Annotated in this window: 44 protein-coding genes, 1 tRNA gene and 1 pseudogene (1 of these 46 running past the window's edge); 13 read left to right on the top strand and 33 right to left on the bottom strand. The window is 50.4% G+C overall.

From position 1 onward, the window contains the following. From CCC32_RS11090 to CCC32_RS11035, 12 genes are all read right to left on the bottom strand, one after another. Positions 1–949, bottom strand: partial view of an acyltransferase family protein gene (locus CCC32_RS11090; protein ID WP_042520181.1) — the 5' portion only. The gene continues 104 nt to the left of window position 1, outside the view; the window shows 949 of its 1,053 coding nt (coding positions 1–949); the start codon lies at positions 947–949; its stop codon lies beyond the left edge, outside the window. Between the two features lie 111 nt (positions 950–1,060). After that, on the bottom strand, positions 1,061–2,128 hold the full coding sequence (locus tag CCC32_RS11085) for an acyltransferase family protein (protein ID WP_287074533.1): 1,068 nt from the start codon (positions 2,126–2,128) through the stop codon (positions 1,061–1,063). After that, complete coding sequence (locus CCC32_RS11080) at positions 2,125–4,080, bottom strand: phosphoethanolamine transferase (RefSeq protein WP_287074531.1); 1,956 nt, start codon at positions 4,078–4,080, stop codon at positions 2,125–2,127. The genes CCC32_RS11085 and CCC32_RS11080 overlap by 4 nt, the downstream gene beginning before the upstream one ends. Positions 4,081–4,095: 15 nt before the next feature. Further along, positions 4,096–5,478 (bottom strand): RIP metalloprotease RseP, encoded by a 1,383-nt coding sequence (gene rseP / locus CCC32_RS11075; RefSeq protein WP_044066156.1) that lies wholly within the window; start codon positions 5,476–5,478, stop codon positions 4,096–4,098. Between the two features lie 139 nt (positions 5,479–5,617). Continuing rightward, on the bottom strand, positions 5,618–6,772 hold the full coding sequence (locus tag CCC32_RS11070) for a 1-deoxy-D-xylulose-5-phosphate reductoisomerase (protein ID WP_044074660.1): 1,155 nt from the start codon (positions 6,770–6,772) through the stop codon (positions 5,618–5,620). 1 nt (position 6,773) lies between these two features. Next, entirely contained in the window at positions 6,774–7,310 is a 537-nt protein-coding gene (gene rimM, locus CCC32_RS11065) for a ribosome maturation factor RimM (protein ID WP_022316664.1), read from the bottom strand. Then, positions 7,310–8,620 carry a UDP-N-acetylglucosamine 1-carboxyvinyltransferase gene (gene murA, locus CCC32_RS11060; protein WP_022316665.1) on the bottom strand — a complete coding sequence of 437 codons (1,311 nt, stop codon included), beginning with the start codon at positions 8,618–8,620 and terminating at the stop codon, positions 7,310–7,312. Before murA ends, rimM begins: the two co-directional genes overlap by 1 nt. A 10-nt stretch (positions 8,621–8,630) precedes the next feature. Further along, positions 8,631–9,254 (bottom strand): DUF4290 domain-containing protein, encoded by a 624-nt coding sequence (locus tag CCC32_RS11055; RefSeq protein ID WP_044080761.1) that lies wholly within the window; start codon positions 9,252–9,254, stop codon positions 8,631–8,633. A gap of 25 nt (positions 9,255–9,279) precedes the next feature. Then, positions 9,280–9,969, bottom strand: a complete 690-nt coding sequence (tsaB, locus tag CCC32_RS11050) for a tRNA (adenosine(37)-N6)-threonylcarbamoyltransferase complex dimerization subunit type 1 TsaB (protein WP_044066153.1) — start codon at positions 9,967–9,969, stop codon at positions 9,280–9,282. A 482-nt stretch (positions 9,970–10,451) separates the two neighbouring features. Next, positions 10,452–11,045 (bottom strand): hypothetical protein, encoded by a 594-nt coding sequence (locus CCC32_RS11045; protein WP_044066152.1) that lies wholly within the window; start codon positions 11,043–11,045, stop codon positions 10,452–10,454. Positions 11,046–11,064: 19 nt separating this feature from the next. Then, complete coding sequence (locus tag CCC32_RS11040; RefSeq protein WP_287074523.1) at positions 11,065–11,544, bottom strand: RNA polymerase sigma factor; 480 nt, start codon at positions 11,542–11,544, stop codon at positions 11,065–11,067. 221 nt (positions 11,545–11,765) lie between these two features. After that, on the bottom strand, positions 11,766–12,854 hold the full coding sequence (locus CCC32_RS11035; protein ID WP_287074521.1) for a mannose-1-phosphate guanylyltransferase: 1,089 nt from the start codon (positions 12,852–12,854) through the stop codon (positions 11,766–11,768). A gap of 206 nt (positions 12,855–13,060) precedes the next feature. On the opposite strand from CCC32_RS11035, the gene CCC32_RS11030 reads away from it, so the two are divergent. Beyond that, positions 13,061–13,142, top strand: a tRNA-Leu gene (locus CCC32_RS11030). Positions 13,143–13,417: 275 nt separating this feature from the next. On the opposite strand, the gene CCC32_RS11025 is transcribed toward CCC32_RS11030, so the two are convergent. Beyond that, entirely contained in the window at positions 13,418–14,233 is an 816-nt protein-coding gene (locus CCC32_RS11025) for a vWA domain-containing protein (RefSeq protein ID WP_052488277.1), read from the bottom strand. Positions 14,234–15,257: 1,024 nt separating this feature from the next. Between CCC32_RS11025 and CCC32_RS11020 the strand changes: the two genes are divergently transcribed. Together CCC32_RS11020 and CCC32_RS11015 are read left to right on the top strand one after the other, a co-directional pair. Continuing rightward, positions 15,258–15,644, top strand: coding sequence for an A1S_2505 family phage non-structural protein (locus CCC32_RS11020; protein WP_044066199.1), 387 nt, complete (start codon positions 15,258–15,260; stop codon positions 15,642–15,644). A 124-nt stretch (positions 15,645–15,768) separates the two neighbouring features. Beyond that, positions 15,769–16,557 carry a leucine-rich repeat domain-containing protein gene (locus CCC32_RS11015; protein ID WP_287074517.1) on the top strand — a complete coding sequence of 263 codons (789 nt, stop codon included), beginning with the start codon at positions 15,769–15,771 and terminating at the stop codon, positions 16,555–16,557. Between the two features lie 100 nt (positions 16,558–16,657). Here the strand turns inward: CCC32_RS11015 and CCC32_RS11010 are convergent, their stop codons facing one another. From CCC32_RS11010 to CCC32_RS10990, 5 genes are all read right to left on the bottom strand, one after another. Beyond that, positions 16,658–17,605 (bottom strand): KpsF/GutQ family sugar-phosphate isomerase, encoded by a 948-nt coding sequence (locus CCC32_RS11010; protein ID WP_042520191.1) that lies wholly within the window; start codon positions 17,603–17,605, stop codon positions 16,658–16,660. Positions 17,606–17,666: 61 nt separating this feature from the next. Beyond that, on the bottom strand, positions 17,667–18,449 hold the full coding sequence (gene kdsA, locus CCC32_RS11005) for a 3-deoxy-8-phosphooctulonate synthase (protein ID WP_262503257.1): 783 nt from the start codon (positions 18,447–18,449) through the stop codon (positions 17,667–17,669). A 382-nt stretch (positions 18,450–18,831) separates the two neighbouring features. After that, a complete protein-coding gene (locus tag CCC32_RS11000) occupies positions 18,832–20,121 on the bottom strand; it encodes a M18 family aminopeptidase (protein ID WP_287074514.1) in 1,290 nt (429 codons plus the stop codon). Between the two features lie 143 nt (positions 20,122–20,264). Then, positions 20,265–22,271, bottom strand: a complete 2,007-nt coding sequence (locus CCC32_RS10995) for a protein-disulfide reductase DsbD family protein (RefSeq protein WP_502705622.1) — start codon at positions 22,269–22,271, stop codon at positions 20,265–20,267. 106 nt (positions 22,272–22,377) lie between these two features. Beyond that, positions 22,378–23,676, bottom strand: a complete 1,299-nt coding sequence (locus CCC32_RS10990) for an L-cysteine desulfidase family protein (protein WP_197065834.1) — start codon at positions 23,674–23,676, stop codon at positions 22,378–22,380. 246 nt (positions 23,677–23,922) lie between these two features. On the opposite strand from CCC32_RS10990, the gene greA reads away from it, so the two are divergent. Both greA and CCC32_RS10980 read left to right on the top strand, forming a co-directional pair. Beyond that, the gene (gene greA / locus CCC32_RS10985) at positions 23,923–24,390 is read left to right on the top strand and encodes a transcription elongation factor GreA (RefSeq protein ID WP_022317580.1); all 468 of its coding nucleotides are present in this window, start codon (positions 23,923–23,925) and stop codon (positions 24,388–24,390) included. Positions 24,391–24,402: 12 nt separating this feature from the next. Further along, positions 24,403–24,801 (top strand): HIT family protein, encoded by a 399-nt coding sequence (locus CCC32_RS10980; RefSeq protein WP_502705621.1) that lies wholly within the window; start codon positions 24,403–24,405, stop codon positions 24,799–24,801. A gap of 174 nt (positions 24,802–24,975) precedes the next feature. On the opposite strand, the gene CCC32_RS10975 is transcribed toward CCC32_RS10980, so the two are convergent. The 10 genes from CCC32_RS10975 to CCC32_RS10930 all read right to left on the bottom strand — a co-directional run bounded on the left by CCC32_RS10975 (position 24,976) and on the right by CCC32_RS10930 (position 39,252). Next, positions 24,976–28,527 carry a glycosyl hydrolase 2 galactose-binding domain-containing protein gene (locus CCC32_RS10975; RefSeq protein WP_287074510.1) on the bottom strand — a complete coding sequence of 1,184 codons (3,552 nt, stop codon included), beginning with the start codon at positions 28,525–28,527 and terminating at the stop codon, positions 24,976–24,978. Between the two features lie 208 nt (positions 28,528–28,735). Continuing rightward, a complete protein-coding gene (locus CCC32_RS10970; RefSeq protein ID WP_287074508.1) occupies positions 28,736–30,145 on the bottom strand; it encodes a DUF5723 family protein in 1,410 nt (469 codons plus the stop codon). Between the two features lie 22 nt (positions 30,146–30,167). Next, positions 30,168–31,943 (bottom strand): hypothetical protein, encoded by a 1,776-nt coding sequence (locus CCC32_RS10965; protein WP_287074506.1) that lies wholly within the window; start codon positions 31,941–31,943, stop codon positions 30,168–30,170. 506 nt (positions 31,944–32,449) lie between these two features. Continuing rightward, entirely contained in the window at positions 32,450–33,802 is a 1,353-nt protein-coding gene (locus CCC32_RS10960) for an outer membrane beta-barrel protein (RefSeq protein ID WP_287074504.1), read from the bottom strand. 10 nt (positions 33,803–33,812) lie between these two features. Next, positions 33,813–34,364, bottom strand: coding sequence for an RNA polymerase sigma factor (locus CCC32_RS10955; RefSeq protein WP_042520200.1), 552 nt, complete (start codon positions 34,362–34,364; stop codon positions 33,813–33,815). Positions 34,365–34,644: 280 nt separating this feature from the next. Further along, positions 34,645–35,115, bottom strand: coding sequence for an RNase H family protein (locus tag CCC32_RS10950; protein ID WP_022315845.1), 471 nt, complete (start codon positions 35,113–35,115; stop codon positions 34,645–34,647). Between the two features lie 359 nt (positions 35,116–35,474). Further along, a complete protein-coding gene (locus CCC32_RS10945) occupies positions 35,475–36,455 on the bottom strand; it encodes an IS982-like element IS1187 family transposase (RefSeq protein ID WP_287071389.1) in 981 nt (326 codons plus the stop codon). A gap of 155 nt (positions 36,456–36,610) precedes the next feature. Next, positions 36,611–38,428: an arginine--tRNA ligase gene (gene argS / locus CCC32_RS10940; protein WP_042520202.1), complete on the bottom strand. Its 1,818-nt coding sequence runs from the start codon at positions 38,426–38,428 to the stop codon at positions 36,611–36,613. 140 nt (positions 38,429–38,568) lie between these two features. Continuing rightward, positions 38,569–38,733 carry a hypothetical protein gene (locus tag CCC32_RS10935; protein ID WP_156136900.1) on the bottom strand — a complete coding sequence of 55 codons (165 nt, stop codon included), beginning with the start codon at positions 38,731–38,733 and terminating at the stop codon, positions 38,569–38,571. 117 nt (positions 38,734–38,850) lie between these two features. Further along, positions 38,851–39,252, bottom strand: a complete 402-nt coding sequence (locus tag CCC32_RS10930) for a transposase (RefSeq protein WP_502705620.1) — start codon at positions 39,250–39,252, stop codon at positions 38,851–38,853. A 381-nt stretch (positions 39,253–39,633) separates the two neighbouring features. Here CCC32_RS10930 and CCC32_RS10925 point away from each other — a divergent pair, with 381 nt between their 5' ends. Both CCC32_RS10925 and CCC32_RS10920 read left to right on the top strand, forming a co-directional pair. Beyond that, positions 39,634–40,179 carry a hypothetical protein gene (locus tag CCC32_RS10925; protein ID WP_044066141.1) on the top strand — a complete coding sequence of 182 codons (546 nt, stop codon included), beginning with the start codon at positions 39,634–39,636 and terminating at the stop codon, positions 40,177–40,179. Between the two features lie 1,065 nt (positions 40,180–41,244). After that, positions 41,245–41,646, top strand: a complete 402-nt coding sequence (locus CCC32_RS10920; RefSeq protein ID WP_044066139.1) for a hypothetical protein — start codon at positions 41,245–41,247, stop codon at positions 41,644–41,646. Positions 41,647–41,792: 146 nt separating this feature from the next. Here the strand turns inward: CCC32_RS10920 and CCC32_RS12725 are convergent. Further along, a pseudogene (locus CCC32_RS12725) lies at positions 41,793–41,963 on the bottom strand (IS982 family transposase); the annotation flags it as partial. A gap of 210 nt (positions 41,964–42,173) precedes the next feature. Further along, entirely contained in the window at positions 42,174–42,917 is a 744-nt protein-coding gene (locus CCC32_RS10915; RefSeq protein ID WP_044066137.1) for an RDD family protein, read from the bottom strand. A 138-nt stretch (positions 42,918–43,055) separates the two neighbouring features. Between CCC32_RS10915 and CCC32_RS10910 the strand changes: the two genes are divergently transcribed. The 6 genes from CCC32_RS10910 to CCC32_RS10885 are packed head-to-tail and all read left to right on the top strand — an operon-like array spanning position 43,056 to position 49,654. Next, positions 43,056–44,105 (top strand): stage II sporulation protein M, encoded by a 1,050-nt coding sequence (locus tag CCC32_RS10910; RefSeq protein ID WP_278841541.1) that lies wholly within the window; start codon positions 43,056–43,058, stop codon positions 44,103–44,105. A 55-nt stretch (positions 44,106–44,160) separates the two neighbouring features. Next, positions 44,161–45,267, top strand: a complete 1,107-nt coding sequence (locus tag CCC32_RS10905) for a hypothetical protein (RefSeq protein ID WP_287074497.1) — start codon at positions 44,161–44,163, stop codon at positions 45,265–45,267. A 5-nt stretch (positions 45,268–45,272) separates the two neighbouring features. Continuing rightward, positions 45,273–45,917 (top strand): DUF4129 domain-containing protein, encoded by a 645-nt coding sequence (locus tag CCC32_RS10900; protein WP_287074496.1) that lies wholly within the window; start codon positions 45,273–45,275, stop codon positions 45,915–45,917. Next, positions 45,914–47,326: a DUF4350 domain-containing protein gene (locus CCC32_RS10895; protein WP_287074495.1), complete on the top strand. Its 1,413-nt coding sequence runs from the start codon at positions 45,914–45,916 to the stop codon at positions 47,324–47,326. Before CCC32_RS10900 ends, CCC32_RS10895 begins: the two co-directional genes overlap by 4 nt. An 18-nt stretch (positions 47,327–47,344) precedes the next feature. Next, positions 47,345–48,307 carry an AAA family ATPase gene (locus CCC32_RS10890; RefSeq protein ID WP_287074493.1) on the top strand — a complete coding sequence of 321 codons (963 nt, stop codon included), beginning with the start codon at positions 47,345–47,347 and terminating at the stop codon, positions 48,305–48,307. Positions 48,308–48,349: 42 nt separating this feature from the next. Beyond that, on the top strand, positions 48,350–49,654 hold the full coding sequence (locus CCC32_RS10885; RefSeq protein WP_042520210.1) for a DUF58 domain-containing protein: 1,305 nt from the start codon (positions 48,350–48,352) through the stop codon (positions 49,652–49,654). Here CCC32_RS10885 and CCC32_RS10880 read toward each other — a convergent pair. The 3 genes from CCC32_RS10880 to CCC32_RS10870 all read right to left on the bottom strand — a co-directional run. Next, a complete protein-coding gene (locus CCC32_RS10880; RefSeq protein WP_287074491.1) occupies positions 49,651–52,197 on the bottom strand; it encodes an outer membrane beta-barrel family protein in 2,547 nt (848 codons plus the stop codon). The two genes, CCC32_RS10885 and CCC32_RS10880, sit on opposite strands and share 4 nt — an antisense overlap. A 367-nt stretch (positions 52,198–52,564) precedes the next feature. Beyond that, positions 52,565–53,605, bottom strand: coding sequence for a porin (locus tag CCC32_RS10875; protein WP_287074549.1), 1,041 nt, complete (start codon positions 53,603–53,605; stop codon positions 52,565–52,567). A 226-nt stretch (positions 53,606–53,831) separates the two neighbouring features. Beyond that, a partial coding sequence (locus tag CCC32_RS10870; RefSeq protein ID WP_287074489.1) for a carboxypeptidase regulatory-like domain-containing protein occupies positions 53,832–57,671 on the bottom strand: 3,840 nt, incomplete at its 5' end.

Below are 57,671 nucleotides of genomic sequence, written 5' to 3'. Positions count from 1 at the left end.
CGCAATATCCGAGCTTGTATTGCTGCAGCGGCAGCATGACGAACTGTATGTGAATGAGATATATCTCAAGACTAATAGTGCCGAGCATGGTCAGCACCCGGTTTATATTCTTCGGCATGACGGCTATGAGCTTGCATTCCAGCAGCAATGCCGTGACGGTGAGCGGTATGTAGACGATGCGCTCCATGAACAGCGGAAACCTTCTGTGGCCGATATATTCGAGCTGGAGACATAGCCAGAGGCTCATGGCAAAGATGATGACTATCATCCAGATGCTGCCTTTCTCCAGTGTCCGCTTTTCCATCACCCATTTCCCGGCGTTTATGCCGATGAAAAATATCGGTATGCGGCTGAAGAAGATCTCCAGATGCCCCACGCTGTTGTGTATCAGCGGCACATAGCGCACCATAGCCGCCAATATTATGAATGCCACAGGCAGCCAGCGGTAAGAAGGCCGCTCACGCACAAGTTCCATATATCCCGGTGCGAAGATATACAGCATCATCGTTGCCGGAACATACCAGAAGGTAAGGTCGTCTATTCGCCAGAAACTCCAGTTGAACAACACGTTGGCAATCAGATTGGGGATATCAGGACTATAGCCGCTGCCCGGTGCCTCAACGTATTTGCCGATATAGAATACCGACGCCACGATGATCCATACGGGATAGATCCGCTTGTAGCGGTGCTTGAAGAAGCGTATCGTTGCCTGGCGGATTCCCATTGCCCCATTGCCGTCGAGTTTCTTTCCCAGTCGTGAACGGGTCCAAGAGAACCACAGTCCCATACCGCTTACAAACAGGAACATGTCCACACCGATGTTTCCCAGCCTTCGGAGCGGATAGAAGAAATTGCTCTGCGGCATTCCTATGTGAAACAAGATGACGAACAGAATGGCGAGTCCCATCAGTTCGCCACGGTATTTGCTCAGATCCTCAAACTTGACCATCTATTCAACAATGATTTGAATGTTAGAAAAATTATCGTATTCAGCGTGTCATCATTGCGCTGCCCGCCATGTGGCACTTTGACACGGCAGGCACCGTCAGCAGCGTTAGCATCAGATGCTTTTTGGCTTGGGTATGAACTTCAGCAGCTTCATGAACAGCCATGCGCAAAGGACAGACGCCACGAGATATATCACGATTCCCGTGAACACCTGTCCACGGCGCGACATCGGTATTATGATTTCCCTGAGAACAGGGTGCACGACGAAGAGCGACGATGATATCACTCCTGTCCACATACATGGTTTCAAAGCCCATTCGGGCAGGAGTTTGAACGTAGACACCGCTCCTATGACGATGAATGCCGGTACCCACAGCCATGAATGGAAATTGAAGCTTCCCCAGAACACCACCGCCGCCGACACCACCGCCAGAGCGGCATAGGCGCCCTTCGGCAACAGTCTGCCATGGCGGGCATACAGCATTCCCATGCCGAACGGCAGCATTCCTCCTATGAAATTGTATCTGATGCGGTTGAGAGAGTCCCAACTGCCATACATCTCCGGCGAGAACACCGTCTGCAGAATCCAGCATACGGCGATGAGCGCTATCGTGTAAGCCGACTTGCGGCGGTATAACAGCAAGCGGTATACGATATACAGCTGCAGGGTGAGTCCGAAATACCAGTATGGTCCCGGCTTGATGATATGGTCGGGATCGGGCAGGATGTTGATATACATGAACAGCTGCGCCACTACCCTGCCCACGGTATATCCATGATAGCCATGAGGGTCGAGATAGCTCACTACGGCGAAGGCGATGTATCCGAGGAACATGAGCCGGAGCAGTTTGGCATAGTTATACCAGACGAACGGCAGTATCCGCGTCTCCTTGTCCTTGTTCTTGTATTCATATTTCATCACCAGTCCGAAGCCGCTGATGAAGAGGAACACCGGCACTCCATAATGTCCGAAGAACGACAGTATGTGCACGAACAGATAATGGTTGAGCGAACAGAGCCTGTCCAGCATCATCACCGGTTTTTCTGCATCGAAAGTATACTCGTTCTCCTTCACGGCGAACCCCAGGAAGTGACAGTAGTTATGCAGAATGATGCCGAGAATGGCAATGCCTCTCAGCGCCTTCGATTCCGCTATGCTCAGTAATTGTTGCTTGTTCATCTGCTATGTTTCTTTATGCCCCTACGGGGTTTCTTCTTGCCTTTCTTGTTCTTGGAGGCCTTCTTTTCTTCTTCTGCCGCCTCCTTTTCCTTTTCGGCTTTCTCCTGAGCCATCAGTTCGTCGTAGTCGGCTTTTCCCTTGAGAATTCTTTTCCTCTTGGCGTTATACTTGTCGCTGAGGATATTCAGTTCGTCGCGGTATTGCGGACAGCTGATGCCGGCGAGGTCGAGCAGCAGATACGGCAGGGCGTCGGTCATATACGGACGCTTCCTGCTTGCCTTCACGCTTCTCCATATTTCCGGATGCGTGGCTCTGTATTTTCTTGACGCCCATATCCACATCGGTATTTCAAACTCGGCATGGGCGAGTCGTGGCGTCACCTGGGCTGAGTGCATTCTTCCGTAGAAGTGTGCTCCGTCGTAGCACTCCTCACCGTGGTCGGGCACGTAGATTACGATGGCGTCCTGCTTTCTGAACTTGTCCACAATTGCCTTCACGATACTGTCGTTGTAAAGCGTGGCGTTGTCGTATTCGGCAAGTGCCGTACGCTCCTTGTCGTTCAGCTCAGGGCGCAGATCCTTGTAGTAGTCCTTGTCAAACTTCTTCTGAACCTTCGGGCAGCGGCTCTTGTAGTCCACATGCTGTCCTTTCAGGTGGAAGATTATCAGCTGCGGCTTTCCTTCTCCCTCACCCTTCAGCTTCTCGTAGTTGTGGAGCAGTCCGTTGTCGAAGCGGTAGAGCGTTGTGTTGCGGGTGTCAAACTGTGCTTTGCTCAGCACTTCGTCATTGAGGAAGAATCCTCCGCTGAAGTCATACACCGCCTCCTTGGCTTGCGGCAGGAACTGGTTTGTCATGAACGTGACATGATAACCTGCCTTTCTGAACACCTCGGGGAAGAGCGGATAGTCACACCATTCGCCTTTGTCGCCCACCGTGTATAGCGAGAATATATGCTTGAACACGAAGCTCGTCAGATTCCATGGCGACACCACGTCGGTAAACGGCACCAGTTCGCCTCTTCTTCTCATCTTCACCTGTCGCGGAGTGTTCGGCGTCTTGTATCCGTAGAGCTGTGAGTGGTTGCGGTTGTAGCTCTCTCCTATGATAAGCACGATGTTGCGTGATTTGAAAGAACAGCTGTCCACCTTCACCTCGTTGAGACTCTCCTTGAGTTTCACGAGCTGCTTTGCCGTCAGTTCGTTGGCATAAAGACTGAACGCCAGTCTGTATATCGGTTGATATTGCACGGCATGCGGCTTCTTTGTCAGTTCATGCTCCACATCGCCGATGTTGTCATACGACATCAGCCTGTGGTACAGCACCTTGTTTTCCCAACACAGGTTGCCATACGAGAAGAAGAGTATCACGGCTGCCAGTCCCAGCGAAGCGCTTGCGTATGGCGCCATAATCAGGAATTTCTCCTTCACCTCTCTTGCTGTCTGCAGCAGGTTCTCATTCTCAGCCAATTTGCTTTTTGCCCATCGCCACACCTTCTTTGAGAATGCGGCATAGAGGATATGCAACAGCATGAGCAGCAATACCAGTCCGACGCTGCTTCCGAGCAGGTCGAGACTGAGATACGACTGCAGGAATTCCGTGGCTTCATCTCCGTTTGTCTCGCCCACGAGCAGCAGCATCGTGGGAGTGAGAGTGGAGTCGAACCTCACGAAGCAATAGAGGTCTACTACTGCCGTGGCGTATGCCAGGACATAGAAAAACGGTCTTATCCATCTCCTCACCTTTTGTGGTATCACGGCGAGGACGACACACAGGAAGTAGACGTCGAAGAACAGTTCCTCCCATGCCAGACTGTATAATTCACCCTTCTTTGGTATGACGGCATACGCACATATCATACCCAGAATATACATCGTCACGAAGAAGGCGGAGTTGCGCCTTATCGGAAGCAGACCCAAGGACAATATCTTGCCCAGTTTTATCAGAAAACCCATTTGTTTCTTATTGCCTTAGTGCATGAAACCCAACCAGCGCAGCACATCATTCAGATTTGCCACCACCATGAGTAATATCAATATCGTGAAGCCCACGTATTCTGCCCTCAACAGGAACTTCTCGCTTGGAGCGCGTCCCGTCACCATTTCATATATGAGGAAGAGCACGTGGCCGCCGTCGAGTGCCGGTATCGGCAGTATGTTCATGAATGCGAGGATGATGCTGAGGAATGCCGTCATTCTCCAGAACAGCATCCAGTCCCAAACCGGCGGGAAGAGACTTCCGATGGCGCCGAATCCGCCGAGCGACTTCGCGCCGTCTGCCGTGAACACGTATTTCATGTCGTCTACATATCCGCGCAACACGCCGATGCCATATTTGATTCCTGCCGGGAAACTCTCGAGGAATCCATATTCCGTCGTCACCGGCTTGTAGTATGTCATGAGACTCGTCTTGCCCACTCCCAACTGCAACTCCGGCGACAACACCACCTTTGCGGTGTCGAGCTGCCCTGTAGCCTTGCTCTTATACACGAGAGTAGTGGTGCGCACCTTCAGCGAGTCTTTCGTAGTCTTTGCCGTAGCCGTCATCACGTCGGTCATCACTCCTATCTGGTCGTCGAAATCGCACCATGAGTTCACCGGCGCTCCGTTGAACGCCACAATCCTGTCGCCCTTCCTGATGCCTGTCTTGGCGGCTGCCATGTCTGGCATCACGCTGTCTACCTCGGCTGGAATGATCGGTCGCATGAAGGCCGGTTCTGACTTTAGCATCTTCAGCAGGCTCATGTCTTCGGGCAGGGTGATGGTGACGAGCTTTCCTTTTCTCTTCACCGTAACGGTCTTGGCATCAGCAATGTTGCGGAAAAGGTCAACATCAAACTTCTTGAATTCCTTCTGGTCGGTGCCTACGGGCACGTCGCCGTCCTGGAATCCTATTGCCTTTGCCTCGGTGTTGAATTTCATACCCATCGTCATGTTCTGAACAGGCATGTATGAATCTCCCCAATAGAAGAGCACCATACTGTAGATGAACAGGGCGAGCAGGAAGTTGACGAGCACTCCGCCAATCATTATCAGCAGTCGCTGCCATGCCGGTTTGGAACGGAACTCCCATGGTTGTGCGGGCTGTTTCATCTGCTCCGTGTCGAACGATTCGTCTATCATTCCCGAAATCTTGCAGTATCCGCCCAGCGGCAGCCATCCCACGCCGTATGTCGTGTCGCTCTTCTTCGGCTTGAATTCGAAGAGGTGGAACCAGGGGTCGAAGAAAAGGTAGAATTTTTCTACGCGCACACCGAAAAGTTTTGAGAAAAAGAAGTGTCCGCCCTCATGCAGCAGGACAAGGATAGAGATTGCGAGCATGAACTGCAGCAATCTGATTAAAAATATTTCCATCTTGTTTTGTTGATATTCTTGGGTTGTTATTCTTGAGTTGATGCGCCGTCATTCCAAAACGAACTGGAGTAAAACGGCTTCCACACTTTCTTTCTATATATATAATAATGTAAAGGACGATGTCTCTTTGCCGTTTCCGTCATGCTCCCATCAGCTCCGTTGCCACTCGTCTTGCCTCGGCATCGGTAGCGATGTAGGTGTCGTACGACGGGTTGGCATCAAACGCCACCCTTGCCATGGTCTCTTCTATGATGCGCGGCATGTCGAGGAAACCGCATTTGTCGTCAAGGAATCCGCGGTTCACTATCTCGTTGGCGGCATTCAGTATGCAAGGCATGTTGCCGCCTTTGCGCATCGCCTCGTAGGCAAGCGCCAGACAGCGGAATTTCTCCATATCCGGCTCGAAGAACTCCAGCGGATGCTCAAAGAGATTCAGTCTGTCGCCGTTGAGATGCAGCCTGTCGGGATATGAGAAGGCATACTGTATCGGCAGACGCATGTCGGGCACTCCGAGCTGTGCTTTCACTGCCCCGTCGACAAACTGCACCGCACTATGTACTATCGACTGCGGATGCACGAGCACCTGAATCTTGTCTACGTCCACTCCGAAGAGCCACTTTGCCTCTATCACCTCGAAGCCCTTGTTCATCATCGAGGCGCTGTCGATGGTGATCTTCGCCCCCATCTCCCATGTGGGATGGTTCAGGGCGTCTGCCTTCGTCACCTTGGCGAGCTGTTCCTTTGAGAATGTGCGGAACGGTCCGCCGGATGCCGTGAGCAGGATTTTCTCTATTTCGTTGTCGCCCTCGCCCACGATGCTCTGGAATATCGCCGAATGCTCACTGTCCACAGGGAGTATCGGCGAGTGGTTCTCTGCCGCGAGCCTGCATATCAGTTCGCCAGCCACCACGAGCGTCTCTTTGTTGGCGAGACATATCTTCTTGTGTGCCTTTATCGCACTGATGGTAGGGCTCAGTCCGGCGAATCCCACCATCGCCGTGAGCACCATGTCTATCGGACCGGCTGTCACGATGTCGTCGATTGCCTGTCTGCCGGCATATACATTGATGTCGGGACAGTCGGCGAGTAGCGACTTCAGTTCCTCGTAGTGTGCCTCGTTGGCTATCACCACGGCGGCAGGATTGAACCTGCGTGCCTGTTCAGCCAGTTCCCTCACCCTGTTGTTTGCCGTGAGGCAATACACCTCGTATAGGTCGGAGTGTTCTTCTATCACCTCCAGTGCCTGCGTACCTATTGATCCTGTTGAGCCGAGTATGGCTATTTGCTTTTTCATATCAGTTGTTGTCGTTGATGTCGATAAGACCTTCCGGAAGTTTTGCCCTGAGCAGCTTCTTCCCGGCGTCCACCTCCACTATGATGTCTTCGCTTGCCGGGATGAGCGCGATGTCGCCGCCGGCGGTCTCCACCTCGAGCAGCACGTTGATGGTGCTCTCGTCGATGCCCACCACTTTGCCTACTATGGTTCCGCCCATATTGTCGTCGGCAAGGCTGAATCCCTTCAGCTCGTCCCAGGTCAGTTCGTCGTCGCCCCGGTCGGAGAGATGTTTGGGGAAATACACCTCGCTGCCCACTATCTCGCTGGCTTCCTCCTTGGTGTCGATGTCCTCAAACTTCACGAGTGCCGTCTCGCCCGACTTGAATCTCCACTCCTCCATATAGAAGGGCACGAGGATGCCGTCGATAAGGAGCACGAGATAGTCGGCGTCGACACGGTCGAACACATCGTCGTCGAAAAAGAGCGTCAGCTCTCCCTTCACTCCGTGCGGCTTGCCAATCTTGCCAATCTTATATACCTCTTCCTGTCTTATCATCAGTTTTTCACACGCTTAATGTTGGCGCCGAGAGCATTGAGGCGTGCCTCTATGTCCTCATAGCCACGGTCTATCTGGGCTATATTATCGATTCTCGACGTGCCGTTGGCGCTGAGAGCCGCTATGAGCAGCGCTATGCCGGCGCGTATGTCCGGGCTGGTCATCCTGCCGGCTTTCAGTCTCACCTTGTGGTCGTGGCCTATCACCACGGCTCGGTGTGGGTCGCAGAGTATTATCTGTGCGCCCATGTCTATCAGCTTGTCAACGAAGAACAGTCGGCTCTCGAACATCTTCTGATGCACGAGCACGCTGCCTCTCGCCTGTGTAGCCACCACGAGCAACACGGAGATGAGGTCTGGAGTGAGTCCGGGCCAAGGGGCGTCGGCAAGCGTCATTATCGATCCGTCGATAAACGAATCCACCTGATAGTGAGGCACATGCGGTATGTAGAGGTCGTCGCCCTCTATCAATATCTTCACTCCCAACCGGCGGAAGGCATCTGGTATGATACCGAGATTCTCCACCGACACGTTCTTTATCCTCAGTCCGTTGCCCACCATCGCCGCCATGCCGATAAAGGAGCCCACCTCTATCATGTCGGGCAATATGGTGTGGTCGGCGCCATGCAGTTTGTCCACTCCCTCAATGGTGAGCAGGTTTGACGCTATGCCGCTGATTTTCGCTCCCATGGCATTGAGCATCTTGCACAGCTGCTGGATGTATGGTTCGCAGGCGGCGTTGTATATCGTCGTGGTGCCCTTGGCGAGCACGGCAGCCATCACGATGTTTGCCGTTCCCGTCACCGAAGCCTCATCAAGAAGCATATAGGTACCCTTGAGTCTGCTTGCCTTTATCTCGAAGGTGTTGCTGCCCTCGCTGTGAACGAACTTGGCTCCCAGATTCTTGAATCCCAGGAAGTGGGTGTCGAGCCGGCGTCTGCCTATCTTGTCGCCTCCGGGCTTTGCCACCACTGCCTTGCCGAAGCGTGCGAGCAGCGGACCGATCATCAGCACGCTGCCACGGAGCGACGAGCATTTCTTCACGAACTCCTCGCTGCCGAGATAGTCGAGATTTATGTCTTTCGATTCAAAAGTGTATTCGTTCTTGCCTATGCGCTCCACGCTCACGCCGATGTCTTTCAGCAGGAGAATCAGGTTGTTCACGTCCAGAATGTCCGGCACGTTTCTCATCACCACCTTCTCCTCTGTCAGGAGAGTGGCGCATATCACTTCGAGGGCCTCGTTCTTGGCTCCCTGCGGCGTAATCGTTCCGCTCAGCGGATGCCCGCCTTCTATGATGAAAGATTCCATAGTGGGTAGGTTAGTGGTTTTGTCTTCTTCGCTTTCCTTTCGACCCGCCGCCGCTCTTCTGTTGCGGCTGCGGCAGGTTGAAGCGGGCGTTCTGCAGTTCTCTCGGGTCGAGCTGGATTATTCCGTCGGTGAAGCGGGCGATGTCGTCTACCACCTTGTCATAATTGTTGGCGCCGTGGCTCCACTGTCCGAGGTTGCGCTTCATCTGCTCTGCGGTGAGCCTTGCCAGTTCGTCGCGCTCCTTTCCCGGCTCCATCTTCTTGAGCAGTTCGAAGCTCTCGAAAAGCAGGTGGCCATAGTGTCTCACCTTGATTTTCGTCATCGGATAAGCCAGCGGTTTCGGCTTCTCTGATATTTCCTTCGCCTTGCTCACGTCGTATGGATAGTCGATGTCGAGTTTGAAGTCGCTGATGATGGCGAGATGGTCCCAGAGCTTGCATTTGTAGTCGGCATTGTTGCGGTTCTGAGGCAACATGCGCTCCATCACTCTCACGATCGTCTCGGCACATCTCTGGCGCTCCTCCTTGGTGGGCAGATTCACGGCGATGTCTACCATCTGCTGCACCTCCCTTCCGTATTCCGGCAGGATGAGCTTTTCTCTCTCGGTATTGTAATCCAGTCCTTTTATATTCATCTTCTGTAAGTTATCTTGTTTTTCCTTAGAGGAGCTTGCGCGGTGTCTTCGCCACGAAGTCCTTCAGATAGAACGGCACGAAATATGCCACGTCTTCATATCTCTCCTCTGCTATCCTCTTCTCTGCCAGCGGGTACATGAATCTCGACAGAGGTTCGATGTCCTTTATAAGGTGGGCATTGGGATGGTTTATGGTCTCCATGCATTTCTCAGCTCCGTTGCCGAAGAAATACACGGGTCCCTTGTCGAGGAATTCCTTGTAGGTGTCGGCGTCTACGACGTCGGCCTGTACCTTTCTGACTTCCTGCAGACGGCGGTTGTATACGGCGGCATACACCTCCATACGCCTTGCGTCGATCATCGGACAGAGCAGTGCGTCCTCCTCTATCTCATGATGCAGCAACACGGGCACCGCCATCAGTTCGAGCGTCGGTACGGCAATGAGCTTCACTCCCCTGCCGTAGCAGATGCCTTTTGCCATCGACACTCCGATGCGGAGGCCGGTGTAGGAACCGGGGCCGCAGCTCACGGCAACAGCATCAACGGGTATGGCATGACTGTCGGCGAACGACAGTCCCTCGTCTACGAATTCTCCAAGTTTTACGGCGTGGTTAGGTCCGGAATGGTCTTCTTTCGTAAAGATGTCGGCGCCGTCCTGACTCACTGTTAGAGAGCACACGTTTGTGCTCGTTTCAATATTGATAATGCACGACATATATAATAATGTATTCGAATAACAGTTTGCAAAGATAGTACAATTAGCTTGCAATTCAAAATAATTCATCTATTTTCACTTTTCACACTGTTCCGCACCTGTGTTCACCGCTACGAAATTGGGCACGGTGCTTGCCCAGTTGGGGCAACGTGCTTGCCCATGTTGGGCAACGTGCTTGCCCCGGTTGGGCACATTTGCAATCCTGTCCGTGCCCTATTCGGAAAAAATCACCGAAAACAGTCGCCGATTTGAACACACGACAATTTAGCCATCCACAAAAAACAGGATGACTAAAGATAATCTAAAGGGAACGGCCCGAACCATCCAGACAATTACCAGATGGTTCGGGCCGTAAATAAAAAACTTAAATATCTATGATTCAACAACTTACACATTCAAGACCAGATGGTTGACGGTTTTTCGCATTTTTTTGTTTTTATGCAAAAATCAGCCATCAGGGCATATCTGTAATCATCCTTGCGTCAGACTGCATCACCCTTCACCTCCTTAATCTGCCTGAGGAGTCGGTTCATGCGCTTGAGGTTCTGGTAATAGTTGATGAAACCGAAAGTGAAACCGATTATCACTCCTATTATGCCGCCCCATACCGAACCGCGCACCAGCTCTGACTCATAGCCCCTTGTGAGATAATAGAAGAAGAAGAATATCCACACGAGCAGCAACGGGATGGCATAGAGGAACCATTTCAGTTCGAAACGCTTGTATTTCACGATGCCCAGCGCCACCTCGGTGAGGTTGCCAGAAATCATGTCGGCTGAAGCATAGCGCCTGAGCGAATACACCGAAGCCACGAGCGCCGATAGGAGAAACAACACGGTGAACACCAAATACCATGTGGGCATTCCGATGAGCGGCAGCAGCACCACCTGCAGCGGAATAGCCACCACCTCGAGCACGATGGCGAAGATAAGGTCCTTGCGCACCTTGTTGTAGTCGCCCTTCATCGCCCGGCGCGCCATCTTCTCGTTTACTATCTGCTGGTCTTTGAGCATCGACTTGAGTTCGCCGAACTGTGAGCGCATCTCGTCGAGTTCCATCAAAATATCTTTTTCCATTTATAGCCTCCTGAATAAGTTAATCGTTAGACATTTTTTTGAGCTGTTCACGAATACGCACCAGTCTCACCGACACGTTTGCCGTGGATATTCCTAGCATCTTGCCGATTTCATCATAACTGATGTTCTCGAGCCACAGCAACACGATGGCACGGTCGAACGGCTGCAGCTTGCTGATGCGCCGGTGGAGCATGCCAACCTGCGTAGTACGCTCGTCGGAGGGTTCAAAGGGGTCGACGTCCATCGTCAGCCTCACCGTGGGACGGCTTTTCTTCTTTCGTCCCATAGAGATGCAGGTGTTCAGAGCCACCCTGTAGACCCAGCCTCTCACATTGCCGTCGCGCTTCATCTGCGGCATGCCCTTCCAGAGATTTATCAGCGTCTCCTGATAGAGGTCTGCCACCTCGTCCTGGTCTTTGGAAAACATATAGCACACGGTGTAGATCGTGTCCTTGTTTTCTCGTGCCAGCTTCTCAAATTCATCTTTCCTTACATCCATCGCAATACTGTTTTATCGGAATATCTACTCTTAATACGCAGGAGTGGCGCGATTCACTACGCCAGGGGTGCGTGTTTTTTCTTTTTTTCCCTTTTTCCTTATATGTCCAACTTTCAGAGAGGCCGTGTGTCGTCTCATCTGTTGCTGAATGTCTGTATCGTCATAAGCCCCAACCGGCATAATCACCGATTGGGGCTATAATAGTCGCCGGTAGACCGTCGTTACAGATATTCCTCGCCGTGGTCCATCCTCACCTCGTTGATGTATTTGCGCACGAGGGCTGACGAGTCTTCTTTCTTGCAGACAAGGAGCACGTTGCCCTTCTCCGCCACGATATAACCGTCGAGACCGTTGAGCACCGCCACATGGTCGTCGGGCATCTTCACGATGTTGCCATGGCAGTTGTCGAGTTTCACCTTGTTGCCTATCACCACATTGTCGCCCATACACTTGCTCATCGTTTCATACATGGAATGCCAGGTGCCGAGGTCCGCCCAGCCGAAAGAGGCGTTCTTGACATATACATTGGTGCCCTTTTCCAGCACGGCAGAGTCTACCGAGAGGTTGGGGTAAGCCGAATAGCGCTTGGCGATGTGTGCCTGTTCTGCCTCAAGGGAATATACCGATGCCGAATCGATGACGCTCAGCACTGGCGGAAACAAGGCTTTCAGGCTGTTGCGCATCGTGGAGCAGCGGGCAATGAAGAGTCCGGTGTTCCAATAGAACTCGCCGCTGTTCATGAACATCTCGGCAAATTCCCTCTCCGGCTTCTCCGTGTAGCTCTTCACCTTGTATATGCCGCTGGCATCGGCTTCACCTTCAAACTGTATGTATCCATATCCCGACTCCGGACGTGTGGGTTTCACTCCTATGGCGAGCAGACCGTCATGGGCGCCCACCCAGTCGAGACCATCGCAGACATCACGTCTGAAGGCATCGGCATCCATCACCATCTGGTCTGCCGGCACCGTGACGATCCTTGCCTTCTCATTGCGGTGGAGGATGCGGTAGGTGGCCCACTCCACGCTGGGAGCGGTGTTGCGGCTGACGGGTTCGAGCAGCACATTCTCTTCGGGCAGCTCGGGAAGCTGCTCGCTCACGAAATGTCCATACTCCTCATTGGTTGCCACGAGGATATTCTCAGGAGCGATGATATTCTTCATCCTGTCGAAGGTCTGCTGCAGGAGCGTACGTCCGGTGGAGAAGAAGTCGAGGAATTGCTTCGGAGCGTTCTCACGGCTTGCCGGCCAGAGTCTTCTGCCCTTTCCACCGGCAAGTATCACGCAGTAGTTATCGTTGTTGTAATTCATATCGCATTAAATTCAATGAATGGGTTTTATCTTTATTACGCACTAAGTTACTCATTATTGTAGAGTCCCACAACATTTTATGTTTTTTTCTCTTTTATTCGAAGTGCTTAGTAATGTTCAAAAACAATTTGGACATTACTTAAAAAGAAAAATCCGCAAAAGTTTGCGTATTGCAACAAAATGTATTACCTTTGCACCGCATTTAAGCCCAGATGGCGGAATCGGTAGACGCGCTGGTCTCAAACACCAGTGGGGCAACCCGTGCCGGTTCGACCCCGGCTCTGGGTACAGAATTGGAGAGAAGTTCACTTCTCTCCTTTTTTTGTTGCCTCCCTTTGATTACTCATATCCTATTGACACCCGTTGGCGAATTAATTTTGTGCGACACTTTTATGAGTACAAGAAGACAAAAAATTGCATAACAAAAAAAAGAGCAAGCGGCTTCAGAACATGTAATGTAATGTCATGATTCTGAAACCGCTGAACTAATATTTTCACAAAAAGCCATCAGACCGTAAATGCGGTGTTAAACTGATGACAGATTGAAGCAACTTTCCAAACAACTATTCGTCTTCTCTTTCCTCACGGTAGCATTCGTATACCGATGCCATGTCTGGACAGCACACACTTGCCTTCATTGCCAGGCTGTCAAACTCCTTGCGCTGCTTGCTGGAACCACGTGCCATGGTGCCGGCAACAATGAGGTCTGCCGTATAGCTGCTCGACGAGAAGGGCACGTTGACGCCGTTCGTCATCGCCGACAGTTCCTTATACCAGGGCAACGGATTGATAGACACGGTGTCGATCTTGATGCGGCGCTTCGATGCCTTCTTCGCCTCATGACGCCAGTCAATCTGATTGCCCACCACATAATTCCGATAAGTGTAGCCCAGTTCGTGGGGTTCGGCGTCGGAGATGAGCAGGATGCTGCGTGTGGAACCATGGCGCCACGAAGTCTCCTCCACTATCTTCTTTATCACCAGCTCATAGAACTCGTCGCCGTCGCCTCCGCAGGTATCCTTGGTATTCTTTATAAACTTTATGATGCTGTTCTCATTCCGAGTGAGCGGCAGACACTGATAGGCGTCGCCGAAATCATTCTTGCCGTTCATGTCGCAATAGTCGCCGAAAGCCACAATGCCGAGACGCAGGTCGTCATTGTCCTTGAAGAGTCGTGGAATAAGGTCGGCCACCTGACGGCGCACGTCGTCGATATATGCCGCCATCGAACCGGTGGTGTCGAAGGCAATCACCATATCGAGCATTCCCACCTTCTTGGGAGCGATGTCTTTCATACCCTTCTCGTCTGCGCCACCGATAGTTGTAGTCGTGTTCTCTACGATAGTAGTTTCTTTCTTTGTATTGAAAATCTTTTTCATAATGATAATGTTTAATTGTTTACTTCTTTTCTATTTATAAGACCATTTCAGAAAAAAATTAAGCAAGAAACGGAAAATAATAAGTTTTTTCAGAAGAACAATGGAATCTTTCAATAAGATAAGCGGCACCTCAACAATAAAAACAAGCAGGCTTGTTTTGTATTGTCTTCGGTTTGCATTATCTTTCAATAAGATAAGCGACACCTCAACAATAAAAACAAGCAGGCTTGTTTTGTATTGTCTTCGGTTTGCATTATCTTTGCCCTGGAGAATAAAATCGGCATACAATAACAACATTCAGCTTATGGCTCATCTTCCAGACGACATAATACTAAACGGCTTCATATCCTTCAACGGCGATATGACCAAAGAGTACTTCTATGGCTACTGCCGGCGTGCATACAGCATATACGACAGGAAATACCAGCTACACGGCAAGGCGGGACTTGACTTCTATTCACTCGCCCACGACTACTACATACAGTTGCTCACCCACCATTTCGAACCTCTGCTCAAGAAACCGAAAGCGGCCAAACTGTCTACATGGATGGTGAGGGGTTTCCATTTCGTGGTGCTCGATGCACTGAAGGCTTACAACAAGGAGTATGAGCATCTCTCTGAAGAGGCTTCCGATGTGGTGTTGGAATATGTGCGGTCCACCGACAAGGAGGAGGGCATGCTGCTGCAAGTGGCAGAGGCTGTGGCATCACACTACCACGACCGCATGATGCAGGAGATAGCCCACATGGTGTTTTATGCCGGATTCAAACAGAAGGACGTGGCGGCACAGCTCGGCATCACTCCGGCTGCAGTGAACATGAGATACAAGAAGATGATGGAGGAAGTGGTGACTCCCTACGTAATCGAGAATTACGGCGAAGGTCTCACCATGGCTCCGGTCATGGAACGCTGCATGGAAGACAGTTCGGCAGACGCATGCTTCAGCAAGGCAAGTCCGATGTCAGCAGCTTCACTCCCACGCTTCGCCAACTGGCAACAGGAATCAGAACAAAATACAGATATCATGAACAGAAGAATCACACCATCACTAATCACCGCCCTGAAGCCGAACGAGATATTCGTGTTCGGTTCAAACCTGCAGGGCATCCACGCCGGCGGCGCGGCACGTGCGGCGAGACTGCATTTCGGTGCCGTAATGGGACAGGGCGTAGGAATGCAGGGACAGTCGTATGCCATCCCAACCATGCAGGGAGGCACGGAGACCATCAAGCCCTACGTTGACGAATTCGTAGAATATGCCCGTCAGCATCCCGAACTCCATTTCCTCGTCACTGCCATCGGCTGTGGCATAGCGGGATTTGATGCCGACGACATCGCCCCACTGTTTGAAGAGGCAAAGGACATTGAGAACATCTCGCTGCCCGATGAGTTCTGGGATGTGCTGGAATAAGCCAACAACAGACTGATGACCGATTGGGGAATAACAGAGTATGACGACAACAGGACGTTCTCTCCACCAACGACAACGCATAATAGATAAGGTATAATCAAGAACAATAAAAAACAATAACATCATGAAGAAACTGAAGATGCTACTGCTGACCTGCTTTATGGTCATGACCAATGCCGCCATGGCGCAAGACCACCTCAATCTGCCATACTTCATCTCCGGACCGATACAATACGGAATGGTGTCGGAGACGGCACTGACATACCAGGGAGAGGCCACCGTACAACGGTGTATGGAACCGGGCCTGAAGCATGTCAAGATTCCATACAATGTGTCAAGAGGACTGACGAACTGGACCATAGAGGTGATTGCCTGCGGTGCCTTCGACGGTTGCTCGCTGGAGTCGATAACGCTAAACGATGCCATAAAGTTCATCGAGTCACAAGCATTCACCAGATGTCCGCTGAAGACTTTCACCTGTCCTGCCAAGCTGCGCCACATCGGCATGGGTGCCTTTCAATGGTGTACGGAGCTTGAATCGATACATACCGACAACAACCTCAAGGGCATCGGTAACGCCTGCTTCTGGGGATGCATCAAACTGAAACGCTTCGACTGTCCGAAAGACATGCACACTATCGGTGAGAACGCTTTCAGATGCTGCACCTCGTTGGAGTATGTCACTCTTGGCGATGACATGATAAACATCGGCGAAGGTGCATTCAGCGACACTCCAAACCTGAAGGCGATAGCAATAACCAACAGGAATCCTCACGACGCTCCTAACGCATTCTGCCGCGAAGTGCTGCAGAACACATGGCTCGTAGTTCCTGACGGATGTGTGGGAAAATACAAGGCGAAGAAAGGTTGGCAGGACTTCGTACACGTGATTGAGCGGAGCAAACTGAAATAAGACCTTGCATCTGCTCCACCAACCTTTTTATCCCAAAACGGTCATTAGGCCTTGTCGACCTAATGACCGTTTTGGTGCTTATATACATAGCTGAAAAATTCTACAACATAGTTCGGAATGAATCCACCACGCCAAGCAGATGCTTCTCCTCGTCAACCACGAGAACACAGTGTATCTTGTTCTGATGGAGCACCTGTTCTATGTCGGTAATCTTCATTTCCGGCGACACCATCTTCGGCGTCTTCGTCATGATGTCGGCAACGGTGAGTTGGAAGAATCTGTCCTGCGAGCTCTCCATCGCACGGCGTATGTCGCCGTCGGTGACGAGACCCACCACCTTGCCGTCAACCACCGGCACACACAGTCCCAGTCTGCCGTTGCTCACATGTATAACGGCCTCGCCGAGCTTCGTCTGAGGGTCTACTACAGGCAGGTCGTCGGAACGCATCACGTCCTTAGCCCTGGTGAGCAGTCGTCTGCCGAGCGAACCGCCTGGATGGAACTGTGCGAAATCGGTAGCCTTGAAGTTGCGTGCCACCATCAGCGCACATGCCAGGGCGTCGCCCAGGGCGAGGGCTGCCGTAGTGGATGATGTGGGAGCGAGTCCCAACGGACAAGCCTCACGGCTCACTCTGGAGTTAAGATGGGCAGTGGCATATTTGGCGAGCAGCGACTCCGGGTTTCCGCTCATTCCGATAACAGGGATCTTATGTTCGATGAGATACGGCAGGAAGCGCAGCAGCTCATCGGTCTGTCCGGAATTAGACAATGCCAACACCACATCCTCTGCCTGTATCACGCCGAGATCGCCGTGGAAGGCATCAAGGGGATTGATGAAGAAGCTCGGCGTTCCCGTTGAAGAGAGCGTAGCGGCAATCTTCGCACCGATATGTCCGCTCTTGCCCACTCCGGTAACGATGAGCTTTCCCTTACACTGTAGTATGATATCGACAGCCTTGTCGAAATTGTCGTCGATATTGGGTATGAGTTCAAGGAGAGCCTTCGACTCGTCCTCGATACATTTTATTGCTGTATGTGTGTATTTCATAATTCTACTTTTGTTTTCCGATTATTCCCATCAGCACTGACTGACGGGACGGCAGTTTCTGTTAGTCAAGCAGACTCTTCACCACTCCTTCGAGGTCTTTCAGATAGAGCATGTTCGGTCCGTCGCTGAGGGCATGGTCCGGGTCGGGATGCGTCTCGAAGAAATATCCCTGTGCTCCGAACGCCTTTGCCGCCAACGCCATCATCGGCACATACTGACGGTCGCCGCCAGTCTTTCCGCCGGCTCCTCCCGGCCGCTGCACGCTGTGTGTGCAGTCCATCACCACGCGGTCGGCATACTGCGACATGGCTGGCAGGTTGCGGAAGTCCACCACAAGATTGTTGTATCCGAAGCTGTTGCCTCTCTCGGTAAGCCACACCTCCTTGGCACCTGCCTCACGGCATTTCTCCACTGGATAGCGCATGTCTTCGCCAGAAAGGAACTGTGCCTTCTTGATGTTCACCGTGCGTCCGGTGCGTGCTGCCTCTACGAGGAGGTCGGTCTGCCTACACAGGAATGCAGGAATCTGCAACACGTCCACCACCTCTCCGGCTGCCTTTGCCTGCCAGCTCTCATGGATATCGGTGAGCAGCGGCAGATGGTATTTCTCTCTCACGTCGGCAAGCATCTGCAGTCCGCGTTCCAGTCCGGGGCCGCGGAAGGAGTGTATCGACGTGCGGTTTGCCTTGTCGAAGGATGCCTTGAAATAGAATGTGCGGCCCGTCAGGTCGCTTAGTCGCTTTATCTCTGCCGCTATGGTGTCGAGCAATTCTGCCGACTCTATGACACATGGTCCGGTGATAAATATTGGATCCATTTGTTGATGATAAGTTTTGTTTCTAATAATTATAACAATCCCTGCCTTCTCCCGCCCTCATCTCAACGGACTATAAGGACGCAAAAAAGCATATTTCTCAATTTCACGGCAAATATAACACATCAACTCCAAGCAGCCAAAGATTTTCCGGAAAATCTTTGGCTACTATATTCCTTTAGCCTATCGTTTCATAATATCATCAACGGCAAGAAAGTAATTACTGACAACAACAGCCATTAAGAAAGACTTTCAGTTATCATTTGAAGGCCAAAAGGCTATAACGACATATTAGAAACGATAGCGGTCATCCCACATTGCAAATACAGCAAAGAGGGATGACCGTTTTGGGTATTACGTTGAACGACCTGATGACCGCATTTTGGGGTTATGCAGGTCTACGCTCTGCAAATCACAGTTTATAGAACTCCGTGAATGCCTTGATGCAGTATTCATGATCTGCCACAGAACCCGTCTCACGCACGGAGTGCATACCGAGGACAGGGTTACCCATGTCTACGCCACGCAGAGGCAATGATGAAGCAAGGATATTGCCGAGGGTGCTGCCGCCTGCCACGTCGCTATGGTTGACGAAGCGCTGGCATGGCACACCGGCTTTCTCACAAATGCCTGTGAAGATGGCTGCCGAAACGGCGTCGCTGGCATACTTCTGGGCTGCATTGAACTTGATGCATGGACCACCGCCAAGCATAGGATGGTTGGTAGGGTCGAACTTCTCAGGATAGTTAGGATGCCAGGCATGGGCATTGTCGGCAGAAATCATGAACGACTTCTCCACGCTGCGGTAGAAATCCGACATTTCGCCACCCTGTGCGAACACCAGACGCTGCAACAGACTGCTCAGGAACGGGCTGCCGGCTCCCTGCTTTGTCTGGCTGCCAGTCTCCTCATTGTCGAATACGGCAAGCACCTGTGTAGTCTCCGGCACACCGCCACTCATCATCAACGCCATGAGTCCAGCATGAACCATGCTCAGGTCGTCGAGTCTGCCGGCAGAGATAAACTCGTCATGCACGCCGAAGGTGCTGGCAGGAGCAGTGTCGTAGAGATAGAGGTCGAAGTCGAGGATATCCTGCGCCTTTACACCGAGTTCGCCGGTGATGACGTTCATCAGCATGTTGCCAGCCTCAAGCTGGTCGTTCACGATGCCGAGCAGCGGGAGCATGTCTTTCTGCTTGCTCAGTTTCACACCGTCGTTCACCTGACGGTTGAAGTGGATGGCGATATTGGTGATCTGCAGCAATGGTCGCTTCACATGCAGCAGACGGGTTTCCGGCTGCAGCGGATTGTCGGTGCGCAAGATGACTCTTCCGGCGAGGCTCAGCGGACGGTCGAACCATGTGCTCATGATAGGTCCACCATATACCTCGGTGTTGAGTTTCGTGATGCCTCCCTCACATACCATTTCCGGATTCGGTTTGATACGGAAGGTGGGCGAGTCGCAATGGGCGCATATCAGATGGAATCCCGCATCGGCGATAGTCTGCCTGCCTATGCGGACGGCATAGAGCGAGGAGTCGTTCTTGGTGAAGAACAGCTGGTCGCCTGGCTCAATGGTGCCTATGGGAGCAGTGGAATCCATCTCTTTGAAACCGGCAGCGGCAAGACGCTCCTTGAGGGTCTTCACTGCGAGGAAATTCACTGGCGATGCATCGAGAAATGCGAGAAGGTCTTTTATCATAGTACTTTGTTTTTAAGTTATACAATCAAGGCGCATCGGAGAATGACAGACGCCTCATTCACACCATATTATATATAACAAGAAAGGGACATGCCCGACGTGACGATGCATCATCCGGCTGTCCCTTTCTCTGTATTTGCTTATCAGTCGTTCTGCTTGCTTCTATAATTGTCCAAGCCCTCCTGGAGGAAGTTCAGATAGTCTGACACGTCTTCCTTGAATGAGAATGGACGAGAGAGAGGCATACCGTCAGGACCGAGGGTCACGTAGTATGGCTGTGCGAGAGCACCGAACTTGCTCTGCTGCAGATAGCTCCACTTGTCACCGACAGTACGCAGAGTGCGCTTCTGTCCGTTCACGGTCACCTCGATAGGCTTGGCCAGAGGCTGCTTGTCGTCAACATAGAGAGAGATGAGCACATAGTCGTTGTTGAGTTTGTCGGCAACGCGTGGGTCTGTCCATACGGCAGCCTCCATCTTACGGCAGTTCACACAACCGAAGCCGGTGAAGTCGATGAGGATAGGCTTGCCCTGTGCTGCAGCGGCAGCTACACCCTCTTCATAAGAAGTGTACTTAGGTTTCACCTCGTTGGTATTGAGGTTGAAGTCCTGTGTGTTCATCGGCGGTGCGAAGGCGCTGACAGCCTTACAAGGAGCACCCCAGAGACCAGGAATCATATATACGGCGAATGCCAGAGAAACAAGACCGAGCATCACGCAAGGCACTGGCATTGGCTTTGGCTCACCGAGCATCACGTCGCTCTGGAACTTGAGCTTGCCGATGAGGTAGAGACCCAAGAGGAAGAAGATAGCTATCCAGAGAGCGAGGAATGTCTCACGGTCGAGGATGTGCCATCCGTAAGCGAGGTCGGCAACAGAGAGGAACTTCAGAGAGAATGCGAGCTCCACGAAACCGAGGCTCACCTTCAGTGTGTTCATCCAAGAGCCAGACTTAGGAGCTGACTTGAGCCATGCCGGGAACATGGCAAAGAGTGTGAACGGCAATGCGAGGGCAATAGAGAAGCCAAGCATACCGACTGCCGGAGCGGCGATGTTACCCGATGTAGAGAACTCAGCGAGGAGCAGTCCGATGATAGGTGCGGTGCAAGAGAATGACACGAGCACGAGGGTGAACGCCATAAGGAAGATAGACACGAGACCTGTTGTTGCAGAAGCCTTGTTGTCTACGGAGTTTGTCCACTTAGAAGGCAGCTCAAGCTCGAACCATCCGAAGAATGACACTGCGAATACAACGAGCACGAGGAAAATGATGATGTTGAACACGGCGTTGGTAGAAAGACTGTTCAGTCCGTTACCACCCGAAATAAGAGTGATAAGGAAGCCGAGCAACACGTAGATCACGATGATGGAAATACCATAGGTAACGGCGTCGCGGATACCCTTCTTCTTGTCCTTGTTGCGCTTCATGAAGAAGCTTACGGTCATTGGGATGATAGGCCAGATACATGGCATGAGCACTGCGAGCAGACCGCCCACGAAGCCCATGATGAGGATATAGAAGAGAGAGTGGCTTGCGTTGCCACCTTCCTGATATGCCTTCAGCTCATTGATAACCGGTTTCCAGAGGTCGCCGTCGGCAACTACGGATGCCGAGTCAGCCTCAACAGCCTCGCCGGCCGGTGCCACGGCTGCAGTGTCGGCAGCGGCAGCCTCCTCTGTAGCTTCCTCCTGAGCCTCAGGAGCATCGGCAGGACCGTTGCCCTTGTATGAGAACTCCACAGAGGTTGGAGGCAAACAGCCAGAGTCGTTGCAGGCGCCGTACTCCAGATAACCCTTCACAGAGTATGTCTTGCCCGTAATCTTATAGCGCTGCACGAAGGTAACGCTGTTCTCATAATATCGAAGCTGCATACCGAAAATCTGGTCGTACTCCTTGATTTCCCTGCCCTGGGCCTTGAGCTTGCCTACTGCCTTCACGCCCTCAGCCTTCTCGGTGTGCATAGTGGCAGGGATTGGTCCGTCAGCAGGGATGTTGGGGGCATATACATGCCAGCCCTTGGCGATCTTACCCTTGAAGACCACATCGATTTCGGTGTCAGAAACCTGCTTCTGACTAACTGTGAAATGTACCGGACTTCCTTGTGCCCACAGCATGATAGCCATAAGCATCATGAGCGAAGTCATAAACATTCTTTTGATTACTGAACTTTTCATTATTACTTTATTGTTTTTTTATTTTTATTTTTCTTCGATTGTTTATCAAGGTGACTCCAACAGGAATCCTTATATAGTTACGTCAATCCTCCTTCACACCTTTGTGGGTCATGATGTCGAGCACGAAACGGTCGGTATCGTTCATGCCGCGGCTGCCGATGGCTGTGAGGTTGCGGATGCTCTGGTCCACATCGTCGTCGATGATTCCCTCGTATGAGGTGACATATTTGTGCTGCATGGCGAGCATCGCACTGAGCACTGCCGTGCTCACGCCGCTGGTGAGCTTCAGGGCGCAACTTGGCTTCGCACCGTCGCAGATCATTCCCGTAAGGTTTGCTATCATATTCTTCACCGAGAAGCAAATCTGCTCGAAGTTGCCGCCCATGAGATATGTGATACCGCAGCTGCTGCCCGTGCTGGCAACCACGCATCCGCAAAGTGCAGACAGCGTGCCGAGGTTTTGTTTGATATATATTGCCGTGAGGTTACTCATCACAAGCGCACGGATAAGCTCCTCCTCAGTGTTATGGTTCTCCTTGGCAAATACCACCACCGGCATGGTGGTGCAGATACCCTGGTTTCCGCTGCCGCTGTTGCTCATCACCGGCACCATGGCTCCCGCCATACGTGCGTCGCAGGCACAGCTTGTGGCAGACAGTATTCTGGAGAAGATGCTGTCGCCCATGATTCCATGACCGAGCGGACTGCAGAGCGTCTTGCCCAGCTGGTGGCCATAGTTCTCGCGCAGTCCTGCCGCAGATGCAGCCTCGTTGAGCTTCTTGGCGTCGAGGATGAAGCGGATGTCGTCGAGCTTGGCAGTGTGGGCGAATTCATACACTTTACCCAGCGTCAGCCTGATGTCGTCGGCAGCCTGTGAGGCTTTAGCGGCACACGAAGCCACGTTGAGCAGCTCCTCTGCGTCCTTACGCATGAAGACGAAATTGGTGTGGGAGCTCTTGATGCGAGCCTCAGCTTCCTTTCCGCCAGCCTTGCAGAGGGCGTTGATATACAGTTTGTCGGCGTCATCATGTTCGAGGGTTATCTTGATTCTTCCCTCGTCGATGTATTTCTTTCCACGCTCCACATCGTCCTTCGTGCAGTCGCGGAGCACTTCCAAACTGAGTTCAGGCTTTCCCGCCAGCGCTCCCAAAGCGATGGCGATGGGAAGACCGATCATTCCCGTGCCAGGGATGCCTACTCCCATGGCGTTCTTAAAAATGTTTGCACTAAGTCTGACATCAATAGTATCAGGCTCCGCTGCAAGCAGCTCTGTTGCTTTTGCCACACAAAGTGCCACAGCAATAGGCTCGGTACATCCAATAGCAGGCACAACCTGACGATGCATCAAGTCCAAAATAGCATTATACTCTGAAGGTGTAATCATAATATAACAAGGATAATAAAAGTATTACACAATTATGTAGCTGCAAAAATAAGCATAATTATATTAACAAACACGTTTTTAGCCAATTTTTTATTTTGTAATTATGAAAAATATGCCTATCTTTGCAAAAAGAATAGACATTTGGTGAGAATATAATGGATTCCGGCACTAATTTCTCTGCCGGAATCCATTATATTATATTGCCAGGAAACACATAAAATCAAATAAAAAATAATTTTCATTATGGCTTACATGTCACAAGATGGCTACGACAAGATGGTAGCCGAACTGAAACGTTTGGAAAGTATTGAGCGTCCGAAGGCATCTGCCGCAATCGCAGAGGCTGCCGACAAGGGCGACCTTAGTGAGAACTCTGAGTATGATGCGGCAAAAGAGGCACAGGCTCATCTGGAAGACAAGATCAACAAGCTGAAGCTCGCCATCGCTGAAGCGAAGATCGTTGACACGTCACGCCTCAGCACCGACACCGTACAGATTTTGTCGAAGGTGGAGATGACAAACATCGCCACTAAGGCAAAGATGACATACACTATCGTCAGCGAGAGCGAGGCGAACCTCAAGGAGGGAAAAATCTCCATCAAGACTCCTATCGCACAGGGACTGCTCAACAAGAAGGTGGGCGACGAGGCTGAGATAAAGATTCCTCGTGGCACCATAAGACTGAGAATCGACAAGATTTCCGTAGAATAAAAACTATAGATTATGGACATTTTTTCTAAGATTGCTGCAGGCGAGATTCCAAGCTGGAAATGCGCCACAAACGAGAATTTCTATGCGTTCCTCGACATCAACCCTCTGGTGAAGGGTCACACTCTGGTGATTCCACGCCGTGAGGTGGACTACTATTTCGACATGACCGACGAGGAGATTGCCGAAATGGCGGTATTTGCAAAGAAGGTGGCAGTTGCCATCAAGAACGCTTTCCCATGCCGCAAGGTGGGCATGGCGGTGCTCGGACTGGAAGTGGCTCATGCCCACGTTCACCTCGTGCCGATGCAGAACGAGAAGGACATGCTCTTCTCTAACCCTAAGCTGAAACTCACCGACGAAGAGTTCAAGGAAATCTCCGACAAGATCTTCGCTGAGTTCAACAAACTGTAATTACGCTGCCCCACTCTGGCTGAAGGAAAACTAAGAGCAGGGCACGACGGAAACTCCAAGAGATTTTTTAACCCCAAACGGCATGATGACCGTTTGGGGTTAATTTTTTTATGGACAAATTGCCATATAAGACAAGAAATGACGACACTCCTACCCTATCTCCGTACGGCTTTACTATTTCAACACACACTGTTCCACATTATATCCCGTAAGCTCGACAAACGGTACTTGCTGTCGCGCATCGGCATTGTCCCATCTGATATTGACAGTGCGCTCCTCTCCGGGCATGAGGTGGAAATAATTGTCTGAATAGTCCACGGGCAGCACCTGACAACCATCGCCGGTCTTGAGGTTCAGCCTTATCATCATTGCCGGTGTGGAAGCGGTGTTCCGCAAAGTCAGAGTCATGCCGTTGCCGGACGGGCGTTTTACTGAAGCCGCCACATTCACCTGGGGCAGTGTGGCAAGCTGCTGCAGATTGCCTTCGTCGGTAGACAGCACATAGAAATTGGTAGACAGCGTCGCGTTATTGCTGTCTGCAAGTCTCAAACGGATGTAATACACCGTTCCGTCGATATTCCCGGGCACGGAGTCGGTGGCGAGAGCTGCCAGTTCTACGGTGGAGTCACCATTGGAGTTTACCATATTGCTATCCACACGGACAATATTGCCACGGATATCGAGCAGTTCGCGGGTTGCCACAAGGTCTTTATAGTTATCCGCCGTGCGGTTTACCACCTCGATGCTGCGTGTCAGGGCGTTACGCTGGATATGCAATGGTTCGCAAGCCTTGCGTGCGCCGAAGAAGGCTGCCGTAGGTTCGAAATAATAGTCATAACACTGCCATGTATAGCTTGGCCAGCAGGCGTGGCTCATCCAGATGAGCAGTCCCTGGCGGTATTTCGAGTCTGCCTCATACATCGCACGATAACCTTCATAGTTTTCCCATTGTGCCAGACGGGTGAAGTCGTCGGCAGACCCCGGTTTGCCGAACATACGTTCGACGATTGCCATGAACGAAGCGCCTCGCTGAGCGCCTGCCTGTGTGAAATCATGCTGTCCCCAGGCGTCGCCGGGTTCCCATTCTATCGGTTCTGCGAGTGTGCGGCGTGTGCCTTCCGGCGTCATCACGTTAGGCATGCCACGCTCGGTATGCAGTTTTCCGCTCTGCTTGGCGAAGTAGGTACGTGGCGGTTCCGCCCAATACGGTCCGTGTCCGCTCACTCCATCATCAGCCGAAGATGATATGTAGAGTAACTTCGGGTTCATCTCTGCCACAGTCTGCCGCAAACCGTCGTCGAGGGTCTTTGGAGGATAACCTTCGTTTCGTCCGCAATAGAGAGCAATCGACGGATGGCGGCGCATACGGCTTGTGAAATCACGGGCATTGCGCATGAACATCACCTCGTCGTCGGGATCCGGTCCGTCGGCAGGGTTGGCAAGCCAGAAGTCCTGCCACACCATGATGCCATACTTGTCGCAAGCGTCATAAAACTCCTCGTCGCCGGTCATTCCCACCCAGTTACGAATCATATTGAAGTTCATGTCGCGGTGCAGGCGCACGGCAATGTCGTATTCCCTCTGGCGATAGTTGAGGTTAGACTCCGGGAATCCCCAGTTTCCGCCGAGCGGCACGATGCGTCGCCCGTTGACGAAAAGTTTCAGCTGCGTGTCAGGGTCGGCATATCGCATCTCCCTTATACCTGCCTTGTAGTGGATGCGGGCAGTGGCGTTGTGGCTCTGCTGATTGTCTGCCAAAAACTCAAATCCGGCATCATGCAGATATGGTTCGCCATGTCCGTTTGGCCACCAGAGGCGTATGCGCCGGTCGCACAGGGTCTGGTATTCGTCGGGACTGAACACCACCTCTCGCTGTTCTCCGGCTTTCAGCGTGATATTCTTTTCAAACTTCAGATTGCCTATCCATCCTATCAGCGTTCCGCTCACTTCCTTGTCGAGCCAGTTGTGCGCCAACACGCGTGGCGTCATGGTGGCAAGGGTGTCGGGCAGATTGTCGAAACGGGTGCTTACTACGGGGTCTGCGAGTGTTACGGAAGCAGTAGAAGTAAGATATACATCGTTCCAGATACCGATATCACGACCGCGGATAGTTGATATCCAGTCCCAGCCGATAGTGGCATGGAAGGTGGGGTTGTCTGCTCCGAGTATGCCGCCGTTGAAATCGGTGTTCAGATGGTTTTTCTCCTTTATCGCTCCGGGATGTGCATTCTTGTGGATAAGCACGGCGAGTGTGTTTACTCCTCCGTTGAGATATGGCGTGATGTCGGCTACGGAACGGGTGAAGGCTCCCTCTATGCGGTCTATCTTCTTGCCGTTGACCCAAACATCGGCTTTCCAGTTGATGCCGTCGAAATTCAGAAGCACCCGCTGTCCGGCCATCTCCTTCGGCAGGGAGAAGGTGCGGCGATACCAGAAGTCGGAGTTGAAATATGAATCGCTGATGCCGAACATATTGTCGGCATAGTCTGGATTGGCAAGAGCGCCATAGTTGACGAAACTGGTGAGCACGGTGGCTGGCACGGTGGCTGGAATCCAACTGTCATCGGTGGCAAACTGTCCGGTGGATACCTTCTCACCTCCTGCTTTCACCTGTGACGCGCGGCACACTTTCCAGTCTCCGGCATTGAGCATCATGCGGTTGTCGGCATATCCACCGTTTGCTGATTCCATACCGGGGCGGGTTGCAGACTCCGTGTCGCGCCGAACGCCCTTTCCTTCAACCTTCAGTTCGCTCAGCACGTATGCCTTGGTTGGCACATCGCCGGTCTTCGCCACATCAATGCTGCCGCCGTCCATGGTGACTCTGACATAGCGGCAACTGACGCCGCTGAGTTTTATGCGGTCGGTGCGCCGCTTGCTGTTGTCGGGCAGCGTTGCCACACGACGCCATTGCCGGGCGTCGTCGCTGACTTCTATATATCCATGCTTGGGCCGGCGTATCCACGAAAGGTCAACGAACGACACCTCTGACTTTGCCGCCAGGTCTACCTGTGCCCATTCATGTCCCTCGCCGGCACTCATCCAGGCGCTTCCGAAACGGGAGTTTGGTATGACATCGGCAAGCACTCTCCCACCGTCCTTGTAGAAATCGATATTGAAGACTGTCCAATATACAGCTCCTTCCATATCCAACTCCAGGCGCATGGCCGTGATGTCCCGGCAGTCAGCGGGCAGGTCGAACTGCAGATTGACGTCGCGCTGCGGCAGCATGCTTGTCCCGGTCTGCTTGTTTGGGTCGCTGCTCACCTTGCTCTTCGACAAAGTGCCGGGCAGCTTGCCGCCCCGGTCTTCTGCCACCACACGCCATCCGCCTTTCTTGCCGGTCGGCACAAGCACTTTTATACTGTAGCCTCCATGTGCCTTCGCCTCATCGTATGCCACGTAGCAGCGCAATTTCATGCGGTCGGCTTTCACCGACATCGCCGTCCACTGATATTGCAGGCTGTTGCTGCTGCCCATCAGCGTGTTGCGGGTCCACTCCCCACCGTCGATTGCCCATTCCCGCTCGCGTCTTGGCAGCGGTCCGGCGGCATCGCATACGGTGAGTGTCGGCGGCATCGCGGTTGTCACGATGCCATCGGTGAGAAGTTGTCCTGTGAGATTGTAGTCAAAACATGATGATGTGCGCACCTGGCGCATCAACGACAGGTTGTCATCGGCATCGGGATTGGCAGCAAAGGCTGTTGATGCGAACAAAAATGCCATTAGGCTATTGGCTATCCTACGGTAACAGATCATATATAATAGGTTTTAGATGCGAAGTTAAGAAAAGTATTTGAAACGGCAAGCGTTAATTCATGAAACAAACGTTCAGTGACGAAAAAAGCCAGAGACCATCGGGCTATCAACACCCATTGGCCTCCGGCTATATCACAAGCGGCTGTCATACCGCGCAAAAGTCCGTTATGGCATCTTACCATGTCACGCTCATACCCATCGATATGCTGGCGTTTGAGCTGAGAGGGATACATTCCTTGCTGGTCTTGCCAAGGATGTGGTCCATGCCAATGAAGAAGTTGTAGCCCTTCGGATGGATGTTCACCACATATCCCATGCTTGTAGCAAAGCTGCTTGCCGCAAAGCTGATGCCCCCGTCAAGCCACTTGAGGGGTTTCCAGTTGGCGCTCAGTCTGCCTTCTGTCCATGAGTATTCTCCCTTGATGCGTGTTGTGCTGAGCAGACCGAAGCTTATCTTGCGGTATGCCGGCAACTGATACTCACAGCCCACATTCAGTGTGGCTCCCAGACCTGTGGTGCGACTTCCCTTGTCGCCTTTGTCCTGCAGGTTTATGAAGTCTGTTATCTGGTCACTGTATTTGTCTGTCTGGTCATCGATGGTTCCCGGGCGGTCGCTATTCACTGAAGTGTCATGGAATCCGCTGAACTCGAAGCTCTTGTTCTTGTTGGTTGCCTGCATGTCATTGCTCCAGCTCATGAATCCGAGGTCGAGCACCGAGGCGCTCACCGTCCAGTCTTCGTTGATCTTATACACGGCACCCAGGTCGAGAGCCATACCGAAGCCTCCGAGTCCGGCTCCATCCACATCGATGTCGTCAATCTTCTCGTATGTGCCGGCACCTGCCGTTTCATACTCCTTTTCCTTCATCTTATACTGGAATCCCTTCATCGAGACATCTGCCTGAGCGTCACCGCTGATTGTCCATTTCTCCGGTGCCGAGAGGTCTGCCTTCACGTCCTTGAACTTGAAGTCGGCACGTGCCACTCCGAAGAGGAGTTTGAATTTCGCACCTACTCTCAGCTTCTCGTCGATATTGCGTGAATGACCGAACGCCAGTTCCACATACGACTGTGCGTGGGCGCTGATGTCACCGATGTTGTAGTTGTTGTTGCCGGTGTTGCGCGCAAACTCGAAGAGTTCGTATGGCAATACCATACCAAGCGATGACTTTGAATTGAGTTCCACGGTGTTGTATCCGCCGAACGCCTTGAAGCCGGCAGCGAGAAGCGCCACTGACACGTCGCCCACCACTCTGTTGTTGCCGGTGGAGAATCCGTCGAGCGCCTTGGCATCTGAGATATAGGGGTTCATGAAGGTCGTCATCTTCTTGTTGCTGTCGATGCCGAAGCGTGGGTTCTTCATCACCACGTCTTCATAACCGAAGTTTCCCTGAAGACTGATGTTCACGTTGCCGAGACCTGGAATGGAAACGAAGTTCTGGTCGTTGCCGAATGCCGGGTTCATAGTGTTGCGGGATGCGAACTGGTCGGTGAAATACGCCGAATTCAGGTTCTGCGCCATTGCCGAGCTGCCGGCGGCAAGCATTGCCACGGCGAGCATATTCTTTATCTTAAGACTTGTCATAATCAGGTTTTGTGTTTAAAGGTTAATTAAAGTCGCCTATCACCTTGCCCACCATCTTTATCTTTATATCAGTGAGCTTCAGAGTATGTTTCTGCGCATTGAGCGTGATGCCCGTCACGGCGTTTTCTCCGTTGCTTGCCTTTCCGGCAACGATGAGCACCAGTCCGTCGAGTCGCTTCATGGCATCATCGTCGGTCTGCATGATCTTCACCTCCAGCGGTGATGTCTGCGATTCCACTCCGTCTGCCGATGCCTTCACATCCTTCTGAACGAGCTGCACCTCGATGCCCTTGAGTTCCTTCTTGTCGGCATCCACCGGTATGACATCCAACGACATATATGCAGGCACACAACTTGTCACGTTAGCCGTAGCCAGCAGATAAGCACCGTCTGCGAGCTTCATGTCCTTGATGTCGTCGTGCCATCCGTCGAGGGTGTCACGGTATTCTATCACCGCATTCTCTGCAAATGCCAACGGTGCGTCAACATGATACGAAGGCTGTATCACGTAGGTATGTCCGAGTTCGAAGCGTCCTTCCTTCTTGCTGTCTGCCATTGCCGTAGCGGTGAACTTGATGTTGTCCGGTATGGTCTTTATGAGGTCTGACAGATTGCTCTTGGTGATTACCTGGTCGTAACCTTCCACTCCGTTTCCTCTGCGACAGATGCACACATGGGTTGTCTTGCCGCCTGTCACACGTATTCCCTCTACATCCACCGAGGCTGTCTCGCGTCCGTTCTTGAAGGCTTTGATAGTACCGTTTACTACACCATCCACCTGCATGTCGTTGCTGATGTCGAGCGAAATCTGCGGATTATACAGGTCTGCCACCACATTTCCGTCTTTCAGGAAGTCCGGCACACCGGTGATGTCCACGTCACCGAGGTCGTTGAGGGCGATATCCGGGTTGAAGCGTCCTGTGGCTGCTTCGATGGTGAAGTTGTCGTTCTCATAGGTACAGGTGATCTCTCCTCCGACATTTCCTGCATCTGCTGCAGAACCGGTATATGGAGCTGAAACATTCAATACGATAAAGCCGTCAAGTTCCACATCCTTGCCGTTTATCTTTATTGAAGAACCTGGATATTCCTGCTTTGCCTTGAAGTCGATAGCCTTGATATTCACCTTTACCACCAGGTCTTTTGAGGTTGGCACATCATTGAAGACTACCTTTCTTCCATTTACAGTCGGCGTCATCAAACTTCCGTTGTCTGCCAGTTCCATATAGTTAGGGAATGTCAGCGAGAGTTCCTGGAACTTCGGAATGCTCCTCTTGATATTGTCATCGAATTTGAGTCTGAGTGTTACGGGTGCCTTCAATTCAGCCTTCTTCATTTCGATTACATCTGCCGGTTTCTCACCCCTGTAATGGAACTCCACAAGGTATCCTACGCCACTTATGTCGCCAACATACGAGTCATTGCGACGCACGCCTTTCGACTTTGTAGGCGATACGACACCTACAGGCGCTGAAGTGATGATGGGCTCGGACTTCTTCCAAACTACAATCTTGTCGATAAACGGATGCACGGGGGCAACGTTTCCACCATCCTGGCGGAACACATAATCGCCGTTTGCAGCCTCTACTACACTTCCGTTTTCCTCGAGCTCCAAAATGTCGCCCAACTTGATGTTTTCGGTTGTGCTGACAGGAATCTGGAGTCCATCGCTTCCGATACCAATCGTGGAATCGATGTTTCCAAAATCATAGTCACTGTCTGAACATCCTGTGAACACGAGAGCACCTGCGACGAACAGTGCCGGTAGCAATCTCGCGGAAAGATTTGATTTCTTCATGTTATTTTTTTGTTGGTTATGTTGCAGTGTTGTTATAGTCAAGTCCACTGTGTCGTACTATATATCATGTCTGAATATTCTGTTGCAGAACATGCAGCAGTCCATTAACGTACCTGTTTTTATCAGTAGTCTAACTTTTCTTTGTTTATTCTTGTGCAAATGTAATGAAAAATATGTTAAGACAATAATGTATGTCAAGATATTTTTCCATCTGTTTTTTTTGCATAAATTTTCCCCATGACGTGGGGAATGAAACCCCACATTAGGGGGTTCTGTTCCCCACGCTATGGGGGGATTTTAGCTATATATTTTTATCGCCGGAATTATTTAATCCAACAAAGCCTCTAATCTAAAAAAATCCTAACAAACCCTAACGACCGATTTGGGTTAAACGAGCGTTTCGGGATTATCAAACCGTCTGAAAACAATTAATGACAGTCCATTACAACCTGCTGATTGTATTGAACTGTCATTACCAATTCGTATCATCTGATTGAGATGTCATGTCACTTGATCGAATAACGCAAACCTAGCTTCATGTTGAAATTGAAAGGATTGTCGCTGTATGCCGTTTTCACATCACTGCCATTGTCGAAATAGTATCCCACGCCCGGCTCGGCGTAGATGCCCACCTCCTTGGTGATGTTCAGCTGTATGCCGGCAGCGGCATTTACTGACCATTGCAGTTCCTTCATGCTGAGCTTGTTGGTCTCGGTATTCATCTCCCTGCCGTTGAGGACATACGATGTGGTGGCTTTGGCTCTCAGACTCTTCTCCACCATTCCGCCGCCTGCCACATATACGTTGAGCAGCTTGTTGCGCCAGATGCTATAGTCCACAGTCAGCGGAATGCCTAAGAAATGCACTTTCTGCTTTGTGTCGTAGCGGTTGTCGCTCTTGCCTGCCGTAGTCTCAGAATAGAGATATGAGTATGTGAGTCCTGTCTCCAGTCCCCACTTCTCAGAGAGGGAATAGTGCAACGACAGTCCTACGCGTATCGGCTGATGATGGTCAACGCTCTCATCGTTGAGCGAACTGCCGGAAGTCCTTGTGTTTACGGCACTGTAGGCATCGCTCAGTTCGGGATAATCATTGAACATCATATCGCTCATCGCAAACATCGACCTGTCGCTGGTTATGCTGTTGCCGCTTCCGCCCATGGCATTGGCAGCGAAAAGACTTGCCGTGAGACGTCCCTCTGATGCTGAATGGCTGACATCCACAGCTTTCGACGAGGTGTTCATATAACGAGCTGAAGACGCATTACTGCCACGATGCACCACGCTCTCACGCATCGCACCGACGGCATTAGCCTGTGTCTCTGGTTTCTTTTCTATAGAAGCATTACCATTGTTGGCTGCAGCAACAGCCGCTGCCTCCTGCGGAGCATATTCCAACTGTTCCGTCTGGGTTTCCTTCTGTGCGTAGCTTATCGCCTCTCTCACTGCTGCCGGGATATCCGCCTTTGCCAGAAGCTTGCCCACAGCGTCGTGTCTTTGCGGCATCATGCCATGACCGTCGCCGTTTGCCGGAGTATCAGTCTGCATGCCATTGCTGCAAGCTGCTTTGCTTCCGTCTCCCAAGGCATCTGCCACCATGGAGTGTGCGCCCTTGTCGTGGTCCGGCATACTGAGATACAGTCCCACTCCACAAGCAACGCATGCTGCGGCAGCTGCAATCCTCAGCGCCACCACCTTTGTACGGTTCTTGCCAGGCAGCGGTATCACCTTACCTGCATCCTGCATCACGCCGGCAGAGGCAGACATAGCTTTCTGTATGTCTTCCCACAATCCGTCTGGGGCAGACTGTTCATAGTCTGCCAGACTTCTTTGCAGTTTGTATTTCCACTCTTCCTTCATCGTGAAACAGTCAATGGGTTCTTTTATATTCTACTATCATTTTCGCCATCAGCGCCTTGGCATGAAACAGCTGCGACGCCGACGACGTCGGCTTTATATTCAATAATGCGGCGATTTCCTTGTGGCTCTTGTCCTCGAAGACATATAGGTTGAGCACCGTTCTGTAGCCGTCGGGCAAGCGCATTATCATCCGTTGCAGTTCGTCTGGCGGCACTCCTTCGGCATCCGGTTCCTCGTCCTCCACAATGTCAGCCACCTGTGTGTCGTCTCTCACCACGCTCAGACGTCCGGCATTCTTCAGATAGGTCAACGATGTGTTGACGGTAATCCTCATCAGCCATGCCTTCAGCGAACCTTCGCCACGGAAGGTGAACGAAGCAATCTGTGTGAACACTTTGATGAACACCTCCTGCATGACGTCCTTCACGTCGTCGGCATCTGCCACATAACGGGAACAAACGGCAGTCAGACTCCCCACATACTTCGCGTAGAGAGCCTTCTGCGCCATAGCGTCACCGCTTTGCAGGCGTTCATAGAGTTGCTGTTCCGATATGTACATCATTGTTCACTATTGTTAAGAGAGACTTGCCTTCATTCTATATATATGCATTCCTATAGTTATATTATATAATAATGTATAGGCAGCTCCTTCTTTTGTTAAATCCCAACGGGGTCTGATGTCCGATTGAGGGTGAACAATGTTTCTCCAACAGTTTAACCTCTTAAAACGATTTCTATAAGGTTAACATCCGTTAGCAGAAAACATTGCATGAGAATTGTAATTATTTGCGGATTAAATGCAGTTTTCACATTTCATCAGCAGTCTGATACCCTGATCAGCCTCATCCCTTCCTTCCGAAATCCGCCGGCACTTCTCCCCAGCGTTTCGTCTCCCATTTCAGTATCGGCACACGGAAGGGGTGTGTCTTGAGCCACTGTTCCGCCCGTGCTATCACATTGTATAGCTGTGCAGTCTGTGGCGTGCGTTCCAACTTGGTCTTGCATTGCTTCTTGCTGACCCACAGTATGGCATTGTGGCTGTCTGAATATATTGTCTTGCGTATGCCTTTCTGTTCCATCAGTGCAAGTGCATGCACAATGGCGAGGAACTCACCGATATTGTTAGTGCCGTGCACAGGACCATAATGGAATACCACGGCTCCCGTGGCGAGGTCTATACCCCGATATTCCATCGGACCGGGATTGCCGGAACATGCCGCATCAACCGCCCACGCATCGGCGGTCACTTCCATCGGCAACGGCAACACGGTGTCGTTTCTATACGACGGAGGGTTTGTCAATTCATAATCCATATTTCATAATTCATAATTACAGACCGGAGCATATTCCCGGTGCTATACATTTGCCCAAACGGTATAATGACCGATCCGGTGGGGGCATCACATTTCTGTCCAAGTCTGTAAATCCGACGTCACCGACTTCTTCCATAAGCAAAAGTCAGGGTGACAGAATATCTTTTAGTGACGGTAAAATAATAACTTGATACGATTTGAGTGAGAAATGTAACATCTCAAAAAGGTGTCAACCTCATCTTTTTGGCTGTTTTCATCCCTCTCATCGGTCATATAGCCCGCTATACTCCCTCTTCGAGTGAAGAAAACATCTCAAAAAATACGAGGCTCAAATCATACCAAGTTACCTGTTGGCGGAATTAATTTAGTGCATACTTAATTCTGCCAATGGGCTTGTCGTTAATGAAGTTTACGTATTGCAGAATGGTAAGTGCACTAATTTTGCCAATGATTCTGGCAAACAAACCATTCGTTATTTTCGCGTAGTTCCTGATGACCAGGAACTGGTCTGTAAGTTGAGAGAATATTGTCTCAATCCTCTTTCTTGCCTTTGCAAACGGAATGAATGTTGGTTTCCAGTCCTTTTGGTTGAGCCGATACGGACACTCCAGTCTTATGTGTGCGGTTTCGAACAAGTCAAGCTGTACGTCAGCTCCAATATACCCTTTGTCACCATAGATGCTACAGTCGTGATAAGTATGTTTTACATCCTTCATATAATGGAGATCAGCTACACTTGCCTTTGACAGATCATAGGAATGGATAACTCCACTTAACCCACAGAGAGCGTGTAACTTATAACCAAAATAATACGTATTCTGCGAAGCACAGAAGCCGAAGTCGGGAGCTTGCGAGAAATTGCCGGTACGCCCCATCTTGCAACGTTTTCCTCTTGCAACCCTACAAACCTCTATCGGCTTGGAGTCAACAAAGAACTGTTCCTCTCCGCCATCCATTTCCATGGCAATCCTCTTGCGCAGTTCCTCACACAGGCCTGACGTTTTCTTCCTGCGGTCATTGAACTGTCTCCTTGATATGAGATTGGGAATGCTGTCCTTGTACTCTTGCAATTTATAGTCGAACAACCACTTCTCACTATCAATGCTCTCGGTCTCTGCCGTCAGGGATAGCGCCACCACTTCCAAATCCGAAAACTTGGGAACAGGACCACGACGTGGAACATTACCCGATTCATTGACGAGATTTTCAGAGAATTGCTTGCATATCTCAAGTATTTTGACGAATTTTGTATAAAGGTTGTACATACGATGGTTCGAACTTAATGTTTTGGTCACTACTAAGTTACTAAAAATCAGCGATATGTACAACTTTTTACTCATATTTATCAACTTAAATTAATTCCGCCAACGGGTACCAAGTTATTTTTCACCGTCACTTATCTTCAATTTCCGCCACCCTTTATACTTTTCCACCAATTCATGATTGATGCCCGAACGATATCATCCACCAACCACGAATTGCAATTATGAATCAACTACATTCTCTCAGGCACCTCGATGCCAAGCAGTGCCATACCGTTCTTAATGGTCTTTGCCACGTTCTTGGCGATGACAAGGCGAACGACTTTCTCCTCTTCGGTATCAGCGTTGAGGATGCTGTAATCGTGGTAGAACTGGTTGAAGTCCTTGGTCAACTCATAGCAGTAGTTGGCGATGCCGCTCGGAGAGTAGTCCTTGCCAGCCTGACGCACTGCGGCACCAAACTCGTCCATCTTCTGTATCAGCTCCGTCTCCTTCTGGCAGAGAGGCATATTGTCGGCGAGCGCATCCGGGATGGTGACACCCTGACCGGCTGCCTTGCGAAGGATACTGCGGATGCGGGCATAGGTATACTGGATGAACGGACCGGTGTTGCCGTTGAAGTCGATGCTCTCTTCCGGATTGAAGAGCATGTTCTTGCGGGCGTCAACTTTCAGGATGAAGTATTTCAGCGCTCCCATACCCACGATGCGGGCTATCTCGTTGCGCTCCTCCTCTGTCATGTCGTTGAACTTGCCCAGTTCCTCGCTCGTCTTCTTGGCGTCGGCCACCATTGTCTCTATCAGGTCGTCGGCATCCACCACTGTTCCCTCACGGCTCTTCATCTTACCGTTTGGCAGTTCCACCATACCATAGGAGAAGTGTACGAGTTCCTTGCCCCACTTGAAGCCGAGGCGGTCGAGAAGTATCGAGAGCACCTGGAAGTGATAGTTCTGCTCGTTGCCCACCACGTATATCATCTTGTCGATAGGATAATCCTTGAAACGCATCTCGGCGGTACCGATGTCCTGAGTCATATACACCGAAGTGCCGTCAGAACGGAGCAGCAGTTTCTGGTCGAGTCCCTCGTTGGTGAGGTCAGCCCACACGCTGTTGTCCTCGTGGCGCTCAAAGAGTCCCTTCTCCAGTCCTTCTTCCACCTTTGCCTTGCCTTTGAGGTAGGTGTCAGACTCGTAGTATATCTTGTCGAAGCCTACTCCGAGGTTCTTGTATGTCTCGTCGAAACCGGCATATACCCATGAGTTCATCTTCTGCCACAGGTCGCGCACGTCCTTGTCGCCCTGCTCCCATTTCACGAGCATCTCGTGGGCCTCCTTTATCAGCGGAGCCTCATCCTTGGCTTTCTTCTCGGCAGCCTCTTCGTCCATGCCTTCTGCCACGAACTTGGCTTTCAGCTCCTTCACCTCCTCGCGGTAGTGCTTGTCGAAAGCCACGTAGAAGTCACCGATGAGGTGGTCGCCCTTCATGCCGCTTGTCTCTGGAGTAACGCCGTTGCCCCACTTCTGCCATGCGAGCATAGACTTGCAGATGTGGATACCGCGGTCGTTCACGATATTTGTCTTCACCACCTTGTTGCCGTTGGCCGCCATGATCTGCGCCAGCGACCATCCGAGCAGGTTGTTGCGCACATGACCCAGGTGTAGAGGCTTGTTTGTGTTTGGCGAAGAATATTCTATCATCACCAGCGGAGAGTCTTCCGTTGCCTGCTTCTCGCCATAGTGTTCGTCGGCGTTGATGTCGTTGAGCATCCCTATCCATGCCGCAGTGTCGATTACGATGTTGAGGAATCCCTTCACCACGTTGTAGTCTGCCACTGCCTTGCAGTTCTGTTTCATCCATTCTCCGATTTCAGCCGCTGTGTCTTCAGGCTTTTTCTTTGAAATCTTGAGGAATGGGAAAACCACGAGCGTGAGGCTTCCCTCAAACTCCTTCTTTGTCTTCTGCACTTGCACCATCTTCTCTGGTACATCCTGTCCATAGAGTGCTTTCACGGCTTCGAGCGCCGCCTTGTTTATTTCGCTGATTATATTCATAATTCTGTTTATAGCATATAGTTTATGGGCGCATCCGATGAAGATACGCCCTGAAAATCATTGCAAATTTACAAAAACCCTGTCGAATAAGCAACACCACGCTTTCTTATGACTGATTTAATGTGTATTCTTGTTGTTTTTTAACAATCAATGGCAATATTGTCGGTCAGCGGCGACTTATAGGCATCCCAGTCTGTCGGCGACACTCCGGTCTTGCGTTTGAAGGCGCGATAGAGGTTTACCCTGCCGGCAAATCCCGCCTCTGAAGCGAGAGCATCAAATCGTCGTCTGTCGCCACGGTGCATTCCGATTCCGTGTCGGATGGTGTCTCCATAACATCCACCGTCACCGCAGTGGCTTCACAGACGGAATCTTCCAATGGTTCCTTGATCTTGGGAAAGATATACAACCTGTTGGCGGAATTAATTTAGTGCATACTTAATTCTGCCAATGGGCTTGTCGTTAATGAAGTTTACGTATTGCAGAATGGTAAGTGCACTAATTTTGCAAATGATTCTGGGAAACAAACCATTTGTTATTTTCGCGTAGTTTCTGATGACCAAGAACTGGTCTGTAAGTTGTGAGAATATTGTCTCAATCCTCTTTCTTGCCTTTGCAAACGGAATGAATGTCGGTTTCCTGTCCTTTTGGTTGAGCCGATACGGACACTCCAGTCTTATGTGTGCGGTTCCGAACAAGTCAAGCTGTACGTCAGCTCCAATATACCCTTTGTCACCATAATTAGCAGATTCATTGACGAGATTTTCAGAGAATTGCTTGCATATCTCAAGTATTTTGACGAATTTTGTATAAAGGTTGTACATACGATGGTTGGGACTTAATGTTTTGAACACCACTAAGTTACTAAAAATCAGTGATATATACAACTTTTTACTCATATTTATCAACTTAAATTAATTCCGCCAACGGGTAATGTATATGGTTCGGACAGCAGAGAATATCGACGCGCTTTATTTGTTGCAAGTGGAAGAATTGCAGGGAGTGAAATTGGCGCACATTTTTTAGGCGAAGGGCTTGCCTATGGTGCGAGTGTTGCAGCTGGCACATATTCAGAGGGATTACTCTCCGGACCAGCTTTTGTTTTAGGAAGATTAGTTGGAGGTTATGCCGGTGGCATTTTGGGAGGCGATTTCGGAGGAGCATTAAGTGGAGTTGTGTTTGACTATTTTTATTATTAATTTTATATGAAGCTAATTATCAATGTATATTTAGGTGCGTATTGCATAGCATTGCGTATTTATGGAGCGCTGGATGCGGTAATTGTATGGTTTACTAAACTTTTAATTCATTTTTTATACATTTCCAATAAAAAGCTACAAGCCAAAGAAAATTCATTGGAAGAATATACAAATAAGGAAATTGCCAGATTAAAAAAACTTAGTCTCGCAAGCGACAAAGAACAACGAGAGACAACAGCAATCATGTTAATAGCTGCATTGTTTGTTCTTTTCTATTTGAGTATGGCCATTGCCCTGAAACTCATTTTTAAAGGTAGTTTTGGAATAATACTTGTAAAAAAGAACGTACATTTTATTATATTTGCAATACTTTTTATGTCTTGGATTTCAATAAGTATAATGTATTATAATTGCAATCTTGACAAAGAAATGAAACGGTTCAGACGCCTCTCCCACAAAACTCAAAACAGATATATAAAATATTTTTTGATATGCAGCGCTTTAATTTTATTGATTTTCAAAATGGCTGACGCATTTCTTTGTTCTCGGTAAATGAGAAAACAGAAGTTATGAACATTTATTAATGCGATAAAATAGATTTTACAAGACAGACATTTTCACAATTCTCATCCACTGAGATATTGGGATGCACGATGGGATTTTTATAAATACAATAATATAATTTGGCGATGGAGGCCATGATAATTATCATGAAAAAGAAAAAATATTATAGCAAAACAAGCCATTGGCTATGATTCGGAATACATGTTTAGGACAATGAAAGACATACCTATGTGTTGCCCATTTTGCCGTTCAAGACAGGACGTTATTCCCGATTTGAATTACATTATGCGAAAACGCAAAGGAGACATGTACTATACTTATAATAGCATTTGTTTGGTGTCAGAAGATTTCAGACAGTTTTGTGATTTGAATATTTATCCTAACCTAAAATTCATAAAATTGAAGAAATGCAATTAGTATTAGTTTCAACCATTAGGAATCTTTTAAACTGACATTCACAAGAACAAGTTAGGAACGTGGTGTCCTAATTGCAATAACTATGCATTTATATGCGGTGAAACATATAAGGACAAAAACTTTAATCTTCCATCTGATGACTTTATTCTTGGTACAGCCACAGCATATGGCAGCAATGAGACAAGAAGCATAAACATCATAGTTGGTTTGAAGACTATGAAAAAAATGAAAGATTTCAAATTGAAAGGCTTGTACTATAATAATGTATACGATTACGAAGATTAGCAGACCTGTCCAAATAATTGCGAAGGGCTTGCCTATGGTGCGAGTGCTGCAGCTGGCACATATTCAGAAGGATTACTCTCCGGACCAGCTTTTGTTTTAGGAAGATTAGTTGGAGGTTATGCCGGTGGCATTTTGGGAGGCGATTTCGGAGGAGCAATAAGTGGAGTTGTGTTTGACTATTTTTATTATTAATTTTGTATGAAACTAATTGTCAATATATTTCTAGGTGCATATTGCATAGCATTGCGTGGCTACAGGATTATGGACGTGCCGATTTTTGGGTTTCTTGAACCTATCCTTAATTTAATATTTCAACTGACATTTTTAAGAAAAAGAATCAAGGCTAAAGGAATGACAGTAAAAGAATATACAAATAAAGAAATTTTAAAGTCTAAACAGCATGCTTATATGTACCACAAAAAAGATGCAGAATCAGGTGCAATGACGTTAATATGCATACTGTTGTTTATTCTATTTTTAAGTGCATCCATTGCCTTGAAATTAATTTTTAACAAAAGCTTAGGTTTGGTTCTAATTAGAAAAAACATAGCAACTATATTGTTTGCGAACATAGCCTTATCCTATATTTGTACTTGTCTAACAGTATACAAATGCAACATAGAAAAAGAAATGAAACGTGTCAATAGGCTCTCCTTGAAGTCCCAAAATAGTTATATAAAATATTTTGTAATATTCTGTATTAGTGTTTTGCTGTTGTTAGAAGTCGCTATGGAATTCTTACATGCTCGTTAATTTAATCGTCAAGAATCAATTGATAATTACATTTCCATACAGTTGTAAAAGAGTTTTCTAAAAACATTCGTAATATTGCACTCGCTAATTGACACATCAATGAAAGAAACTACCCCAGTTCGGGATAACCGAGTGTTTTATACAATATAATACAACAGAATCGTCATGATTTCACTGTCGGACAACGATGCTGCACGCAGTCTACGCTTCACTCCGCTATTGTCTTCAAGTAGATTTCCTGAATTTTCTGCATCAAAATGTTTGCAAAACTCGTCTATAATACAAAATAATTCTGTAACTTTGTAATCGGTAGTCATATCAAATATATTTGTAACTTGTTGTAAATCACCTATAAAGGTACAAAATATTTGTGAGACTACCAACTTTTTTATGAACTATTCTTATCCCGAACTGGGGTAGTTCTTGAGTCCTTCCTTGTCGGGTATGGAAAGGAAGAAAAGGCATATTCCGAATGCGAGCATCATTCCGGGAATGATGTATTGCGTCAAAAGATCATAGAGTAATTATTAACATAAACACACCTCATTAAGGGCATAATAACGATAATCATTGAGCACCGTACGGAGGAACTGCAGACTGTCGGGATTGCCGGGAGCCTGAATGGCGGCAGCCACTTTACGGGAAAGGTTGGCGAGAGCAGACTCATCACAAGCCCCGTGGCGGTCCGCCACGTTGACGAAGCGCTCTATCAGTTCTGCCTGACCGAGCGACAAAAGCTTTGCGCCTGCATAATGGGGCTGGTAGTCGGGGAAGGCATACTGGAATTCTGACAGCGAGATATGCATCAGAGAAGGGTCGGGACGAGCTATCACCATCGTGCCGGCGGCAAGATCGCCGAATCTCTGGTGACGGCGGGTGGTGATGATGGGGATTATGCCAACGAAGAAGAAGGTGACGTCTACGATTTCGAGCAGCCAGCGCAGAAAGAGGCTGCCCATCGTGGGACACGACCCGTCGACGCTGACCGTGCGTATCTTCATCACCATCTTGCCTATGGTCTGTCCGTTGAAAAGCAATTCACACAGGAAGGTGTATAACACCAGCGGCAATCCCACGAGCAGGACCAGCATGAGCGACCAGAAATCATCATCGACGCCACTTGGCACCCAAGTGAAGAACACCAGAGCAACGATGACATAAGCCACGCGCACCATCATGTCTATGATGCGCGCTATGATGCGGTCGCCGATGCTCGCCGGTGTCTGGTCAAGTATTACGAACTGTCCTGTCAATATGTCTGCCGTTGCCATGTTATAAAAAAACGAGTGGTTATTATCTTTGTATGCAAGTTTTATCGCTTGCCGTTTGCAAATATATGGAAATCTGACTACATTTGCGACATATTTGCCAAAATATTATCGGCAAAGGACAAAATCAGACTGTGAGGAATGAAGGAAATCATATTCATAAGAAACAACATCAGGAAATGGCAAGACGTGGAGAACATTGCCAACGACCCGTCGGCATATTCGCCCGACGACCTTGCCGATGCCTACACCGACACCACTGCCGACCTCGCCTTTGCCTATACCCACTATCCCAACTCGCGCATAACGCTGTATCTCAACAACCTCTGCGTAGCGCTCCACAACGGCATATACCGCAACAAGAAGGAGAAGTGGAGCCGCCTCATCACCTTCTGGACCCAGGAGGTGCCCGACACGATGTTTGAGGCAAGGCGACTGCTGCTGGCTGCCTTCACCATAATGATGGTGAGCGTGGTGACAGGCATCGTGTCGCAGCTCGGCGACCATGATTTCTGCCGCATCATCCTGGGCGACGCTTATGTGGACATGACGTTGGAGAACATCAAGGAAGGGATGCCGATGAACGTATATACCGGCGGCAGAGAGATGAACTCGTTTCTCGAAATCACCCAGAACAACATCGGGGTGTCGTTCAACATCTTTGCCATGGGAATGCTGACATGTATAGGATCGGGCATCATGCTGTTCTACAACGGTGTGATGGTGGGATGCTTCGAGACGCTATTCTGGCAGCATGGGCTGCTGGGCGAGTCGATGCTGGCGGTATTCCTGCACGGCACACTGGAGCTGAGTGCCATCGTGGTGGCAGGTGCTGCCGGAATAGCACTGGGCAACGGCATACTGTTTCCCGGCACGTATTCACGCATCACGGCATTCAGGAGAGGGGCTAAACGGGGACTGAAAATCGTCGTGGGCACGGTGCCGATATTCATCGTGGCTGGATTCATCGAGGGATTCCTCACACGCCATACGGAAGTTGCCGACGGGGTGCGCCTCTCGTTCATCATCCTCTGTCTCGCATTCGTGATATTCTATTTCGTGGTGCTGCCAAGGAGAAGGAACAGGAAACGGAAGCTGACGACGCTCCGGAAATCAGACCTGCCGTATGACGAAGACCTTATCCAACAGACGAGTATGCATCATTCATCAAACGGAATGACACCGGATTAAACGGGACACAATCAAGAAACATCAATCAATGACATTATAATAAAAAACAACGACAATGAATCTATCCCAAAAGCCCATAATCCCACTATACAAGGAACGCACGTTCACACAGAAGTTCAACGACACCTTCGACTATTTCGGCAGAAACTGGAAGGTATATCTGCGTATGCTGACTTATATCCTTCTGCCCTTAAGCATATTTCAGGCGCTGAGCCTCAACACTTACATGCAGGGAATGATGGACATAGACAAGATCAACAACATGTCGGGAAGCGACGGATTACTGATGCAGTTTATCGCCGGCAGCGCTGCAACGATGGTTTTCTCCATCATAGGCATAACGCTGGTCTTCGGCATGGCATACGCACTGATGATGGCATACGAGGAGAACAAGGGTGACATCAGCGGAATGACCTTCAAGGAACTGCTGCCCAAGCTGAAAAGGACGATGCTGAGAGCTGCAACTGCCATGGTGACTATAGACTTGATTGCGGCGCTGATACTTCTCGTATCTATCGGCATCGCAATGGTATCGCCATTTCTCCTTGTGCTGCCGCTGTTCGGCTCATTCGCCCTGTTCATCCCTCTGTCACTGTTGTTCCCTGTCTACATCTTCGAGCGCATCTCCATAACAGAGGCTCTGAAGAAAACGATTGTCTGGGGTTTCAAGACTTGGGGAGGAATCTTCGCCATCTGTGTCGTGATAAGTCTCATCGTGAGCATGGTGGGCAACATGGCGAGCATCCCCTACTCCATCCTGCTGGTGATGAAGTCAATGGTGGGAATAACATCCGACCTCTCCCCCATAGTGAACAGTCCTGTATACACCATAGCGACATACATCATGGGAGTGCTGACCACATTCGTGTCGTATCTCGGATATTCGATATTGGCTGTAGCTATCGCCTACCAGTACGGCCATGCCGCCGACAAGCTGGGCGATGAGGGAATAACAAGCCAGATAAACGATTTTGACAATCTCGCCAACGACGGCCGTAACAACAGCGGCAATAACGACGACACCGGAAAAAACGACAACACCAGGAACAATGCCGGCAATTACGGTTACGGCAATGGAAGCGGATACGATTCCAACAACAATCAAGGCAACACCAACGGCAAGCCACGCTTCGACGAGATTGACGACTTTGAAAAACTCTGACGCCAATGACTGACTCACTGACCATAATGACAAGCCCACTGACCATGGACAGTCTGCAGATTGATAATCTGCGACAGGAATACGACTACGACTCACAGATAGTAAAGCCGGGAAGTTCGTATTTCGACTTGCTGCGCGAAGCTCTGAGGAATTTTATTGATTCCATCTTCGGCAGCGACACATACGCCGAAAACCAGCAGCTGATATGGTCGCTGATAGCCATTGCCATCGTGATAGCCATCGTGACGGTGATAATGATAAAGAGGCCCGACCTGTTCTTCTCCAGGAAAAGCAGAGGCGACAAGATGGAATATACTGTGAGCGAAGACACTATCTACGGCATCGACTTCGATACGGAGATAACCCTTGCCGCCGAAAACGGGAACTACAGGGAGGCAATAAGACTGACGTATCTGAAGACGCTGCGACTGCTCTCGGACAGGGAAATCATCGACTGGCAGCCTTTCAAGACACCTTCTCAATACACCCGGGAGTTCCAGGACGAGAAACTGCGCATCATGACAAACCATTTCCTGAGAGTGAGATACGGCGACTTCGATGCAGACAAAGACCTCTTTGCCACTGTATGCTCACTCGCCGACGGCATTGCCGGAACGATAAACGAAAACAAGCTAAACGACACGCCATGAAGACAAGCAGAGGATTCATAATGACAATTCTGTCACTGCTCGCCGTGCTGATAGTGCTGCAGCTGTCCATGCCACATAAATACGTATGGCTGGAGACTCACGACGGCAACGACAGCGAGCCTTACGGCTGTATGGTGTTCGACAGCGTGATGCGGAGCAGTATGCCGAAGGGATATGAAGTGACGGACAAGAGGCTCAACCAGATTGCCGACGGCAGACACAACGTGCTGATAGCGGCTGAGAAACTGAATCTTTCTGAAACCGAAGCGGACGCCCTGAAACGGATGCTGAACAACGGGGCCACGGTGATGATTGCCGTAACCAATTTTCTTAGGGATGAAACCGACAGCATACTCGCCTACGACTACGGCGTGGTGCACTGCAAATATCTGTTCAGAGACGTCAGCAACCTGATAAACCAGAATAACGACAATGATTATCGGCCATACACCACGATATTCTACGACAAGAGCAACGGTTCTACACCGGAAAAGATGCAGCTGTATGACTTCATGTTCGGCTCTTATCTCATCTGCGATGAGGAATCTGAATACAGAGAAATCGCCCACGTGTTCAACCACGACCGGGCAAACCCTTATGCAAGGATTTACTTCAAGTCAAACCAGCAGCGGCAAAAAGAGATAATGAAGGAACCGGACGAAGGAACGAGGTTGAGAAAGCTGGAGGACTTCAACGAAGAATTCTACAAAGGCAACGACGACTATAATGACGACCTGCCGCCGGTAAAGCATCCCGTGGCTATAGAGAAGAAAGTCGGCAAAGGCAGACTGATTGTGGTGGCGAGCGCATTGCCTTTCTCCAACTACGGCATACTGAGCCGGAGGAACACCCGACTGACGTCGCTGCTCATGGCTGAACTCGCCGACAAACCGACGCTGCGCAGCACAAAGGGTACGAGCAGGTTTTCTGACTCCATGCTGCGCGGCAAAGAAGAGAAGACTCCGCTGGACTATGTGTTCAGCCAGCCGTCGCTCACCGAGGCATGGCAGCTCATGCTGTTCACCATCCTGCTGTTCCTGATTTTCAACGCACGACGCAGACAGAGGGTGATACCAGTGTATAAAGCACCTCGCAACCACAACATTGAGTTCGTGAAACTCATCGGAACGCTCTATTGGCAGAGACACGACAACAACGACCTGCTGCAAAAGAAATACGCCACCTTCGTTGATGCTATACGCCACAGCACAGCCGCCGACATCACCAACATTGCCGACGACGAGGAAAACTCCCAGACCATCGCCGCTCTGACCGGGATGCCACACGACAGGATAATCGAGACGCTGAAACAGCTGAGATTTCTCGTCAGCAACGAACTGCAGGTTTCTGACTCTGAAATGAAGAAGGCAATCGACAGCATGAACGAGATAACAAGAAAACTATCATAACCCCAAACATCACAAGATATGGAAGCAAGAACAGACCTCTCGCTATTCAACGAGAGAATATCACAGATAGGAAAGAGAATATCAAGCGTCATCGTGGGACAGCAGGAGGCTGTCGACATGCTGATAACCTGCATCCTCGCCAACGGCCACGTGCTGATAGAGGGAATGCCAGGCGTGGCGAAGACGCTCATGGCAAGACTCACGGCAAAGCTCATCGATGCGAAGTTCTCAAGAATACAGTTCACGCCGGACCTGATGCCGAGCGACGTGCTCGGCACATCGGTATTCAGCATGAAGACGTCGGAATTCGATTTCCATCCTGGTCCGGTGTTCGCCAACATCGTGCTTGCCGACGAGATAAACCGTTCGCCGGCAAAGACGCAGGCTGCCCTCTTCGAGGTGATGGAGGAAAGACAAGCCACCATCGACGGCAACACATACAAGATGGACGACGTATATACCATCATCGCCACCCAGAACCCTATAGAACAGGAGGGCACCTACCGCCTGCCGGAGGCCCAACTCGACCGTTTCCTGATGAAGATAACGATGGGATTCCCGTCGATAGACGAGGAGGTGGAGATTCTGAAGCGCCACAACGGCAATTCGCAGTTTGCCCGCATCAACGACGTGGAACCGATAATGACAAAGGAACAGCTCACGGATATGCGCAGGATGATGGACAGCGTGGTGATGGAAGAGTCGCTGATGCGCTACATCGCCGAGATAATAAGCCAGACACGCAAGAGCAAGGCGGTGTTTGTGGGTGCGTCGCCACGTGCCACGGTGGCGGTGATGCAGTGTGCCAAGGCTTATGCCCTGCTGCAGGGCCGCGACTTCGTGACACCCGACGACATCAAGGCGGTGGCACCATACGTCATACACCATCGCATTATCCTCAATGCCGAGGCGGAGATGAGCGGACTGACTCCCGACAAGGTGACGAGGACTCTCATCGACAAAGTGGAGGTGCCGAAATAACACACACTCACGGAATTGCAACAAAGATAACTCACTGACGGTATGTTCTTAAAGACAAGACTATACATAGCACTGACAATGGCCATCTTCATCATCGCCGGCGGACTCTATCTGCCGGTGCTGCGCGAGGTGGGATGGACTGTGGTGGCTGTCATCGCCACTCTGTTCGTAGTGGAATTCTTTGCGCTATACCACAAGAAGGGGATCAGCGCCGAACGACGCTGCGCCGACAGATTCTCGAATGGCGACGACAACATCATCGGCATACATATAGAAAACCGTTTCCCCTTTGCCGTGAGACTGTCGGTGACCGACGAGATTCCGTTCATCTTCCAGCGGCGCGACATCGACTTCAGAGCCAGCGTGGGAAAGGGCAGGACAAAGGACATAGAATACAGACTCAGACCGACGAAGCGCGGCGAATACGGGTTTGGCAGAATCCGCGTGTTCGCATCCACACGTATCGGACTGATTGAGAGACGCTTCTCGTGCGGCAGCGATACCACGGTGAGGGTCTACCCGTCGTATCTCGCACTGAGGCAGTTTGAATTCCTCGCCATCAGCAACCGTCTCACCGAACTGGGCATCAAGAAGATCCGCCGGCCGGGCAACAAGACTGAGTTTGAACAGATAAGGGAATACGTGAGCGGCGACGACTACCGCTGCATAAACTGGAAGGCATCGGCACGCCGCCACAGTCTGATGATGAACACATACGAGGAGGAGAAGTCGCAGCAGGTGATAAGCATCATCGACAAGGGGCGCATGATGCAGCATAGCTTCCGCGGCATGACGCTGCTCGACTATGCAATAAACGCCAGTCTGGTATTGTCGTATATCGCCATATACAAGGAGGACAAGGCGGGCATCGCCTCCTTCTGCGAAGACTTCGACTCCTATGTGCCACCCGCCAAGCTGCCGGGACAGATGCAGACGATACTGGAGTCGCTATACAAACAGCGCTCTACATTCGGCGAGAGCGATTTCTCGTCGCTCTGCGACAGCATACGCCGCCACGTAAGCAAGCGGAGCCTGCTGGTTCTCTACACCAACTTCAACGGCAAGGCAAGCATGGAACGCCAGCTGCCATATATGAAACAACTGGCAAAGGACAACACGCTGCTCGTGGTGTTCTTCATCGACAACGATCTGAAGGAATATGTGGAAACGCCATACTCCTCTACCGAGGACTACTACCGCCACGTGATAGCCGAAAAGACAATGGCGGAACAACGGCTGATAGTGTCGCTGCTCCGCCAGAACGGTATTCTCAGTATTCTCACCCCGCCCGAGAATCTATCGGTAGACGTGATAAACAAATATCTGGAAATCAGGAGGAAGTCTTAGCTTCCCACATTATCGCCACCTAATTTGCCGCCACCGCCGCCGCCCGACTTAACGTCGTCGTTGGTGATTGTGCGCTCTGTCTTCTTCACACCGCTCTGCAGCTTTCCGATGCGATAGCTGACGCCAATGGAGAATGACTGTGGTATGAACTTGATTGAAGAAGATGTGGCGAAGTTCTTGCCGGAGCTGTTCAACTTGATATGATAGTATTTCCGGAACGGATTGTCGGCAGTGAACGTGATGTTGAGTCTGTCGTTGAGCATCGACTTCCGCAGACTCAGCGTATGGCTGAAATATCCCATCGTCTTTTCTTGCAGATTGACGCCCGGTGTCATCTTGAACACACTTGCCGACGCTGTCCACGTCTTGGCTATAGTCTGCTGCAGCTGGGCATATACGCTTATGTTCCATCCGTGGTTTTTCAGCCCCTGGCCGTCGCTGAAATGACTATAGCCACCCCATGTGTTGGCTACAAGTCGGGTGTTGGTGAACGGCGACCAGCTGGCATATCCGCTAAAAGTGGCGCTCTGGGTCTTTCCCATATTATAATATGTGGTGTAGAGCACCTGCTTGCCTGTAGGATTCTGCAGACCTGCCACTTCATTGTCGGTGACTATCTTCTGAAAGCTCTGTATGCTGTTGTCGGTGAAGTTGTAGCCCACGGAGATGTTGTAGCTCAACTTCTGGGCGAAGCTGCCGAACTGCAGGTCGAACGAGTGGTTCTTCTCTGATTCCAGATTCGGGTTTCCCTGTGTCAGCTGTTCGCGGTTAGTATCTGAGAGATACGGATTGAGATACCGTATTCCCGGACGGCTGATGCGCATCTTGTAGTTGAACGAGAGGTTCTGGGTGTCTGAAATCTTGTAGCCTATCTTTGCCGACGGCACGAGGTCGTCGAAGTCTTTGCTGAAGTCAGAACCTCTGCCGAGCAGATATTCCACCTTCTGGAATGTGTGCTCATAGCGCAATCCGAGTCTTGCCGACCATTTGTCCACCGACAGTCCATAGCCGAGGTATGCGGCGAGGATGTCGTTGCGGTGTTTGTAGTGCGAACTGTTTTCGGTGTCGTATTCCTGCTCCTTGCCGCTCTCCGACAATGCCGAATACCTGTCGTCAAATGCCTTGTTCTGGCGCAGGATATATTTTGCGCCGGTCTCTATCGTGTGGTATTTGGCAAACGGAGTGGTGAAGTCCAGCTGGAAGGTATGCTCCGTAGTGCTCTGGTCTCCATCACTGCGCACGTCCTCCAGCAATGCCGTATAGTCTGCCCAATCAGCAGTAGTGCGCAGGTTGGTGTAGCGATAGTCTGAAAGGGTCGTGCAGGGATTGCTCTCCAGACGATATGAGAAGGTGAGCAGACGGCCAGGCGTCTTGAAAGAGCGCTGATAGTCGATGCCGGCGCTGATGTCGTTGTAGGTGCCCTTGTTCTTTCCGCTGATGTCATGGCTGAATAGGAACTTGTTGTCGAGGTATGGAGCCACGGAGGTGAAAGAACCCACACCTGGGATATTCCATGATGCCCTGTTCATCGAGAAGGATGCCGACACGAGGCGCAGGGTGTCTATCTCATAGCTCGCCTCCATTGTTCCGCCATGCCACTGGTTTTTTATCTTGCCATGGGCGTCTTGAGTGGTGGTGCGGAGATAGTTGCCTTCATCATCAAGTATGGACTGCAGGTCCACTTTCGTCGCCTTACCATGGTTGTCGAAGTTGCTGTTGTAGTTGACGCTCATGGTGAACTTGCCTTTCTTCACCGTGGCGAAGAGTCCTCCTCCGCCGCCTCTCGTTCCGCCATTGCCGGAGAACGTTGCTGTATATCCTTCCATTCCGCTGCCGGCGGTGACGATATTGAGGATGCCTGCCACTCCCTCGGCGTCGTATTTCGGTCCGGGATTTGTTATCACCTCTATATTCTTGATTCCCGTGGCGGGCATCGACTTGAGCACTTCCTTCGGATTCTTGGTCATCATGTTGTTCGGCTTGCCGTTGACATACACCTTGAAGGATGTGGAGCCGTTCACCTTCACGTTGTCCTGTCCGTCAACGCTAACCATCGGAACCTTCTTGAGCATTTCCATCACGGTGTTAGTCTGTGATTCGGGATCGTCTTCCACACTGTATGTCAGCTTGTCGATGTCGGCCTTTACGAGTGGTTTGTATGCCACCACCTCCACGCCTTTCAGCTCTGTCTTGCTGTCGCTGACGAGAAGCGTGCCGAGGTTCTGGCTTCTGGATTGCTTGCTGACGGTGAAAAAGCGGCGCAACGGCGTACGGCTCACCGATTTCACTTCGAGCACATAGTCGCCCTCGCCTTTCGACGTCACCTTGAACTTGCCGTTGGCGTCGGTAACTGCCATCTGAACGGCTTTCTCCTCATGTCCCTTGCGGTATATGCTGAGAGTGGCGTAGGGTTCTCCCTCATGCGTGATGGAATCTTCCACCACACCATATATCGTGTAATCAAACTGCTGTTTCTGCGCCATTGCCGAAATGAAGGCAACGGCGAGGAAAGCCAAAACGATTATTCTTTTCCTGATTTTCATACTCTCTCTGTTGATTGTTGTTATTCTTCAAACTGTCATTACTCTGGAATCCTCTTTTCCTGCCACTATCCGCCATAGTTTCAGGAATCAAAGGCATTTTCCGCTTTTCTGCGTCTCTGTGGAGCATTACATACATTAGACGAAGCGAAGGACAGAAAAAATACAAGAGAGAGCACACATTTAAGATATATTAATATTGCTGCCCGGCAAAATAATGGCTCTTAAACCCATATCGTTACCTCAGTTCGGGATAATAAGTCACGCCCAAACATCCATGACACTCAATTTGAGCACACGACCATTTAGCCATCCACATGAAGCCGGAGATCCGCCCAAACCGGTCATTATGTTTTGCTTGGTATTTTCATCAGAACCTTGTCATCACTTCCACCACAATCTTGTCACGCTCCGAAGGAAGGGCAACGCCGCTGTTGCGATAGAAATATTTCTCGTAGTTCAGACGGATGTCGCTGACGAAAGGTTTCTTCAGACTCAGAGTGACACCGCCGGTGAGACGGGAACGCTGGTGGTCGTTCACTGTCAGTTTGCCCATCTCGTCTACCTTGCCGTCGAGATAGCGCTTGCCGTCGCTGTGGTCGCTCATATAGTCGTAGCGCAGGAGCGGTGTGACATAGCGGATGAATCCGTTGCCTGCCGGAATATCATAGCTCACGAACGAGTCGAAGGCATGGACGGCACGGAAGGCATCGTCGGCATAATGTTTATAGAGATACTCAGCCTCAACGTGCCAGCCTTTGTAATGCCAGTAGGCTCCGGCGTCGTACATATTCACAGCCACATTGTCGGGCTTTATCTTCTGAGTGCTCAACGTGAGGTTGAAGCCATGAGGAAGAAAGAACTGTGCCTTGGCGGAGTAGTTCACGCTCTTGGTCCAATAGTCTTTCTGGTTTGTCAGTCCGGAACCATTGAAGAGTCCTGCCTCCAGCACTACCGGTATGCCGACATTGAAGGAATAGCCCACGGCGCAACCCACGTCACGCACGTTGCCCACCTGCTTGGCGATGAAGGAACGGTTGGCGAAATACTGCTGGTGTGGCGAACGGTGGGCGTCGATGGTAAACGGCACACGGAACTGACCGAGAGTAAACTGCAGTCCGCTGACTGGTTTCAGCCGTGTGTATGCATCGAGCATCTTTATCTTGCCCTCATCGCAAAGATCAATCTCCGCCTTATACTGGATGATTGACGAGAGGCTGCCGTCAACGCTGATTCGGGCATTGCGCACTTCGAAGCGTCCCTCTGCCTCTTCGGTCTGGTATTCATACTTGGAGCGTATCGTACCGTGGACGTTTACGGCAGATGGTTTGTCCTTCTCCTCTTCTGTCTGAGCCATTGATGTTCCAGCGAGAAGACAGAACAGAGCTAAAGCTGTAATCCTTGTTTTCATTTCCATTATTTGGATTTGTTCATTTATCCTTTCGTTTCCGGTTGCAAAGGTCATGATTCAAGATTACTGGGAAATGTCAGATGCATTACAATCCCGTTACAATATATTGTCGCCAGACAGAGACAAAGAAAAGTGTAAACGCAAAATGGGATGCAGCAACTGATTGCCACATCCCATCTTTGCTATGTCAATAAGGTATTACCTTAGAAAATCAGGTATCTCCTTATCATTTCTTGCTGTATTTCTTGCCTTTCTGTATCACGATGCCCTTGTACTCCTTGCCAACCTTCTGGCCAGAGAGGTCATACATCGGAGCGTTGAGGTCGAGAGCGCCGTTGGCAGAAACGCCGTTGATGCCGTCGAGTTTAGGAACGTCAGCCTCATTGATATATATATAAGGTATTTCAGCAGCGAAGCGCAGGTATGCACTGCCCTGTGGCACCTCGATATCATCGGCTGTGGTGAACGCCACCTTGTCGGTTGTCGTTCTGCCCAATGTCCATACAATGTTCTTCTCGTCAGCCTTTGCCTTGTAAGCCTCATCAGCGGTATTGATGAGCAGGTTGGTCTCCACTGCCTCGGCGTCAAGAGCCACGCGGGCGGTATAGTCGCCGGCGGCAGCAACGAGGATGACACCAGTCTTGGCTGGCACCTTGGCTACCTCTGCCATCACCACGTATGCAGCATCGTTCTTCATCTTCACTTCAGTAACGACATAAGCCTTCAGTCCGTCGCAAACGGAGAAGTCGAGTGCCTTGTCGGAGCTATAAGCGAGGTATCCGCCCTCTGGCATCACGATGTCTACGGTGAGTGCCTTCAGTTCTACGGTACCGAAGTCGTAGTCGCCCGTAATCTCTACAGAGTCTGTCAGAGCGTATGGCTCGTAACCTTCAGCCTCGAAAGCGAACATGTATTTTACGTCCTGTGGAAGAGCTACCGTGAACATGCCGTCAGTATCGGTAGTCAGCTCTGTCTCCATTCCGTAGGTGTTCTTTGAAGTCACCTTCACCTTTGCACTGGCAACAATCTCATCACCACACTTCACCACACCGGTGACATTGGCGTTCGGCTTGTCCATGGCAATCTCTGCCACGTTCACGTCGTCGTTCTCAACCACCAGCGGTTCTGCAGCGGTGTAGTCATTGAACTTCTCGCAGGTTGCCTTGAGAGTGTAGCTCTTTGAGTGGCGCACGGCGTCAAACTTGAATGTTCCGTCCTCGGCAGTTACTGCCTCAAGAGTCTCCTCTGCATCATCGGTCAGAGTGACCTTGGCTCCGGCAAGAGGCGCCTTGCGATAGGTCACGAGACCAGACACGGCTACATAAGTCTTCACAAGATTGATATCCTTTGTCAATCCGGCAGACACGTCAACCGGTTCTGTCTCAGCATAAGCGTCGAAGCCCTCGGCAGTGGCTGTCACCACATACTGCTTGTCGCTCTGGAATATGCTCATTGTATATGTACCGTCCTCGGCGGTAACCGCGGTGTAATAGACCTCACCGCTGGTGAGCTTCACAGTGGCGTTGGCAACAGGAGCTTCGCCACACATCACCTTACCGGATACCGTGACAGGATCGGCAGTGACACCGAATACTGCAACAGGAGTCTCGCAGTTGGAGAACGAATAAGATGAAGTTCTCTTGTAGTAAGCTGTCTTATAGTTTGTGTCCAAGTCGTAGTTCACCTTTACGTAGGTGTTGCTCTGAGCATGGGTACGCACGCGGATTGCCTGCACACCGTCCCAGACGATAGGCTCTTCAAGTTCTATCTTTGTGATGAACGGTTCGTCGGTCTTGAATGAGAAAGCGGCATCCTTGAAGAATTCTGTCTTCTGCATTCCGTCTTCATTCTCGCTCGGTGTGTATGTAGCCTCATCGACTGCTCCCACACAAGCATAAGCGTTGAGGGTCTTGTAATCCTTGTTAGTCAGCGGTGTTCCGGTGTATGTGATATAACTGATCTTCTGTCCTGCAGAGAGACCGAAGTTCTTCAGCATGTCTGCCGGGTAGAGGATGTCGGTGTCGGCACCAAGCGCGTTGTCGGCATTGAAGAAATAGAACGGTACGTTGTAGTCCTGCTTCAAAGCCTCACCCACCACGATGTCCTTGCTTGCCGTTTCCTCGCTGACAGTAACGTCGACTGCGTCGGACTTCAAGGTAAATCCGTCGGCAAGGCTCTTGAACTCAATGTATACTGGGAATGTGCCCACCTCATGAGGAGTCATGGAGAATTCGAAAGTAGCTGTGCCTGCTACGGCAATCTCAGGTTTCTCAACAGCCTCGCTGACCTTCTCGCCGTTGACATAGAGGGCAACCTCATAAGAGCCGGCAGCCTCTGCCAGAGCGTTGAGATTATCCAATGTAATGCTGGCTGTATAAGTGTTGTTGACCATTCCCTTGGCAGGAATCTTCTGCTCCTTCAACACGAGGTCGTGGGCAACGTCGAGTTTCTGGAATCCGTAGATGTTGTCGATACAGCTATAGCCGGCAACGAAACCGATATAGTAGTCACCGGCAGGGATATTGTCGATTACGAAGGTTGAGAGCTCACCGAATGTATATGTGTAAGACACGGCACGTGTGCTACTCATCTCCGTACTGCTGATATTCTTTGCGAGAGTCCAGTTGCGGCGGTCTGTAGAGTAATAAACCTTCAGATAAACACCGTCGCCGGAGGTGTTGAAGTATGTACGTGCCACATCAACGGTCATCTTCTCTCCCTCTGCCACACGGAGCAGAGGAGTGACGAACTTATCCTCAGAGTTCTGAGTGCCGTTGCTCAGGAAGTATACGTTGTCTTCAGAAGAATAGTTGCGCTGTGCTATCTTCCATGAGCCCTCGGCGTATGAACCGGCAGGGAGTTCATGGTTCTCGAAGTCTACAAAGAACTTAGACGGGTCGAGCACTGTTCCTGACACTCCGAAAGAGAAATCGTCGAGTCCGGTAGCCGACAGTGTCACGTTGCCGCTGAACACTCCTGTAGTGGCTGCGGTGAGAGTGAGGTTGAAGGTCGCCATTTCGTGAGGCGCGATAGTGAGAGGCAACTGCAGGTCGGTAGTGAATCCGTCTGGAACCGTCACTCCCGTGACTACGAGCGGTGCTGCTCCTGTGCTCTTGATTGTGAACATCTTAGAGGTGGCAGCCTGCACCATGCCGTAGGCAAAGTTGTCTGTCGTCGCCACCTTGTCGCCGTCGCTTGTGCGCAGCTCCATGACGGGAGCGTATGGCACAGCCTCATACCACTGTCTGTTTGTGCTTACAGTATTTGACACGTTTTCCTTCACGGTATATCCGAGATAGCCGCTGTATGTGGCATAATCGGCAGTACCGGAAACGGTGAACTCTGCTGACTCGCCAGGAGCAAGTGTCTGGTCGATGTCTGTAGTTCCGAGAATGCCGTTGTCTTTCACTGCTACAACAGAGAGGCTGTAGTTCTCGTCGCCAGGATTCAGCGTCACGTCACCATTGTTGGTGACGGTAGCCTTAAGCTCGATGGTGAAATGTCCGGTAGGGTCGCAATCGATGCTATAGCCTGTGTTCGAAGCCTTCGTCACACTGGTGATCTTCAGCGAACGGGCCAACTCCTTGTCCACCTGCTCGGCGGCAAAGTCGTCGAGATATACTTGAGAAGCGCGTATTCCGATATACTGGCCCTCAACGGCAGGGATGTCTACCTTGACATACTCCGAAGTGGAGAGCGTTGGGATGGTGACGCTCATCTTGTCGCCTTGCACGAATTTGCCTGTAGTGGCATCCTTGGTCACCTTGTAGAAGGAGATGCTGCCACTGCTATAGACTTTTTTCACATAGATGCTCGAAGTTCCTGTCACGGCAGGAGTAACGAGCAAGTCATTCACGGCCTGCGAGTTTGACCATGAACCGATAGTCTGGTCTCCAACTTTCAGAGCACCGGTACCGCCAACGCCCGCAGTAGTAGAATAGGTGTATGTAACCCAATAGGTTTCCCATTCCTCATTGTCGTAATAGCTCTCGGCAATATGGCCCCAACCTGAAGCCGCCTTGAACTCATGGTCGGTCACATCAATAGACGTGTTGAAATCCATCGT

The sequence above is a fragment of the Prevotella sp. LMAG:51 genome, assembly GCF_008680225.1.
In the GTDB taxonomy this organism is placed as follows: domain Bacteria; phylum Bacteroidota; class Bacteroidia; order Bacteroidales; family Bacteroidaceae; genus Prevotella; species Prevotella pectinovora.
This window is presented reverse-complemented; position numbering and strand designations above follow the sequence as displayed.

What these genes read in the sequence shown, in the direction of transcription:
- CCC32_RS11085 (WP_287074533.1), bottom strand. Translation starts at nt 2,128, where the DNA reads ATGAACAAGCAACAATTACTGAGCATAGCGGAATCGAAGGCGCTGAGA.
- CCC32_RS11080 (WP_287074531.1), bottom strand. Translation starts at nt 4,080, where the DNA reads ATGGGTTTTCTGATAAAACTGGGCAAGATATTGTCCTTGGGTCTGCTT.
- rseP (WP_044066156.1), bottom strand. Translation starts at nt 5,478, where the DNA reads ATGGAAATATTTTTAATCAGATTGCTGCAGTTCATGCTCGCAATCTCT.
- CCC32_RS11070 (WP_044074660.1), bottom strand. Translation starts at nt 6,772, where the DNA reads ATGAAAAAGCAAATAGCCATACTCGGCTCAACAGGATCAATAGGTACG.
- rimM (WP_022316664.1), bottom strand. Translation starts at nt 7,310, where the DNA reads ATGATAAGACAGGAAGAGGTATATAAGATTGGCAAGATTGGCAAGCCG.
- murA (WP_022316665.1), bottom strand. Translation starts at nt 8,620, where the DNA reads ATGGAATCTTTCATCATAGAAGGCGGGCATCCGCTGAGCGGAACGATT.
- CCC32_RS11055 (WP_044080761.1), bottom strand. Translation starts at nt 9,254, where the DNA reads ATGAATATAAAAGGACTGGATTACAATACCGAGAGAGAAAAGCTCATC.
- tsaB (WP_044066153.1), bottom strand. Translation starts at nt 9,969, where the DNA reads ATGTCGTGCATTATCAATATTGAAACGAGCACAAACGTGTGCTCTCTA.
- CCC32_RS11045 (WP_044066152.1), bottom strand. Translation starts at nt 11,045, where the DNA reads ATGGAAAAAGATATTTTGATGGAACTCGACGAGATGCGCTCACAGTTC.
- CCC32_RS11040 (WP_287074523.1), bottom strand. Translation starts at nt 11,544, where the DNA reads ATGGATGTAAGGAAAGATGAATTTGAGAAGCTGGCACGAGAAAACAAG.
- CCC32_RS11035 (WP_287074521.1), bottom strand. Translation starts at nt 12,854, where the DNA reads ATGAATTACAACAACGATAACTACTGCGTGATACTTGCCGGTGGAAAG.
- CCC32_RS11025 (WP_052488277.1), bottom strand. Translation starts at nt 14,233, where the DNA reads ATGAAAAAGATTTTCAATACAAAGAAAGAAACTACTATCGTAGAGAAC.
- CCC32_RS11020 (WP_044066199.1), top strand. Translation starts at nt 15,258, where the DNA reads ATGAACAGAAGAATCACACCATCACTAATCACCGCCCTGAAGCCGAAC.
- CCC32_RS11015 (WP_287074517.1), top strand. Translation starts at nt 15,769, where the DNA reads ATGAAGAAACTGAAGATGCTACTGCTGACCTGCTTTATGGTCATGACC.
- CCC32_RS11010 (WP_042520191.1), bottom strand. Translation starts at nt 17,605, where the DNA reads ATGAAATACACACATACAGCAATAAAATGTATCGAGGACGAGTCGAAG.
- CCC32_RS11000 (WP_287074514.1), bottom strand. Translation starts at nt 20,121, where the DNA reads ATGATAAAAGACCTTCTCGCATTTCTCGATGCATCGCCAGTGAATTTC.
- CCC32_RS10995 (WP_502705622.1), bottom strand. Translation starts at nt 22,271, where the DNA reads ATGTTTATGACTTCGCTCATGATGCTTATGGCTATCATGCTGTGGGCA.
- greA (WP_022317580.1), top strand. Translation starts at nt 23,923, where the DNA reads ATGGCTTACATGTCACAAGATGGCTACGACAAGATGGTAGCCGAACTG.
- CCC32_RS10980 (WP_502705621.1), top strand. Translation starts at nt 24,403, where the DNA reads ATGGACATTTTTTCTAAGATTGCTGCAGGCGAGATTCCAAGCTGGAAA.
- CCC32_RS10975 (WP_287074510.1), bottom strand. Translation starts at nt 28,527, where the DNA reads ATGGCATTTTTGTTCGCATCAACAGCCTTTGCTGCCAATCCCGATGCC.
- CCC32_RS10970 (WP_287074508.1), bottom strand. Translation starts at nt 30,145, where the DNA reads ATGACAAGTCTTAAGATAAAGAATATGCTCGCCGTGGCAATGCTTGCC.
- CCC32_RS10965 (WP_287074506.1), bottom strand. Translation starts at nt 31,943, where the DNA reads ATGAAGAAATCAAATCTTTCCGCGAGATTGCTACCGGCACTGTTCGTC.
- CCC32_RS10960 (WP_287074504.1), bottom strand. Translation starts at nt 33,802, where the DNA reads ATGAAGGAAGAGTGGAAATACAAACTGCAAAGAAGTCTGGCAGACTAT.
- CCC32_RS10955 (WP_042520200.1), bottom strand. Translation starts at nt 34,364, where the DNA reads ATGATGTACATATCGGAACAGCAACTCTATGAACGCCTGCAAAGCGGT.
- CCC32_RS10950 (WP_022315845.1), bottom strand. Translation starts at nt 35,115, where the DNA reads ATGGATTATGAATTGACAAACCCTCCGTCGTATAGAAACGACACCGTG.
- CCC32_RS10945 (WP_287071389.1), bottom strand. Translation starts at nt 36,455, where the DNA reads ATGAGTAAAAAGTTGTACATATCGCTGATTTTTAGTAACTTAGTAGTG.
- argS (WP_042520202.1), bottom strand. Translation starts at nt 38,428, where the DNA reads ATGAATATAATCAGCGAAATAAACAAGGCGGCGCTCGAAGCCGTGAAA.
- CCC32_RS10935 (WP_156136900.1), bottom strand. Translation starts at nt 38,733, where the DNA reads ATGCACCGTGGCGACAGACGACGATTTGATGCTCTCGCTTCAGAGGCG.
- CCC32_RS10930 (WP_502705620.1), bottom strand. Translation starts at nt 39,252, where the DNA reads ATGTACAACCTTTATACAAAATTCGTCAAAATACTTGAGATATGCAAG.
- CCC32_RS10925 (WP_044066141.1), top strand. Translation starts at nt 39,634, where the DNA reads ATGAAGCTAATTATCAATGTATATTTAGGTGCGTATTGCATAGCATTG.
- CCC32_RS10920 (WP_044066139.1), top strand. Translation starts at nt 41,245, where the DNA reads ATGACAGTAAAAGAATATACAAATAAAGAAATTTTAAAGTCTAAACAG.
- CCC32_RS10915 (WP_044066137.1), bottom strand. Translation starts at nt 42,917, where the DNA reads ATGGCAACGGCAGACATATTGACAGGACAGTTCGTAATACTTGACCAG.
- CCC32_RS10910 (WP_278841541.1), top strand. Translation starts at nt 43,056, where the DNA reads ATGAAGGAAATCATATTCATAAGAAACAACATCAGGAAATGGCAAGAC.
- CCC32_RS10905 (WP_287074497.1), top strand. Translation starts at nt 44,161, where the DNA reads ATGAATCTATCCCAAAAGCCCATAATCCCACTATACAAGGAACGCACG.
- CCC32_RS10900 (WP_287074496.1), top strand. Translation starts at nt 45,273, where the DNA reads ATGACTGACTCACTGACCATAATGACAAGCCCACTGACCATGGACAGT.
- CCC32_RS10895 (WP_287074495.1), top strand. Translation starts at nt 45,914, where the DNA reads ATGAAGACAAGCAGAGGATTCATAATGACAATTCTGTCACTGCTCGCC.
- CCC32_RS10890 (WP_287074493.1), top strand. Translation starts at nt 47,345, where the DNA reads ATGGAAGCAAGAACAGACCTCTCGCTATTCAACGAGAGAATATCACAG.
- CCC32_RS10885 (WP_042520210.1), top strand. Translation starts at nt 48,350, where the DNA reads ATGTTCTTAAAGACAAGACTATACATAGCACTGACAATGGCCATCTTC.
- CCC32_RS10880 (WP_287074491.1), bottom strand. Translation starts at nt 52,197, where the DNA reads ATGAAAATCAGGAAAAGAATAATCGTTTTGGCTTTCCTCGCCGTTGCC.
- CCC32_RS10875 (WP_287074549.1), bottom strand. Translation starts at nt 53,605, where the DNA reads ATGAAAACAAGGATTACAGCTTTAGCTCTGTTCTGTCTTCTCGCTGGA.